Annotated in this window: 47 protein-coding genes, 3 tRNA genes and 1 pseudogene (1 of these 51 running past the window's edge); 20 read left to right on the top strand and 31 right to left on the bottom strand. The window is 59.7% G+C overall.

Translation table 11 applies throughout. From position 1 onward, the window contains the following. Positions 1-228 precede the first annotated feature (228 nt). The 4 genes and pseudogenes from AAE514_RS13640 to AAE514_RS13630 form a co-directional block, all read right to left on the bottom strand. Positions 229-417: a hypothetical protein gene (locus AAE514_RS13640; RefSeq protein ID WP_347332102.1), complete on the bottom strand. Its 189-nt coding sequence runs from the start codon at positions 415-417 to the stop codon at positions 229-231. Between the two features lie 59 nt (positions 418-476). Then, positions 477-680, bottom strand: a complete 204-nt coding sequence (locus tag AAE514_RS13635) for a hypothetical protein (protein WP_347332101.1) — start codon at positions 678-680, stop codon at positions 477-479. 128 nt (positions 681-808) lie between these two features. Then, a pseudogene (locus AAE514_RS18600) lies at positions 809-970 on the bottom strand (DUF6795 domain-containing protein); the annotation flags it as partial. A gap of 369 nt (positions 971-1339) precedes the next feature. Further along, positions 1340-1416 (bottom strand) — tRNA-Pro (locus AAE514_RS13630). A 173-nt stretch (positions 1417-1589) separates the two neighbouring features. On the opposite strand from AAE514_RS13630, the gene AAE514_RS13625 reads away from it, so the two are divergent. Further along, entirely contained in the window at positions 1590-1988 is a 399-nt protein-coding gene (locus tag AAE514_RS13625; RefSeq protein WP_347332100.1) for a tetratricopeptide repeat protein, read from the top strand. Between the two features lie 297 nt (positions 1989-2285). On the opposite strand, the gene mrcB is transcribed toward AAE514_RS13625, so the two are convergent. Further along, the gene (gene mrcB / locus AAE514_RS13620; protein WP_347332099.1) at positions 2286-4625 is read right to left on the bottom strand and encodes a penicillin-binding protein 1B; all 2340 of its coding nucleotides are present in this window, start codon (positions 4623-4625) and stop codon (positions 2286-2288) included. A 145-nt stretch (positions 4626-4770) separates the two neighbouring features. Between mrcB and AAE514_RS13615 the strand changes: the two genes are divergently transcribed. Next, entirely contained in the window at positions 4771-5772 is a 1002-nt protein-coding gene (locus AAE514_RS13615; RefSeq protein WP_347332098.1) for an adenosine kinase, read from the top strand. A 6-nt stretch (positions 5773-5778) separates the two neighbouring features. On the opposite strand, the gene AAE514_RS13610 is transcribed toward AAE514_RS13615, so the two are convergent. The 6 genes from AAE514_RS13610 to hemA all read right to left on the bottom strand — a co-directional run bounded on the left by AAE514_RS13610 (position 5779) and on the right by hemA (position 12259). Continuing rightward, on the bottom strand, positions 5779-6927 hold the full coding sequence (locus tag AAE514_RS13610) for a M48 family metallopeptidase (RefSeq protein ID WP_347332097.1): 1149 nt from the start codon (positions 6925-6927) through the stop codon (positions 5779-5781). Then, on the bottom strand, positions 6924-8000 hold the full coding sequence (locus AAE514_RS13605; protein ID WP_347332096.1) for a YjgN family protein: 1077 nt from the start codon (positions 7998-8000) through the stop codon (positions 6924-6926). Before AAE514_RS13605 ends, AAE514_RS13610 begins: the two co-directional genes overlap by 4 nt. A 291-nt stretch (positions 8001-8291) precedes the next feature. Beyond that, complete coding sequence (locus AAE514_RS13600) at positions 8292-9044, bottom strand: HesA/MoeB/ThiF family protein (RefSeq protein ID WP_347332095.1); 753 nt, start codon at positions 9042-9044, stop codon at positions 8292-8294. Next, a complete protein-coding gene (gene prmC / locus AAE514_RS13595; RefSeq protein WP_347332094.1) occupies positions 9037-9900 on the bottom strand; it encodes a peptide chain release factor N(5)-glutamine methyltransferase in 864 nt (287 codons plus the stop codon). Before prmC ends, AAE514_RS13600 begins: the two co-directional genes overlap by 8 nt. Continuing rightward, a complete protein-coding gene (prfA, locus tag AAE514_RS13590) occupies positions 9900-10976 on the bottom strand; it encodes a peptide chain release factor 1 (protein WP_347332093.1) in 1077 nt (358 codons plus the stop codon). Before prfA ends, prmC begins: the two co-directional genes overlap by 1 nt. After that, positions 10973-12259 (bottom strand): glutamyl-tRNA reductase, encoded by a 1287-nt coding sequence (hemA, locus tag AAE514_RS13585; RefSeq protein WP_347332092.1) that lies wholly within the window; start codon positions 12257-12259, stop codon positions 10973-10975. Before hemA ends, prfA begins: the two co-directional genes overlap by 4 nt. A 218-nt stretch (positions 12260-12477) precedes the next feature. Here hemA and AAE514_RS13580 point away from each other — a divergent pair, with 218 nt between their 5' ends. From AAE514_RS13580 to hpf, 10 genes are all read left to right on the top strand, one after another. Continuing rightward, on the top strand, positions 12478-14238 hold the full coding sequence (locus AAE514_RS13580) for a tetratricopeptide repeat protein (RefSeq protein WP_347332091.1): 1761 nt from the start codon (positions 12478-12480) through the stop codon (positions 14236-14238). Continuing rightward, entirely contained in the window at positions 14235-14858 is a 624-nt protein-coding gene (lolB, locus tag AAE514_RS13575) for a lipoprotein insertase outer membrane protein LolB (protein WP_347332090.1), read from the top strand. The genes AAE514_RS13580 and lolB overlap by 4 nt, the downstream gene beginning before the upstream one ends. Then, positions 14855-15706: a 4-(cytidine 5'-diphospho)-2-C-methyl-D-erythritol kinase gene (gene ispE / locus AAE514_RS13570; RefSeq protein ID WP_347332089.1), complete on the top strand. Its 852-nt coding sequence runs from the start codon at positions 14855-14857 to the stop codon at positions 15704-15706. Before lolB ends, ispE begins: the two co-directional genes overlap by 4 nt. Before the next feature lie 46 nt (positions 15707-15752). Then, positions 15753-15827: transfer RNA gene (locus tag AAE514_RS13565), tRNA-Gln, on the top strand. 291 nt (positions 15828-16118) lie between these two features. Then, positions 16119-17048, top strand: a complete 930-nt coding sequence (locus AAE514_RS13560) for a ribose-phosphate pyrophosphokinase (RefSeq protein WP_347332106.1) — start codon at positions 16119-16121, stop codon at positions 17046-17048. Positions 17049-17156: 108 nt separating this feature from the next. Further along, positions 17157-17804 carry a 50S ribosomal protein L25/general stress protein Ctc gene (locus tag AAE514_RS13555; protein ID WP_347332088.1) on the top strand — a complete coding sequence of 216 codons (648 nt, stop codon included), beginning with the start codon at positions 17157-17159 and terminating at the stop codon, positions 17802-17804. A gap of 104 nt (positions 17805-17908) precedes the next feature. Then, on the top strand, positions 17909-18493 hold the full coding sequence (gene pth, locus AAE514_RS13550) for an aminoacyl-tRNA hydrolase (protein WP_347332087.1): 585 nt from the start codon (positions 17909-17911) through the stop codon (positions 18491-18493). Positions 18494-18574: 81 nt separating this feature from the next. Then, positions 18575-19666: a redox-regulated ATPase YchF gene (gene ychF, locus AAE514_RS13545; RefSeq protein ID WP_347332086.1), complete on the top strand. Its 1092-nt coding sequence runs from the start codon at positions 18575-18577 to the stop codon at positions 19664-19666. A gap of 72 nt (positions 19667-19738) precedes the next feature. After that, positions 19739-19815: transfer RNA gene (locus AAE514_RS13540), tRNA-Met, on the top strand. A 205-nt stretch (positions 19816-20020) separates the two neighbouring features. After that, positions 20021-20356: a ribosome hibernation-promoting factor, HPF/YfiA family gene (gene hpf / locus AAE514_RS13535; RefSeq protein ID WP_347332085.1), complete on the top strand. Its 336-nt coding sequence runs from the start codon at positions 20021-20023 to the stop codon at positions 20354-20356. Positions 20357-20465: 109 nt separating this feature from the next. Here hpf and AAE514_RS13530 read toward each other — a convergent pair whose 3' ends face one another. After that, positions 20466-21002: a hypothetical protein gene (locus AAE514_RS13530; protein WP_347332084.1), complete on the bottom strand. Its 537-nt coding sequence runs from the start codon at positions 21000-21002 to the stop codon at positions 20466-20468. Positions 21003-21097: 95 nt separating this feature from the next. Then, on the bottom strand, positions 21098-21328 hold the full coding sequence (locus AAE514_RS13525) for a peptidase S14 (protein ID WP_347332083.1): 231 nt from the start codon (positions 21326-21328) through the stop codon (positions 21098-21100). 129 nt (positions 21329-21457) lie between these two features. Here AAE514_RS13525 and AAE514_RS13520 point away from each other — a divergent pair, with 129 nt between their 5' ends. From AAE514_RS13520 to coq7, 3 genes are all read left to right on the top strand, one after another. Continuing rightward, a complete protein-coding gene (locus AAE514_RS13520; protein ID WP_347332082.1) occupies positions 21458-22015 on the top strand; it encodes a glutathione S-transferase family protein in 558 nt (185 codons plus the stop codon). Between the two features lie 173 nt (positions 22016-22188). Further along, complete coding sequence (locus tag AAE514_RS13515) at positions 22189-22860, top strand: type 2 periplasmic-binding domain-containing protein (protein ID WP_347332081.1); 672 nt, start codon at positions 22189-22191, stop codon at positions 22858-22860. 117 nt (positions 22861-22977) lie between these two features. Then, positions 22978-23622, top strand: coding sequence for a 2-polyprenyl-3-methyl-6-methoxy-1,4-benzoquinone monooxygenase (gene coq7 / locus AAE514_RS13510; protein ID WP_347332080.1), 645 nt, complete (start codon positions 22978-22980; stop codon positions 23620-23622). 19 nt (positions 23623-23641) lie between these two features. On the opposite strand, the gene AAE514_RS13505 is transcribed toward coq7, so the two are convergent. Further along, entirely contained in the window at positions 23642-24064 is a 423-nt protein-coding gene (locus AAE514_RS13505; RefSeq protein WP_347332079.1) for an OsmC family protein, read from the bottom strand. A 260-nt stretch (positions 24065-24324) separates the two neighbouring features. Here AAE514_RS13505 and crp point away from each other — a divergent pair, with 260 nt between their 5' ends. Then, a complete protein-coding gene (gene crp / locus AAE514_RS13500; protein ID WP_347332078.1) occupies positions 24325-24960 on the top strand; it encodes a cAMP-activated global transcriptional regulator CRP in 636 nt (211 codons plus the stop codon). 26 nt (positions 24961-24986) lie between these two features. On the opposite strand, the gene trpC is transcribed toward crp, so the two are convergent. From trpC to rpe, 5 genes are all read right to left on the bottom strand, one after another. Next, entirely contained in the window at positions 24987-25784 is a 798-nt protein-coding gene (trpC, locus tag AAE514_RS13495; RefSeq protein WP_347332077.1) for an indole-3-glycerol phosphate synthase TrpC, read from the bottom strand. A 25-nt stretch (positions 25785-25809) separates the two neighbouring features. Beyond that, positions 25810-26841 carry an anthranilate phosphoribosyltransferase gene (gene trpD / locus AAE514_RS13490; RefSeq protein ID WP_347332076.1) on the bottom strand — a complete coding sequence of 344 codons (1032 nt, stop codon included), beginning with the start codon at positions 26839-26841 and terminating at the stop codon, positions 25810-25812. 185 nt (positions 26842-27026) lie between these two features. Continuing rightward, positions 27027-27605 (bottom strand): anthranilate synthase component II, encoded by a 579-nt coding sequence (locus AAE514_RS13485; RefSeq protein WP_347332075.1) that lies wholly within the window; start codon positions 27603-27605, stop codon positions 27027-27029. Further along, entirely contained in the window at positions 27602-29101 is a 1500-nt protein-coding gene (gene trpE, locus AAE514_RS13480; RefSeq protein ID WP_347332074.1) for an anthranilate synthase component I, read from the bottom strand. Before trpE ends, AAE514_RS13485 begins: the two co-directional genes overlap by 4 nt. Before the next feature lie 287 nt (positions 29102-29388). After that, positions 29389-30069, bottom strand: a complete 681-nt coding sequence (rpe, locus tag AAE514_RS13475) for a ribulose-phosphate 3-epimerase (RefSeq protein ID WP_347332073.1) — start codon at positions 30067-30069, stop codon at positions 29389-29391. A gap of 73 nt (positions 30070-30142) precedes the next feature. Between rpe and AAE514_RS13470 the strand changes: the two genes are divergently transcribed. Continuing rightward, positions 30143-31267: a DUF3530 family protein gene (locus AAE514_RS13470; protein WP_347332072.1), complete on the top strand. Its 1125-nt coding sequence runs from the start codon at positions 30143-30145 to the stop codon at positions 31265-31267. Between the two features lie 7 nt (positions 31268-31274). Here the strand turns inward: AAE514_RS13470 and AAE514_RS13465 are convergent, their stop codons facing one another. Further along, positions 31275-32477 (bottom strand): amino acid aminotransferase, encoded by a 1203-nt coding sequence (locus tag AAE514_RS13465; RefSeq protein ID WP_347332071.1) that lies wholly within the window; start codon positions 32475-32477, stop codon positions 31275-31277. A 379-nt stretch (positions 32478-32856) separates the two neighbouring features. Between AAE514_RS13465 and hisC the strand changes: the two genes are divergently transcribed. Together hisC and AAE514_RS13455 are read left to right on the top strand one after the other, a co-directional pair. Next, on the top strand, positions 32857-33918 hold the full coding sequence (gene hisC / locus AAE514_RS13460; RefSeq protein ID WP_347332070.1) for a histidinol-phosphate transaminase: 1062 nt from the start codon (positions 32857-32859) through the stop codon (positions 33916-33918). A 334-nt stretch (positions 33919-34252) separates the two neighbouring features. Continuing rightward, positions 34253-36544, top strand: a complete 2292-nt coding sequence (locus tag AAE514_RS13455) for a putative bifunctional diguanylate cyclase/phosphodiesterase (RefSeq protein ID WP_347332069.1) — start codon at positions 34253-34255, stop codon at positions 36542-36544. Positions 36545-36946: 402 nt separating this feature from the next. Here the strand turns inward: AAE514_RS13455 and AAE514_RS13450 are convergent, their stop codons facing one another. From AAE514_RS13450 to AAE514_RS13440, 3 genes are all read right to left on the bottom strand, one after another. Further along, positions 36947-38074, bottom strand: a complete 1128-nt coding sequence (locus AAE514_RS13450; protein WP_347332068.1) for a succinylglutamate desuccinylase/aspartoacylase family protein — start codon at positions 38072-38074, stop codon at positions 36947-36949. A 12-nt stretch (positions 38075-38086) separates the two neighbouring features. Then, positions 38087-38992 (bottom strand): 30S ribosomal protein S6--L-glutamate ligase, encoded by a 906-nt coding sequence (gene rimK / locus AAE514_RS13445; protein ID WP_347332067.1) that lies wholly within the window; start codon positions 38990-38992, stop codon positions 38087-38089. Between the two features lie 102 nt (positions 38993-39094). Further along, entirely contained in the window at positions 39095-39559 is a 465-nt protein-coding gene (locus AAE514_RS13440; protein ID WP_347332066.1) for an ATP-dependent zinc protease family protein, read from the bottom strand. A 171-nt stretch (positions 39560-39730) separates the two neighbouring features. Here AAE514_RS13440 and AAE514_RS13435 point away from each other — a divergent pair, with 171 nt between their 5' ends. Further along, on the top strand, positions 39731-39946 hold the full coding sequence (locus AAE514_RS13435) for a PA3496 family putative envelope integrity protein (protein ID WP_347332065.1): 216 nt from the start codon (positions 39731-39733) through the stop codon (positions 39944-39946). Here AAE514_RS13435 and AAE514_RS13430 read toward each other — a convergent pair. From AAE514_RS13430 to AAE514_RS13395, 8 genes are all read right to left on the bottom strand, one after another. Then, complete coding sequence (locus tag AAE514_RS13430; protein WP_347332064.1) at positions 39943-40803, bottom strand: LysR family transcriptional regulator; 861 nt, start codon at positions 40801-40803, stop codon at positions 39943-39945. The two genes, AAE514_RS13435 and AAE514_RS13430, sit on opposite strands and share 4 nt — an antisense overlap. Positions 40804-40922: 119 nt before the next feature. Continuing rightward, positions 40923-41621 carry a putative porin gene (locus AAE514_RS13425; RefSeq protein ID WP_347332063.1) on the bottom strand — a complete coding sequence of 233 codons (699 nt, stop codon included), beginning with the start codon at positions 41619-41621 and terminating at the stop codon, positions 40923-40925. Between the two features lie 126 nt (positions 41622-41747). Then, positions 41748-42554, bottom strand: a complete 807-nt coding sequence (locus AAE514_RS13420) for a symmetrical bis(5'-nucleosyl)-tetraphosphatase (protein ID WP_347332062.1) — start codon at positions 42552-42554, stop codon at positions 41748-41750. Positions 42555-42653: 99 nt separating this feature from the next. Then, positions 42654-43025 (bottom strand): Co2+/Mg2+ efflux protein ApaG, encoded by a 372-nt coding sequence (gene apaG, locus AAE514_RS13415; RefSeq protein WP_347332061.1) that lies wholly within the window; start codon positions 43023-43025, stop codon positions 42654-42656. A 63-nt stretch (positions 43026-43088) separates the two neighbouring features. Next, entirely contained in the window at positions 43089-43916 is an 828-nt protein-coding gene (gene rsmA, locus AAE514_RS13410; protein WP_347332060.1) for a 16S rRNA (adenine(1518)-N(6)/adenine(1519)-N(6))-dimethyltransferase RsmA, read from the bottom strand. Further along, the gene (gene pdxA / locus AAE514_RS13405; RefSeq protein ID WP_347332059.1) at positions 43913-44911 is read right to left on the bottom strand and encodes a 4-hydroxythreonine-4-phosphate dehydrogenase PdxA; all 999 of its coding nucleotides are present in this window, start codon (positions 44909-44911) and stop codon (positions 43913-43915) included. Before pdxA ends, rsmA begins: the two co-directional genes overlap by 4 nt. Continuing rightward, a complete protein-coding gene (locus AAE514_RS13400) occupies positions 44908-46212 on the bottom strand; it encodes a peptidylprolyl isomerase (protein ID WP_347332058.1) in 1305 nt (434 codons plus the stop codon). The genes pdxA and AAE514_RS13400 overlap by 4 nt, the downstream gene beginning before the upstream one ends. 32 nt (positions 46213-46244) lie before the next feature. Beyond that, positions 46245-47872, bottom strand: partial view of an LPS-assembly protein LptD gene (locus tag AAE514_RS13395; protein ID WP_347332057.1) — the 3' portion only. Its footprint extends 949 nt past the window's final position; 1628 of the gene's 2577 nt are visible here — the last part of the coding sequence; its start codon lies off the right edge, out of view — the gene reads right to left on this strand; its stop codon occupies positions 46245-46247.

The raw sequence follows: 47872 nt of genomic DNA, 5'->3' as shown, positions 1-47872 counted from the left end.
TAGGTAGTGGTCATAATCTGCCTCCTCAATGAATGAGAGGCCATGCTATCGCGCGATATTCAGGCTGGGTAGAACGCTGTAGAATGAACGCTTACACCTAAACTGCCCCATCCTCCCCTCACGCGGGTCAAAGTAGATGGCCATTAACAAACTGGATTCCGATACGCTCCGCGAAATTCCTTTGACCATGCCATACAGAGTTCATTAGGGTCGCTTCGGGTGGTCAACTCAGTTAAACCACAGAAAGTAGAAGCCGCATAGCGCGGCGAAGAATAAGATGAAGCCTGCCCCGTACTCCGCCAAAGGTGGGTACTCAGGGTTGTGGGTTCTCGGATGAGCTTTCATGATCGACACCAGTAACAGTACCGTCAGAAGAACCGAGGCAAAGACCTTCGCACTGACAATCAGAAATTCCATTGACTACCTTCTTTTGGTCATAGCTAGAGTTTTTCAATAGCGTTTCTCGCTTCCTTGTTTTATTTCGCGGTCAAACGCCTCAGTACATGCCGAGTGAGGCTCTCCGTCAGTTCCTCCTTGCTGTCTGGTGTGCGCATCCCCAGAGCTTGCATAATTTTTCGCATAAGACACTCCAACCAGAAGCTGACGGTTTCGACCATGCTGATGCCAGTCGCGAGAAGATACGCAATTTTATCTGCAACGGCAGGGCTTGGAACGTTCATAGAAACTCCTTGTATGTCAGATATCCCCGTTACATCTTGTTCCCATAAGAACTTCGTCAGTTCTGATGGTGTTTAGGTCTTCTGCTAATTCACAGGTTAAATTTTTCGGATCCCCCCAAGCTCTACATTTAGCCCCCGTCAGTCTTACTCAACGTCCATATCAAGTACTCTTCGCCATCATACTTCACGGTAATTTCCTGAGTAATAACGAGCTGGGCAAGAGGGCTATCTTTATATAGGTCTGTTTTCTTTGGTATAGAGAAATAACCGTTTTCATCCGTTTTGTAGTGAAAACTTTCTCCGGCGGCATAGCAGTTCCCTCACTTATGAAAAATAACGACAGAATGACCAGGGCAGTAGCGCCGTACCCCTTCAAAATATCGGCTCCTCACCAAATCAACATAGGCTGTGGTATGTCACCACCTATCTAAAAGTAGGGGTAGGCAGCTAATGCACCTATCCTCATTCCTTAGCTCGCACTAATGAGGGTTATAAGCGACTAAACTAAAACACTCGTCAGCAGTTTAAAACAAGAAGGGAGCCGGCTAAAAGCCGAGCCAGAACATGAGCGGTGCGCGCATCCAGTCCCTCAAGCATAGCCCCAAACGAAAAAGCCCCCGAAATTCTCTAGGAAAATCAGGGGCTTAGTCTTAAATTAGTGGTCGGAGCGAGAGGATTCGAACCTCCGACCCCCTCGTCCCGAACGAGGTGCGCTACCAAACTGCGCTACGCTCCGACTTGTCTGGCCTTGGCCAGTGAGGGCGGAATTATAACAGCTCGATTGCGTGTGTAAATGGCCGAATGGCATTTCCTGCGACCTTGAGCAATTTCGCCCTTAGGTGGCAGTGCATTCACCCCCACAGCTGGTATGATGGCCTCCAGATGTATTAACCCTCAGAGGACTGTCTCGTGAATAGTTTCACTCGGATTTGGCTCCTGGGCGCGGGAGCGCTGGTGCTGACCGCCTGCGTGGCACCGATGGATGGCCAAGACCAGACTGACAAGCCCCCCGTGGACAGCGGCGCGGCGGCGGTGATCAGCCTGATTGATCAGGCGCGCCTGGCCTACCAGCAGGGCGATTTTGAAGCGGCGATTGCCACCGCCGAGCGGGGACTGCGTATTGACCGCCGCGAGCCGGAGTTCTATCTGGTGCTGGCCCAAAGCTATATGAGCCTGTCCAAGCCCGAGCAGGCGCGTCAGTTTGCCCAGCAGGGGCTGCGCTTCAGCCCGCCGGATTCTCACCTGTATCAGGCACTGGAGACGGTTCATAACCGGGCTTCTCAGAGAACCGGGACACTGGTTTTCTAGGTGAGGGCGTCCTTAAACAGGCGCCAATAACCACATTAGAGCAATATATAGCCAAACTTAATGTTTTCTTTTGGCGCTATTTCCAATTGGTTTAGCGGGGGCGCCTCAAAAACTGGCGTAATCGCTCATAGCGCCGATACTTATCATTACTGGTGATTGCAATTCTCTGGTTTAGACAAACCGCCACCAGTTGGGTCCAGTGGGACCAAGTCAGGATACTTTCCTTGAATGTGTACTCCTATTTTCGCCGGTGCTTTTGCACCGGCTTTTTTTGGTAATGGCGCTTTTTAGCGGCGTTTAACGCCAAAGCCGCCGCCACCAGCTCGGGGAGGAGGAGCGATCCAATCGGCAGTCAGCCGACTCCTTTGGCCCCTGCCCTTCTCTCAGCGGCAGCCACACGGCCCCCTCGCAGCGTTCGGCGCTGAGTTTTCCGGTCTTTTCATCCAGCCAATCAAAGCTTACGTTCCCCGGCGGGGTAACGGGCAGGCCTTGTGTGGGCAGCTCACCCATGAGGTCCGCCCAGGCGTGCAGGGCGCCGGTGGAGCCGGTGAGCGGGGTTTTCTCGTTGTTGTCCCGTCCCATCCAGAACACAGCCAGGTGTTGGCCACTGAAGCCGGCGAACCAGCTGTCTCGGTAGTCATTGGTGGTGCCGGTTTTGCCGGCCAGGGCCAGGTCTTCCGGCAGGCGTTTATAGACTTGTTTACCCGTACCCTCGCGCAAAGCCAGCTGCAGAAGGTATTGCATCTGAAAGCTGGCCTCGGGGCTGAAACGCTGCTCCATTTCCAGCGGGTAGCGCCGCAACGGGTCTCCCTCGGCGGTCAGCACTTCGCGGATGGCCCGCAGCGGCGTGTAGACGCCCTCGGCAGCAAGGGTGTGGTAAATGCCCGAGACTTCATAAGGGCTCATTTCCACGGCGCCTAACAAAATCGAGGGCACCTGGGGAACGTCTCCCTCGAAGCCGGCCTCGCGCAGGGTGTTGTAGACCGACTCCAAACCCAAATTCATTCCCAACCGGGCGGTGGCCTGGTTGTAGGAGTGAATCAAGCCCTGATAGAGCGGCACCTCGCCGTGGCTTTCCAGATCGGAGTTTCGCGGCTCCCAGCGCTTACCATTACGAGCTTCCACCACGACCGGCTCGTCACTGATCAGCATGCCGGGGTGGTATTCCTCCGGCTTCTGGAGCGCGGTCAGGTAAACGAATGGTTTGACCAGAGAGCCGATGGGCCGGCGGGCGTCCAGCGCCCGGTTGAAGCCGTCAAAACGGGCGTTGCGATCGCCCACCAGGCCCAGCACTTCCCCCGCGCCCACGGAGGTAACCACGGCGGAGCCTTGCAGGCCTTCCGTGCTATAGCCCTGCTCCAGGCGGTGTATGCGCTCACTGACCACGCGCTCCAGGCGGCGTTGTACCATGGGCGAGAGACTGGTAAAGATGCGCAGGCCTTCGCTCTTCAGGTCCTCTTCCCGGTAATCCCGCTGGAGTTGACGTTTAACCAGCTCAATAAAGGCCGGATAGCTCTGCAAGCTGTAGTCGGTGTCCGGGACAATGCCCAGGGGGGCATTGGTGGCACGCTTGCGCTCGGCCGCATCAATCAGCCCCTCGCGCTCCATCACCCGAAGGACCAGGTCCCGCCGGCTTTTGACCCGCTCGGGGTGGCGCCATGGATTGTAGTAGGAGGCGCCTTTGACAATGCCGATCAGCAGCGCGATTTTTTCGGTGCTGAGCTCGCTCAGGGGCTGGGCAAAGTAGTGCTGCGCGCCCAGGGCAAAGCCGTGTACGCCCTGGGAGCCACTCTGGCCCAGGTAGACTTCGTTGATGTAAGTTTCCAGAATCTGCGCCTTGCTGTAATGCACCTCCAGCAGTATCGACATGACGGCTTCCTGGAATTTGCGCCGGAAGCTGCGCTCACGGGTTAGGTAGAAGTTCTTGACCAGTTGCTGGGTCAAGGTGCTACCGCCCTGCACCACACGACCGGCCTGAATGTTGGCCCAGGCGGCCCGCAGAATCGCCGAAGGTGATACCCCAAAGTGGTCCACGAAGTGGCGGTCCTCCACGGCCAGGAGGGTTTCCCCCAACAGGGGAGGCACATCTTCCAGGCGTACCAGCAGGCGGTCCTCCCCATGGGCGGGAAAAATACCACCGATTTCCTCCGGCTCCAGCCGCATGAGCGGTAGGGAGCCGCCGTCCGCTTCGCTCATGCGAGTGAGGCGACCATTTTCCAACGTCAGGCGAAAGCGGCGGGCGGGTTCATCTTTGTCCCAGAACTCAAAACCACGGCTGTAGACCTCATAGTGGCGCGCACCACCGTCAATGCGACGGGAGTACTGCCCGGGGCCGCTGACCCGCTCCACGGGGCGGTAGCCCAGAGCCAGCAGCTCCTGCTCAAACAGGGTGTGAGTGACGGCGAGCCCCCGATACAACTCCAGCGGCCGAGCGTACACCCGGGCGGGAACGGACCACTTTTTCCCGTCGAACTTCTCCTGGACCACCGAGTTGAGATACAGCACCCACAGCACGAACACCACCAGCAGAAAGCCCAGAATATAGAGCGCCCACAAGCGGAACAGGGCCCAGCCGTGACGACCGGAGGGGCTGGGGCCTTTGCGGCGGGAGCGGGTTTTGTGGCGGCGTCGGGTCATAGAACAGCAGTCTCTCGAAACAGGTGCGGCGCGCCGTTATAGGCTGCGCTTTTACGCAGGGCGCTTATTTTGCATAATGGGTGGCCAAAACCCAACCGGGCGAGCGAATAAAACGCCCGCCGGATGATCGACAGCGAGGACTCAAATGAAAGATCACTATCACATCTATGGCATCGGCGCGGCGCTGGTGGACACGGAAATCCAGGTTAGCGACGACGATCTCAAAGCCATGGCGGTGGCCAAAGGTGTGATGACGCTGGTGGACGAGCCTCGCCAGGACGAACTCATTGACTACCTGCGAGACCACTTGGTTCATTCAAAGCGCGCCAGTGGCGGCTCCGGGGCCAACACCATTACCGCCGCCGGTTACTTCGGCTGCCGCAACTTTTACTCCTGCAAGGTGGCGGACGATGAAAACGGCCATTTCTACCTGAAGGACATCAAAGATGCGAGCGTGGAGTACCCGGCACACCTGGGCAAAGACGAAGGTATTACCGGCAAATGCCTGGTGATGATCAGCCCGGATGCCGAGCGCAGCATGCACACTTTCCTGGGCATCAGCGCGACCCTGTCGGTCAATGAGCTGGACTCCGATGCGATTGAAGCCTCGGACTATGCTTACATTGAAGGCTACCTGGTGAGCTCGGACACCGGCCGCGCCGCTGCTATTGAACTGCGCAAGCGGGCCGAAAAGCGCAACACCCTCACCGCCCTGAGCCTGTCTGACCCGGCCATGGTACAGTTTTTCCGGGACGGCTTGCTGGAAATGATTGGCGAAGGCGTGGACCTGTTGTTCTGCAACCGGGAAGAGGCCATGGGCTTTACCGGTTACGACAACCTAGAAGAAGCCGCCCAGTCCCTTCAGGAATACTGCCGCTCTTTTGCCATTACCTGTGGCGCCGACGGCGCTCTGGTGTTTAACGGCGAGCACTCCTACCACATCGACGCCGAGCCGGTAAAAGCGGTCGATACCAACGGGGCCGGCGATATGTTTGCCGGCGCCTTTTTGTATGCCCTGAGCCAGGGACACGGGTACGATGTGGCCGGCCGCTTTGCCAGCAAGGCAGCCGGCAAGGTAGTCACCCAGTATGGCCCGCGCCTAAAGCCGGAGCAGCATCAGGCGCTGAAACAGGATTTTTTTGGGTAATACCGTTTACTCATGCTTTTCAAAGCGGCGCAGCCTGTCTTCGGTGGCGGGGTGCGTCGACAAGTAGCGGCTTAAACCCGCCCCTTGCGACGGCTTGTCCGCCTCCTCACTCAGCGTATCGCAGCGCTCGCGCCACCGCGCCTCGGAAACCTCCCCCAAGGACATTTCAACACCGGCGCCCTCAAAGACCGCCCGGCACTGTCCCCAGTCCCTCAGGCGAGTCATGATGGAGGAAAAGGCCTCCCGCGGAATGCCCTCCCGGTCCAACCAACGGGCCGAAAACGCATCCGCCTCCAGCTCGTGATCCCTTGAGTAGGACAGACTGGCAAACACCACGGGCAACGTCGCCACCACCTCGGCAACCCCCGAGATGTCACCCAACAGCGCCATCGCCCCCACACCCAGCAATGAAGTCTGGATCAGCGCGCGTAAGCTGTGGCGGTGCTCCACGTGCCCCACTTCGTGGGCCAGTATGGCCAGCAGTTCGTTGTCATTGCGCGCGAGGTAAATCAGTTCGTCGGTAAATATCAAGGTACCGTCGGGCAGGGCCATGGCGTTGGGGCCGATGCTCTCACCCCCTCTACGAAACAGCACCCGATACTCGGGCCCCTCGAGGCGTTCGTAGCGTTTCAGAAGCGGCTCGAAGGTGGAGCGCAGTTCCGCCTGCCGGCTTTCACTCAGGCCAGTTTCGTCAAAGTGGGTGCGATCAAGCACGGTCAGCGTCTCGCGCGAGACTTGGTTGAGCGTGTCAGCCGGTAGGCGGTGGGCGATGACATTCGCCACCGCCGGCACCCCGAACTGAACACTGCCCCAGACAAAGGCCGCCGTCAGAAAAACCGCCACCAGCACCGCCGCCCGATGGTTTTCCAGCCAGTGCACGAAGCCCCCTCGGGAGCCGCCACGCTGGCGCAGCATGTCATCCACGGCGGTATTATCGGAGGTTTCCAGTACAGCGCCGTCCGGGAAGGTAATGTAGCGCGGGGTGTTGCCGAGCCGGGGCGATACCTCGAGCCGGCTCAGTTCAACGTCAACCGGCTCCCCTTCTTCTTTAGTCAGGCGAGCGCGGTCGAGGGGGCCGCGCTCCAGGCGGGCCTTAACGCGGCGGGACTCCCCCAGCGGGTACCAGTCCCCTTCAATGCACCAGGGTCGGGTCATAGTCCGATATCAAAGTCGAACAGGTCGCTCACGCCCTCGGCCACCGACCCGGCCTTCTCGCGCTGACGCTCCGCAAAGGTATCCAGGCTGCCCCGCGCAAATACCCGTGTGTGGTTCGCCTTGTAACGGGCCAGCCGGACTTTGCCCCAGGGGTAATACATACCCAGCGTCACAATGGTGAGAAGCGTGTTGGAAAGCACAATAGCGGCGTAGGAAATAACACTCCAGTTTGCATCAAAGCGGTGATGCTCAATCGTGGTATTTTTGTAGCGCTGGCAGGCAATGGCCGCCGCCACGCCGGCCCCGAGTACTACGTAAACCACAAAAAACAAAAAGAACGAAACGACTACGCCCGTCACTCCCAGAATCGCGCCCAAGGCGGTAGAGATGGCGCCCGCCACGAGAAACCCGACCAACGCAATGGCGCCCGCCGCCAAAAAGATTTGATAATACAGCCCCGGGCGAGCGTGGAAATCAAACGGGCTGGCACCGTACTGGTGATGGCTGACCATAAACCGCTGCTGCCGCTGTATGGCAAACGGCATTAAGATCCCAAGCGTCAACGCTCCGGCGATGGGCCAGAACAGGAAGGCTTTCGCCGCCTCCCACGGGGTACCCGTAAATTCGAAGGAAACGTTCCGGTAGCGGCTGTAACGGGCATTAAAGCGCAAGGATTGGCAGACCAACCAGGGCAAGGCGATCAGAAAAACCAAGAACATTACAAGGGCCGCAATAACGGATAAGTTCTCTGCCAGGACATAGGCCGCCAGCAAGACGGTCGCGACAACACGGCCCACCAGAATTTTGACCGGGTCGGCCGTATAGGAAAAGCTGGCCCCATCCAGGGTGGTGTTACCGTAGAAGTACTGTTTGTTGCGCACCTTGGCCCAGGCGGAGTAAATGCCCATAGTCAGGATGGTCAGTACGATGTTCACGATCCAGACACGGAAGTACTCACCTCCACGGCCGGAGAACACAAACGGGATTTCCCGCTCGTCGGCGCCACCGGCGGCCAGGTTTGACTCTATCTGCTCGGATTCAAAGTATTGGTAAGATTCAGGAGAATGGTGCATAACCGTCCCTCGTTTTATTGTTTATTCCTGCCCCAATGTTGGGACCCTGAAAAGCGAGGTTAGCAATTTTTGGCGATAGAGCGCAACTACGGTGGCTTGGTGAGAGTCGAGTTACGGCGGATGCACCCTACGGAAGGCACGGAGATTGTATACGGCGGATGCGCCTGCGGCTTATTCGCCCTACGGAAGGCGTATATGGCGGTGCGGTTACCTCGCTGCGCCCTACGCAACCACCGCGCTACCTGTAGGGCGGATCGGTCCGACGCATCGGAGCCGCAGGCGCATCCGCCGTTACTCAGGCCGGTTACCACACACAGGGCAATCCGGGTCTCGCGGTAATTTCAGCTCGCGCCACTCGCTGCGGTTGGCGTCGAACAATAACAGCCGGCCGGCCAGGTTTGTCCCCACGCCAGCCAAAACCTTGATCGCTTCCAGTGCCTGCATGCTGCCGATCACCCCCACCAGGGGCGCGAGTACGCCGCTGGTGGCGCAGTTCAGTTGTTCGTCTTCGAGTACATCGTACAGGCAGCGGTAACAGGGGCTGCTTTCCTGGCGGGCATCAAAGACGGTGACCTGCCCCTCCAGGCGAATGGCCGCGCCGGAAACCAGCGGGGTTTGGGCTCGAACGCAGGCGGCGTTAATGGCATAGCGCACTCCAAAATTGTCGGTGGCATCCACCACCAAGTCCACCTGGTCCACCAACTGCTGCAGCCGGTCGCCTTCGAGTTTCTCGTGTATGGGCACGATGTGGGCCCCGGGGTTCAGAGCGCGCAGCGCCTGCGCGGCGGACTCCACCTTGGGCTGGCCGACACGGTCGGTGGTGTGGGCGATCTGTCGCTGCAGGTTGGATAGGTCCACCTCGTCGTGGTCCGCCAGCCACAGCGAACCCACACCGGAGGCGGCCAGGTACATGGCCACCGGTGAGCCCAAACCGCCCGCGCCCACTACCAGTACCTTGGCGTTTAGCAGGGCTTCCTGCCCCTCCAGGTCGAGCTCCGGCAGCATGATATGGCGGCTGTATCGCAGTAATTGTTGATCATCCATCGTATCGGTCTCCCGTTGCGGGCGCCTGGCCCAGGGTCACTCGATCATTGCCGCCCAGGTCTTGCTCGGTACGGATGTTTCGGAAGCCGCGCGCCGTCAGTATGGCGCGCACGGTTTCCCCCTGGGTCCAGCCGTGCTCAAGCAGCAGCCAGCCTTCAGCCGCCAGATGCTCGGGCGCGGCCTGCGCGATCCGTTGAATATCCTCCAACCCCTCGTTCTCCGCCACCAGGGCCGAGCGCGGCTCGAAGCGAACATCGCCTTGATTCAAGTGGGGATCATTATCCGCAATATAGGGCGGGTTGCTCAAGATCACATCAAAGGGCTCGGCGGTATTTACACCCTCAAACCAATCGCTCTGGGTACAGGTGACTCCGGCAAAGCCAAGCTGAATTCGATTCCGCTCGGCCAGTTGCACCGCCTCGGGGGAGGCATCCACCGCCGCCACCTTCCAGCCCGGCCGTTCGCTGGCAAACGCCAGGGCGATGGCACCGGTCCCGGTTCCCAGGTCCAGCGCCTTGCCTTCGGGTTGCCCGTCGGTCAGCGACAGCGCCAGTTCCACCAAGCGCTCAGTGTCGGGGCGCGGAATCAGGGTAGTGTTATTCACTTGCAGAGGGAGCGACCAAAACTCGCGTTGGCCGAGGATGTGCGCCAACGGTACGCCCTTGAGGCGACGGGAAAAGGCCCGCTCAAACTCGACCGCCTGTTCGGCGTTAAGCTCGGCCTCGGGCCAGGTGTACAACCAGGTGCGATCTTTACCCAGCGTCCAGGCCAGCAACAGTTCAACGTCCAAACGCGGGCTGTCGCTGACCGGCGCAAGCTCCCGGGCGCGCCGCAGCAACTGATCCACCCGTTGCATTAGGCGGACAGGGCGGCGAGTTGGTCCGCCTGGTATTCATGAATGAGCGGTTGAACCACTTCGTTCAGGTTGCCCTGCATTACCTCGTCCAGCTTGTAGAGCGTAAGGTTAATGCGGTGGTCGGTCACCCGCCCCTGGGGGAAGTTGTAAGTGCGAATGCGTTCGGACCGGTCTCCGGAGCCCACCAAGTTGCGACGCTCGTCCGACAGGTGTTTTGCCGCGGCTTCTTCGCTGGCGCTTTTGAGCTTCGCCGCCAACAGTGACAGTGCCCGGGCGCGGTTTTTGTGCTGCGAACGCTCATCCTGACACTCCACCACAATGCCCGTGGGCAGGTGCGTCACGCGAATGGCGGAGTCGGTCTTGTTCACGTGCTGCCCACCGGCGCCGGAGGCGCGAAAGGTATCGATGCGCAGATCGTTTTTGTTGATATCCACCTCTTCCACTTCATCCGCTTCGGGCATAATCGCCACGGTACAAGCGGAAGTGTGAATGCGCCCCTGGGATTCGGTTTCCGGCACGCGCTGAACCCGGTGAGCGCCGGACTCGAACTTCAACTGAGCGTAGACGCTGTCGCCCACCACCCGGCTGATGATCTCCTTGTAACCGCCGTGTTCGCCTTCGCTCTGGCTCAACACCTCAACCCGCCATTTATTCTGCTCGGCGTATTTGCTGTACATACGGAACAGGTCGCCGGCAAAAATCGCGGCTTCATCCCCACCGGTACCGGCGCGGATTTCAAGAAACACGTTCTTGCCGTCATTCGGGTCTTTGGGCAACAACAGTCGCTGCAGTTCTTCTTCCAAAGGCCCGAGCTGCTCGTCGCAGGCTTCCAGTTCTTCCCGGGCCATATCGCGCATTTCCGGGTCATCCAGCAGGGCCTCGGCTTCGGCCCGATCGGATTTCATCTGGTCATAGCGGCCATAGCTCTGCACCACCGGTTCCAGCTCCGCGTACTCTTTGGACAAGTCCCGAAACCGATTCTGGTTGGTAATGATTTCCGGGTCCGACAACAGTTGGCCGACTTCTTCGTACCGCTCTGTCAGGCGGGCCAGTTTTTCTTCAATGGATGCTTTCATTCGCGTTCGCTTTTCCCGTCAGTGTCGTTGTCACTCTCCCCCAGCCCGAACAGCTCCCGCGCCGAGGCCACCAGTTCGGTACGGCCCTCGGCGCTGGCCTGGCGCAAGGCAACGCTGGGGGGGTGCAACAGTTTATTCGTGAGCGAGCGAGACAACTGTGCCATCAGCTCGCGCGGGTCGCCGCCGGCCTCCAGGGCCTTCTGGACCTTCTCCAGCTCCGCCGCGGCCTGAGCCTCCACCTGCTGGCGGTAGGCTCGAATAGTCACCGAGGCATCCTGAACCCGTTGCGCCTTTAAATAGTGAGCAACGCCTTCGGCAATAATGTCTCGGGCTTTATCCGCGGCGGCTTCCCGGGACTTTTTGTTCCGGTCGATTACCGTGTGCAGGTCATCCACCGTAAACAGGTACACATCGTCCAGAGTGCCCACTTCTTCTTCGATATCCCGGGGCACGGCAATGTCGAGCATGAACATGGGTTTGTGTTTGCGCTTTTTCAGCGCCGATTCCACCGCACCCTTGCCCAGCAGAGGCAACTGGCTGGCGGTGGAAGAAATCACAATGTCGGCCCTATGCAGGTACTCTGGAATATCCGCCAGCAAAATCGCCTCCGCCCCCAGCTCCGAAGACAGCACCTGAGCTCGGTCCAAGGTTCGGTTGGCCACAATCAGCTTCTTGGTGCCCTGCTCCTTCAAGTGCCGCGCCACCAGTTGGATGGTTTCCCCGGCGCCTATCAGCAGCGCCGTATCTTCTTTTAAGTCCGAGAAAATCTGCTGCGCCAGGCTAACCGCCGCATAGGCCACCGACACCGGGTTCTCCCCAATGGCGGTTTCCGAGCGAACCCGCTTGGCCACGCCGAACACCTGTTGAAAGGCCGCGTGCAGCTCGGCACCCACCGTGCCGGCCTGGCTTGCCACCGCGTAGGCGGATTTCACTTGCCCCAGAATCTGGGGCTCCCCCAGTACAAGGGAGTCCAGCCCGCTGGCCACCTTCATCATATGCCCCACCGCCTCATCGTTCTGAAAACAGTAGTAACAGCGGTTGAGCGCTTCGGCATCCATTTTCGTATGCTCCAGCAACCAGGCGAGCAAGGCGTCTACTTGTGCCTCACTGGCGGCGTAGATTTCCGTGCGGTTGCAGGTTGACAGTATGGCGATTTCTTTGAGCCCGGCCCGTTCTTGAGCCTCGGCCAACGCGGCTTCCAGGCTGTCGGGCGCAAAGGCGACACGCTCGCGGATAGCCAGTGGAGCCGTATTGTGATTGATGCCGAAGGCCAACAGGGTCATAGAGTAGGAGCAGGTTTGCCAGCAAAAGGGACGCCATTGTCCGGCCCCGGGCGGTCGGGCGCAAGGGGCGGAAGTGGAAAGGCCGTTTCACCCCTGGTACGAGCCGCGATAATACAAGGGAATTATGACCCCGTTCGCCCGTCGAAGCCAGTGCGACTGGCGAACCCCGCTCGCTGTGTTTATGATGCCCGTTGTACCCAACGACTCGATGAGACTCTATGAAGCTTAGCGTACCGTTTGCGACTGCCCTGAGCGCTTGCGCTCTGTTGATCGGCTGTGCCCAACAGGGTTCCGAACCCCAGCAAGACCCGGCCACATCGGACTCCCCGGACCAGAGCGCCTCTGAAGGCCGCACTCCCACAGCGAGGGACTCGGCGGAGGTACCGCATACCCGGCCCTTCAGCCGTGAAACCCTCTATGCCCTGCTGGCGGCGGAAATCGCCGGCAGCCGGCAGCAGTTTGATATTGCCCTATCCAACTACATCCAGCAGGCCCACGAAACCCGGGACCCACAGGTAGCCGCCCGCGCGACCCACATCGCCCGCTTCCTCTCCGCCGAGAACGCCGTTCTGGATGCCGCCCTGCTGTGGGTGGAAGTCGCCCCCGAGGACACCGAGGCCCAGCTCAACGCCGCGCTCGCACTGGTTCGCACCGGCCGCCTGCAAGAGGCTTTCGAGCTCTCCCGTCGCCTGCAGGAAAAGGGCGAGCACACCTTGTTTCAGAACATCGCCGCCAGTGCCGCCGACTCGACCGATACCCAGCGGGAGCAGCTAATCGAGGGCTATAAGACCCTGCTCGAGCGCTACCCCGAACATAAGGAACTGCTGGTGGGTACCGGTCTGCTGCTGCAACAGCACGGCGACTTGGAACCGGCCCTGGGCTATGCCGAGCGCGCCCTGGGCCACCACCCGGACGACGCCGCCGCCACGATTTTGAAGGCCACCGTGCTCAACGAAATGGACCGCAGCGACGAAGCCCTGCGAGCCATTGTCTCAGCACTGGAGGAAAACCCAGACAGCACGCGCCTAAGGCTCCAATACGCCCGCCTGCTCACCCAGCACGACCTGGAGCGGGCGCAGGAGCAGTTTGAAGTGCTGGTACAGCAGGAGCCGGACGACCCGGACCTGCGCCTGTCTCTAGGCATAGTGGCGCTGGAGCGAGGCGATACCGACACCGCGCAGCAGAGCTTCGAGGCCCTATTGGACAGCGGGGAACACATCTCCACCGCTAACTATTACCTGGGCCAGATCGCCGAGAACGAAGGCCGCGAAGAAGACGCCCTGCTTTACTACCTTCAGGTGGAGCCGGGCAGCGATTTTCTGCAGGCGACCCTGAACATTCTGGATATTTTTCTCCAACGCGGCGAGCTTGAAGCCGCCAACGACCACATGAACCGGCTGCGCAACCGCTTCCCGGACCGGGCCGCAGACCTGTACCTACTCCAGGCACGCACCCTGCTCCAGCACGGGCACGACCAGGCCGCCGAACACATCCTGGGTATTGCGCTCGACTCCCACCCCACCCACAGCGACCTGCGCTACACCCGCGGCATGCTCTACGCCGAGCAGGGGCGAATCGAGGCGATGGAGCGGGACTTACGCGAACTGCTCAAATACGACCCCCAGAACGCCAATGCCCTCAACGCCCTGGGCTACACCCTGGCGGACCAAACCGACCGTTACGAGGAGGCGCTGGGCCTCATCGAACAGGCCCTGGCGCTGGAGCCCGAAGAGCCCGCCATTCTCGACAGCATGGGGTGGGTGCTTTACAAAATGGGCCAACCGGAAGAAGCCTTGCCGTACCTGGAAGATGCCATGGCCGCCTACCCGGACCAGGAAATTGCCGCCCACCTGGGCGAGGTACTGTGGGTACTGGGCGAGCGGGAGCGCGCGCGCGAGGTGTGGCGGGAAGGCCTGGAGAATGACCCCGACAGCAAACTGATTCCCGCGACCAAAAAGCGTTTGAAGGTGAACGAATGAGGCACTGGAAACTCCTCCTCGGTACAACCGTTTTGTTGCTTGCGGCAGGCTGCGCCCAACAACCCACCATCCCGCCGATCGAAAACTGGGAGGCGCACCGCGCCGCCGCGAGTGAGCTTCACAGCTGGACCCTGAGCGGCAAACTGGGCGCGCGCGTGCCCAATGACAGTGGCAGCGCGCGGGTGCGCTGGAAGCAGCAGCACGGCGACTACCGCATCGACCTGAGCGGTCCCTTTGGCCAGGGACGAATCATAATCGACACGACGGCAAGCGGTGTACGCCTGCGCCAGGGTGGCGAACCGCCCATGGAGGCCGCCGATGCCGAAAGCCTGCTCTGGCAGGCCACCGGTTGGCACCTACCCGTGGAAGAGCTGACCTACTGGGTTCGAGGCATACCCGCCCCCAACAGTGAACACGACATCCTCGCCCGAACGGAAGCCGGGCTGATTAGCCAACTGCGCCAACGCGGGTGGCACTTGAGCTATGAGGAGTATCAGCGCGTGCGCCAACATACCCGACAGGGAGTCAAAACCCTCCCTCTGCCGGGGCGCATCGTGGCCGAACGGGACGACACCCGACTGACCCTGATCGTCTACGACTGGGCACTCCCCAACACATGAACAAACCGCTCACCTTGCCGGCCCCGGCCAAACTGAACCTGTGCCTACATATACTGGGGCGACGCCCGGATGGCTACCATGAACTGCAAACGGCGTTTCAGTTGTTGGACTACGGCGACCGACTCACCTTTAGCCCCCGAGCGGATGAGAAGCTGCTCCTGACTCCAGACATCCCCTCCCTCCCGCCGGAAGAGAACCTGATTTGGCGTGCGGCGCAGCTGCTCAAGCCTTTCGCTCAAACCGGGACCGGCATGCACATCGAGCTGAGCAAGCACCTGCCAATGGGCGGCGGCCTGGGCGGCGGCAGCAGCAACGCGGCCACCACGCTGCTGGCGTTGAACCGGCTCTGGCACTGCGACCGCTCAAACGAGCAACTGCAACAACTGGGGCTGCAATTGGGGGCGGATGTCCCGGTGTTTGTGGCCGGCCACAGCGCCTGGGCCGAAGGCATTGGCGAGCGGCTGAGTCCTCTGAAGCTGCCCGAGCGGTGGTTCCTGGTGCTCACCCCCAGCACCCCGGTCTCCACCGCTGAGATTTTTTGTCACAAAGATTTGACAAGAGGCACAGCGCCCATTACAGTAGCGGCCTTCTTTGAGCGGGGCGGCAAAAACGACTGCCAACCGCTGGTCAGGAGACTTTATCCCGAAGTGGATAAAGCGCTGATTTGGTTGGAAAAATTTGCCAGCAACGCTACAATGTCCGGCACTGGCGCCAGCGTCTTCGCCATTTTTGAGAGCGAAGCCGAAGCACAGCGAGGATTGAGTCAGACGCCCAAACAATGGTCCGCTTTTGTGGCCAGGGGCATCAACCAATCCCCAGCCCGCCAGCAATTGTTTGAAGACAATTGAACGGACATTAAATAGCGATTTTTACAATCGCTGACACGACTGCTACTGGGGCGTAGCCAAGCGGTAAGGCAGCGGGTTTTGATCCCGTCACGCGTAGGTTCGAATCCTACCGCCCCAGCCATTTTCGTCAACGCGCCGCTGCCTCAGCGGCGCTGTTCGTTTGGGTTGAGCCTCTCCCATGAGTTAGTTTCTCGCGGATCGGATATTGGCATTAGCGCCCCTAATTTCGGTCGGCGCGAACTCCCCGCCCCTTCGGTCCCGGTTTGCGCAACACCCATAACGCAAGCAGCGATAAACACAGCGGTAGCACGACACAGCGGCAAAGCCGTAGCACAAAGGCGCCGCAGTCGAGACCGAACATCAAGACAACCAAAGCAGGGCAAACAAAAAGGTACCGAACGTGACTGAGTTAATGGTATTCACCGGCAACGCCAACCCGGACCTCTCCCACAAAATCGTGGAATGCCTGGGCATGGATCTTGGAGACGTCGCCGTCTCGCAATTTTCCGACGGTGAAATCGCCGTGGAACTGAATACCAACGTTCGCGGGCGCGACGTATTCGTGGTTCAACCCACCTGCTCGCCCACCAACCGTAACATCATGGAACTGATGATTATGGTGGACGCCTTGCGACGGGCCTCCGCCGGCCGAATTACCGCCGTGGTGCCCTACTTCGGCTACGCCCGTCAGGACCGCCGCGTGCGCTCCGCCCGCGTACCCATTACCGCCAAGGTGGTGGCCGACATGATGGTGGGCGTGGGCATTGACCGCCTGCTTACCGTCGACCTTCACGCCGAACAGATTCAGGGCTTTTTCGACGTGCCCGTGGATAACGTGTACGGTTCGCCGGTATTGCTGGAAGACGTCGAAAAGCAAAACTTCAGTGATCTGATCGTGGTCTCTCCCGATATTGGCGGTGTAGTGCGCGCCCGCGCCGTAGCCAAGCAGTTGGGTGTGGACCTGGCGATCATCGACAAGCGCCGGCCCAACCCCAATGTGGCCGAGGTCATGAACATTATCGGTGAGGTCAATGGTCGCACCTGTCTGCTGGTGGATGACATGGTCGACACCGCCGGCACTCTGTGCAACGCCGCCAAGGCACTGAAGGCCCACGGTGCCAAGAAAGTGATTGCCTACTGTACCCACCCGGTACTGTCGGGCAACGCCGTTGAGAACCTGAATAATTCCGAGCTGGATGAACTGGTCGTTACCGACTCCATCCCGCTGAGTGATGCCAGCAAAAATTGCTCGCGCATTCGCACCCTGACGCTCTCGCGCATGTTGGCCGAGGCCATGCGCCGGCTGAGCAATGAAGAATCCCTGAGTGCCATGTTCCGCTAGGCGGAGCACGGCGCTCGGTTAACCGCCGCCCGGCATAACCGGTCGGCTTTTGAAACCCCGCTAATTGTTCTGGTCGCGGACATTAGTGGATAACATCGAGGACTAATCATGTCTGAAGAGTTTAAGTTGAACGCCGAAGCCCGAGAAGACCTGGGGAAAGGTGCGAGCCGCCGCCTGCGTCGTCTCGAGGGCAAAGTACCCGCCATCGTTTACGGCGGAAAAAAGAAGCCCGCTCCCATTATGCTGAGCCAGAAAGAACTGACCAAGCAGCTGGAGAGCGAAGCATTCTTCTCTCACATTATCGAGCTGAACATTGATGGCAAGGCCGAGAATGTGATTCTGAAGGATCTGCAACGCGATCCCGCGCGGGGCTTCACCAAGCACGCTGACTTCCAGCGCGTTTCCAAAACCACCAAGCTGCACACCAGCGTTCCGCTGCACTTCCTCAACGAGGAAACGGCCAAGGGCGTCAAGGTTCAGGGTGGTAAGATCGTTCACAACATGGTTCAGCTGGAAGTGACCTGTCTGCCGGCGGACCTGCCCGAGTACATTGAAGTGGACGTGGCCGACCTGGAACTGGGTAGCAGCCTGCACATCTCCGACCTGAAATTGCCCAAGGGCGTTGAGTCCGTGGAACTGAGCCACGGTGAAGACCACGACCAGCCGGTTGTGTCCATCAACAAACCGCGCGGCATGGCTTCAGGAGAAGCTGAAGGCGAGTCGGGCGATGCAGAAGGTGGCGAAGAAGAGAAGTAAACCTCGTTCTTCGAAAACACACCCCGACGGGTTCTGCCCTCGGGGTGTTTTTCTATCTACGGGACCCGCCCCGGGGTCTTTATTTATCCAATAGGTAAAAGCCCATGGACACACCCCTGCAGCTGATCGTCGGCCTGGGCAACCCGGGCGCCGAATACGATCGCACCCGGCACAACGCTGGCGCCGACTTTGTCACCGAACTGGCTTGGCGTCAGGGCGTGACCCTCACCCCCGAAAACAAATTCCACGGTCTGACCGGGCGCATTCGTCTGGACGGGCAAGACGTGCGCCTGCTGATTCCGACCACGTTTATGAACCGCAGCGGTCAATCCATCGGCGCCATGGCCCAATTCTTCAAAATCCCCGTGGAAGCGATTCTGGTGGCTCACGATGAGCTGGACCTGCCCCCTGGCACCGCTCGGCTCAAGCACAGCGGCGGCCACGGTGGCCACAACGGCCTGCGCGATACCATTAAAGCGCTGGGCAACAATAAGGATTTCAACCGGTTGCGCCTGGGCATTGGCCACCCGGGCTCGGCGTCACAAGTGGTTGGCTATGTTCTTAAAAAAGCCCCCACCAGTGAGCAACAACAGTTGCACGACGCCATTGACCGGGCAATAGAGGTTTTACCCCTGGCGGCCCGGGGCGATTGGGCCAAGGCGATGAACCAGCTACATACAAAGGTATGAGCCTCCAAAGCGCCCTACTCTCCAAGCGGCGCGATCTGTATAATCGCGCCTGTTTTTTCACTTTCTGGCCTGGATATCACTATGGGTTTTAACTGCGGCATCGTTGGCTTGCCCAACGTGGGTAAGTCCACACTATTCAACGCGCTTACCAAGGCGGGCATCGGCGCCGAGAACTTCCCCTTTTGCACCATTGAGCCCAATGCCGGGGTGGTGATGGTGCCGGACCCCCGCCTCGAGAAGCTGGCCGACATCGTCAAGCCGGAGAAGGTCATCCCCACCACCATGGAGTTTGTGGACATCGCCGGCCTGGTGGCGGGTGCCTCCAAAGGTGAAGGGCTGGGCAACAAGTTCCTCGCCAACATCCGGGAGACCGATGCCATTGCCCATGTGGTGCGCTGCTTTGAGGATGACAACGTCATCCACGTGGCCAACGCCGTGGACCCCGCCGCCGATATTGAGGTGATCAACACCGAACTGGCCCTGGCCGACCTGGAAACCGTGGACAAGGCCCTTCAGCGTTACACCAAGGCCGCCAAGGGGGGCGACAAGCACGCCATCGCCATGAAAGCGCTCCTGGAGAAAATTCAGCCTCATCTGGACGAAGCCAAGCCCCTTCGCTCCTTCGGCCTGTCAGAGGACGAGCTGGGTCAGCTGCGGGAGCTCACCCTGCTGACGGTCAAACCCACCATGTACATCGCCAACGTGTCCGAAGAGGGGTTTGAAAACAACCCGTACCTGGACAAGGTGCACGCCATCGCACGGGAAGAGAACGCCATCGTGGTGCCCATCTGCAACAAGATGGAGGCGGAGATCGCCGAACTGGAAGAGGACGAGAAGGCCGAGTTCCTGGAGGAGATGGGCATGGAAGAAGCCGGCCTGGACCGGGTGATTCGCGCCGGTTACGAGCTGCTGGGCCTGCACACCTACTTTACCGCCGGCGTGAAGGAAGTACGTGCCTGGACCATTCCGCTGGAGGCCACCGCGCCTCAAGCGGCCGGAAAGATTCACACCGACTTCGAAAAGGGTTTTATTCGCGCCGAAGTGGTGAGTTATGAGGACTACATCCACTACAAGGGCGAACAAGGTGCCAAGGACGCCGGCAAGTGGCGCCTGGAAGGTAAGGATTACGTGGTACAGGATGGCGATGTGGTGCACTTTCGCTTCAATGTTTGAAGCGGCGGCAAATCAGTCAGAAAGGCTTGACTTTAAAGGGGCAGACAGGGAGAATACGCGCCCTAAACAAGTGGCTAGGTAGCTCAGCTGGTTAGAGCACAGCATTCATAATGCTGGGGTCGGCGGTTCAAGTCCGCCCCTAGCTACCACTTTCTAAAGAACCCGCGCACCCGCGCGGGTTTTTTTATGGTACCCATCTTGACTTTCTTTCCCGCCGGACGCATGTTCTACACTAGGTGGGGACAAAAATTCCGGCGCCTGATTCTCCCGCTCCGGATCACCTGCCCCGCCCCGCGAGGCCGGCCACCCTAGCCGCCGGTCCATTTCGAACAGGAAGAGGTATTGGGAGTAACTATGAATATACAACTGTCCGGACATCACGTGGATATCACTGACGGCATTCGCGAGGCCGTCGACCAGCGCTTCAACAAGATTCAAAACCATTACCCGGACATCGGCGAGTTATCGATGGCATTAACCGTCGAACGCCACATTCAGGCCGTGGAGGTCACCACCCAATACAAAGGCGCCAAAGTGGCGGCTCACGCCGAGTCGCAGGACATGTACGCCGCCATTGGCGATGCCGCCCGCAAACTGGATGCCGCCCTGGCAAAACGCAAAGGCAGCACCGGCGGCAATCGGCATGAAAAGCCCGTGCTCGACACCAGTGAGGAGCCGAGCGCTCCCTAACGGGCCAGCCCAGAGCAATGCCCTTTAAACACATGGCATGAAAAAGCCCCGGCGCCATTGGCGTCGGGGCTTTTTTGGTTGCCGCTTTCTGTCGGCCCCGTCGCATACCTCACTCCAGCCACACCGGGTAATAGTCATACTCGCAGTAGCTGGAATCGGTATCACACACCTCCAGCACCGCGTAAGCCTTCTGTGGAAGCTCTTCAATCAGCGGGCTGATATCGGTGATGTACTCATCCAGGCCGCACGCCATGGTTAAGTCAGAATAGTACTGACAGATCCGGATGGCGTCCTGGTCACAGGGCAGGCCCGCCCCGCAGATTTCGGTGTACACGGGAATACTGCCCGAGAGCGACGGACGGTCGTTCATTCGGAAGCTCACCTGGTAGTCCTCCAGGCTATTGACCTGCCAGTCGATCTCAAAAATGCCCGCGTCGTGGTAGGGGTCCAGGGTGAGGGCCGTTTCGTAGTCCACGGCGGTGTCCACGCCATAACTGTCGATCAAATGGTAGGCCTTAAGATAAGGCACGAAATCATCGCCGTGATGCTCGTGGTCCGACCCGTGATCGGCGTGAACCTGGCGCTCGTCACACCCCGCCAGCGCCACCATTGCCGCCAACAGAGCCATCGTCATTGTCGCTTTCATCGGCCACCCCCGGTTTCGTCTCAGCCTGGGGCCAGACTACGCCCGCCGAAGTGAATCAAAGCTGAACAAACCGCAGGCGGGAGCGGGCGCCCCGTTTAGCCTTTTTTCGGGTCCCCGGTGGAGCCCCCCGGGCCCTCTTTATCCAGCCGTTCCAGCTCCTTGCGGTAGGCTTCCAGGTCCTCCCAGTCGTAGGGGGTGCCCGCGTTGAGGTGCCCCGGGTGCTTCGCCCGCTCCTTGGCATGGGCTTGCAGGGAGTGCTCCTCCTCGTCTTGCTCGAGTTTTCCCTGCTCGCGCTCATACTTTTTCAAAAAATCCGATGCTTTCATATCGCTGCTCCGTTAACCAAAGAAGTGGCATTTTCCGTTATCATGACCAAATTCCCCAGAGTCACTGACGCAGCCACTTATCAACCACAGGCTGTTAAGGCGACATTGTTGACCCAAGGAGCCGATGCTATGCAACTGTTTGGCAGCTACACCTCGCCCTACGTTCGCCACTGTCGAATTGCCCTGCTGGAGACTGACCTATCGTGCGAGTTTGTCGAGAGCGATACCCGCACCAGTGCCGAGCGCTCTCCGACTCAGAAGCTCCCTTTCCTGCAGGATGGCGAACGCTTTCTCACCGACTCCTGCTCCATTCTCCGCTACATTCGGGAAAAGGCCAACCAGCCGTTCTTTCCCAGCCTGCAGGACTACGATGATTTTTGCCTGACCAATACCCTAATGGACTCCGCCGCCAACCTGTTTGCACTGGAAAAGGATGGGGTCACCCCGGAGCAAAGCCCTTACCTTGAGCGCCAGCGGCGGCGCATCGACACCGCCCTGGACGCCCTGGCCCAGCGCTCTTTGGCCCAGAAAGCGCCCTACAGCGATTTCGAGCTACGCCTGGGCTGCGTGCTCGGCTGGGCCCGGTTTCGCGACCGTTTCTCATTCAGTCAGCACCCATCTCTGGTGGAGTTTTACGAGAACCTGGGCCAATACGAACCGTTTGCCCAAACCTCACCCCCCGCATAAGCCCTATCGGCGCGGGCCGCAGCGGCACCGTCCAAAAACAGTTGCATTTCAGCAAGGTTTGGCGTCAAAATCTTTAAATCATGAAAACCTTGCTCACAATAATTCAAAAACGGCGGGCCCGCCCCGCTCGACCGGGGGGCCCATGGCGCCAAGCATTGGCGCTCGGCGCCGCCATGCTGGTTTGGGCCAGCGCCGTTGAGGCCAGGCCCACCATTGTATTTTCCTGCTGGATTCCCCCCAACCTGCCCCTGCACCACCACCTGACAAAGCTTTACGTCGATGCGTTCGATGCCATGGGGTACGACTTTAAAATGCACTACCGGCCGAACCAGCGGGCGCTAATGGAAGCGAGCACCGGCATTACCGACGGTGACTGCGCCAGGACCGATACCTTTGGGGCCGAGAGCGCCGCCTCACCGCTAGTGCGGGTAGAGACTCAGATTGCGAGCACCTCACTGGAGGCCTGGAGCAGCAGCCCCGCGGTAACCGTGAGCGGCATAGAAAGCCTTACCGGTCACCGGTACCGCATCGGATATGTACGCGGTCACGTGGCTGTCCAGGCGCTCGTGGAGCGTTACCCGGCCTTGCGCTTCACCCCCGTGACCAGTGCCAAACACGGCTTGAAAATGCTCAGTGCCGGGCGGTTGGACCTGTTTGTGGGGACCTCGGTATCCACCCGCCAGGAAATTGCCACCCTGCAGTTGCCGGAAGCCGTGCATTCGGCGGGGCACCTGATGGTGTTAAGGGGTCACCCCTACCTGAACGAGCAACACCGCTCGATGGCGGTCCCCTTGGCCGAAGCGTTGAAAAAGCAGATCCCCGATGGGGGCTGGCACTTCGAGTGACCCCTGGCGGGTTGAGCGCTCCAGTACACTTGCCGCTTCGCGGCGTTTCCCCCACCGCCCACCTTGGGTACAATTCCTATAGCGACCTTTTTTCTTCGGTAACCGAGGCCAATCACCATGACCCAACGTACTCTGTCAGGGCTGGACCAACTCATTGTCGGGGTTGACCGGGTCCTGCGCACGCTGACCGATACCCCTGGCGAGGAGCGCCGCCCCTCGCCGGCGAGGGGAACACCGTCCACCGAACTGGACCAGGGCGAACGCCGCCATGCGGCGGGCCTGATGCGGGTCAATCATTCCGGGGAGGTCTGTGCGCAGGCGCTCTACCAGGGGCAGGCGCTGACAGCGAAGCTACCCAGGGTGAGGGCTGAAATGGAGCTGGCCGCGGAGGAGGAGGTAGACCATCTGGTCTGGTGTCGCCAGCGCCTGAACGAGCTGGGCAGTCACACTAGCTACCTCAACCCCCTGTGGTATGGCCTGTCCTTCACTCTAGGGGCCGGGGCCGGACTCATCAGCGACCGCGTCAGCCTGGGCTTTGTGGCCGCCACCGAGGAACGGGTGTGCAACCACCTGCAAACCCACCTGGAGCAGTTGCCCGAAACGGACCTCCGCAGCCGGGCGGTGGTGCAACAGATGCTGACCGACGAGGCCAAGCACGCCCAGACGGCCCTGGCTGCGGGGGGCATGAACTTCCCGGCGCCGGTCAAACGGGCCATGGGACTGGTGGCCAAGGCGATGACCGCCACCAGTTACCGCCTGTAGCAGCCCCTTTCGGGTCTCGCTATTCGGCTTCGTGAATCTCGTAGTCGTGGGTGATTTCCACCCCAGCGGCTTCGAGCATGATGGAGGCGGAGCAGTATTTGGTGGCGGAGAGCTCCACCGCTCGCTTGACCTGGTTTTCTTTCAGGTTTTTACCGGTCACCACAAAGTGCAGGTGAATCCGGGTAAACGGCGAGGGCACGCCTTCGGCGCGCTCAGCGTCCATTTCCACGCGACAGTCGCTTACCTGCTGGCGGGACTTGCGCAGAATGCTCATAACATCGAAGTTGGAGCAGCCTCCCAGGCCGAGCAACAGCATTTCCATGGGGCGAACCCCGGTGTTGCGACCGCCGTGATCGGGCGGCCCGTCCATCAAAACGGTATGGCCGCTGCCGGATTCACCCAAAAACTGGGCCCCATCGACCCATTTCACCTGACCTTTCATTCAATTCACCTCGATAAAAAGCGGTCTAGAACTGGCGCAAAAGGGTATCACAACCCACTAACAAACCCACCATCGTCGCCAAATTCGACGTGGATCACAAAAGTTGCCCTTTCTTCTGGACATGTTGGCGCCCTAGGCTTATAACTGGTTCACAAAGTTGCTAGCATGCAAACGGTGCCAACTGGTCAGGGCTGTTGTTTCAGTTCATAATGCCCGCCAATTAACCCATTGATAACGCACAAAAAACTAGGAGCTGCACCTTGGTCGCCGTATCCTTGACACCCCACATCACCCATGTGGACGAGTTTCTCAGCCATTGCCATCGCCGACGTTACCCGGCTAAAAGCACCATTATTTACGCCGGGGACAAGAGCGATTCCCTCTATTTCATCGTGCGCGGCTCGGTCACGGTTCTCATTGAAGACGATGAAGGCCGTGAAATGATCGTGGCCTACCTCAACGATGGGGACTTTTTCGGGGAAATGGGTCTGTTCGACCAGGAAGACTCCCGAAGTGCCTGGGTTCGCGCCAAATCCGAGTGCGAAGTGGCGGAAATCAGCTACAGCAAATTCCAGGAGATCGCCAGCGAGAATCCGGAATTTGTCTTCGCCCTAAGCAGCCAAATGGCCCGGCGCCTGCGCGCCACCACCCGGAAAGTCGGGGACCTGGCCTTTTTGGACGTCACCGGCCGTGTGGCCCGGACGCTGCTGGATTTGTGCAAGGAGCCCGATGCCATCACCCACCCCGATGGGATGCAAATCAAAATTACCCGTCAGGAGATCGGCCGGATTGTGGGCTGCTCCCGCGAAATGGTGGGCCGGGTATTGAAAACCCTGGAAGATCAGGGGTTGGTGGAGGTGCGCGGCAAGACCATGGTGGTTTACGGTACTCGTTAGGCGGGAAATGGTAGGGGCCAGAGCCCCTACCGGAAAAACCGTGCCAAAGCCTCGCCCGGGTTGTCCTCCCGCATAAAGGCCTCCCCCACCAAAAAGCTGTGCACGTCGCGGCGTCGCATCTCCCAGACATCGTCCGGGGACAGGATACCGCTCTCGGTGACCACGATGCGCTCGCTGTCGATGGCCGGCAGCAGGTCATAGGTGGTTTTCAGGGTCACATCAAAGGTATGCAGGTTGCGGTTGTTGATACCGATCAACTTATTGGGCAGCTCAAGGGCCAGCTCCAGCTCCCGCAGATCATGCACCTCCACCAGTACATCCAGCCCCAGCTCCATCGCCAGGGTATTCAGAGCCCGCAACTGAGTCGGCTCGAGCGCGGCGACAATGAGCAGGATGCAATCCGCTCCCATGGCCCGGGCTTCGTAGACCTGATATTCATCGATGATGAAGTCTTTGCGAATCACCGGCAGGCCCACCGCTTCGCGGGCCTCCTCCAGGTAGCGATCCGCGCCCTGGAAGAAGTCCACATCCGTCAGCACGGACAGACAGGTGGCTCCACCGCGCTCGTAACTGCGCGCCAGCTCGGCGGGCTCAAAGTGTTCGCGGATGACGCCCTTGCTCGGGGAGGCTTTCTTGATTTCCGCAATCACAGCCGCCTGCCCTGCTTCTATCCGGTCGGCAATGGCCTGAACGAAGCCCCGGGTCTCGGGGGCGTGAACCAGCGTCTGGCGCAGCTCGTCCAGTGGCTTTTGTTGCTTGCGCTCGGCCACCTCTTCCTGCTTGCGTGCGATGATTTTTCTTAGCACCGTTGGCGTATCGCTCACGGGGTATCCTCTTGTCTCGGTTGGTCTACTTAAAGCAGTGGGTGAAGGAGGCCAGCTCACGAATCTTCTCACCGGCCAAGCTGCTGCCAATGGCATCGCGCGCCAACTCCACGCCCTCATCCAAGCTCTCGGCCACACCACTGACGTATATGGCGGCGCCGGCGTTCAGGGTAATAATATCAGCGGCCTTTTCGGCGTACTGGCCACGGCGATTGCCCAGGGCGTCCTGAATCAAAGCCAGGGACTCGCTCGCGTTGCTCACCCCCAGGCCGATCAGGCTCTTGCTTTGAACGCCGAAGTCCTCGGGTTTAATCACATACTCGGTCACTTTGCCGTCTTTCAGTTCCGCCACCTGAGTTTCCGCCGCCAGGCTGATTTCATCCAAGCCATCTTTGGCGTGGACCACCATTACATGTTCACTGCCCAGGCGGTGGAGCACCTCGGCCATGGGCCGACACAACTCGCCGTTGAATACGCCGATCACCTGGCGCTTGACGTTGGCCGGGTTGGTGATCGGGCCGAGCATGTTGAAAATAGTGCGCAACCCCAGCTCTTTACGCGGGCCCACGGCATGCTTCATGGCGCTGTGGTGCACGGGGGCGAACATAAAGCCCACCCCGATTTCCCGCACACAGCGGGCCACCTCTTCCGGGGTTATATTGAGATTAATGCCCGCCTCTTCCAGCACATCGGCGCTGCCAGTGGCGCTGGAGACGGAGCGGTTACCGTGCTTGGCCACACGCCCGCCCGCGGCGGCCACGACAAACGCACAGGCGGTGGAAACGTTAAACAGGTTGGCGCCGTCGCCACCGGTACCGCAGGTGTCCACCAGGTAATCGGTGTCGATCTCAACGGACTGGGCGAGCTCGCGCATGGCCAGCGCCGCCCCGGTAATTTCGTTAAGGGTTTCACCCTTCATACGAAGGCCGACAAGAAAGCCGCCAATCTGCGCATCCGTGGCACCGCCGGTCATAATCTCTGTCATCACCGCAGTCATTTCCTCGGTGCTCAAGTCGATCTGCTCGACCACGCGGGTCAAGGCTTGTTTGATATCCATGTGCTTCTCCCGTTTATTGTCGTGAGTTTTTACAGCGTTCTCTCGCTCCCCACGAACAGGGCGTCTCTTATCGGTCGTTTATCATTTTTTGTGGATGCTACCAACGGCCCTTCTCAACGTTTACTGCGGCGCTTCGATTTTGACACGCCCCTTTTACTTGCGCAAAAAGTTACTTGCGCAAAAAGTTACTCGCGCAAAAAATTGTTCAGCAGCTCGTGCCCCTGCTCCGTCAGAATGGACTCGGGGTGAAACTGCACCCCTTCCACCGGGAGCGTCTTGTGGCGCACGCCCATGATCTCCGCCGGGGAGCCATCCTCGTTCTGGGTCCAGGCGGTCACTTCCAGGCAGTCGGGCAGTGTGGCCCGGTCAATCACCAGCGAATGGTAGCGCGTCGCTTGCAGCGGGTTGTTCAACTGGCGAAACACCCCCCGGTCGGTGTGGTACACCGGCGAGGTTTTGCCGTGCATCACCTTGGGGGCGCGAATCACCTCGCCGCCAAAAGCCTGACCGATGGCCTGGTGCCCCAGGCAAATACCCAGCAACGGCACCTTGCCCGCATAGGTTTTAATCACCTCCAGTGATACGCCGGCTTCATTGGGTGTGCAAGGGCCGGGGGAGATGACAATTTTTTCGGGGTTAAGCCGCCCCACCTCTTCGACGGTAATCTCATCGTTGCGCACCACCTTGATGTCGGCGCCCAGCTCCGCGAGGTACTGCACCACGTTGTAGGTGAAGGAGTCATAGTTGTCGATCATCAAAATCATGATTGTTCTCCACCCTGCTCGGTTTCACCCCGGTTAACCATATCCACCGCCCGGAAAATGGCGCGCGCTTTGTTCATGGTTTCTTTCCACTCCAGCTCGGGCACCGAGTCGGCCACAATACCGCCGCCGGCCTGGACATAGAGCTTGCCGCCCTTGATGACGGCGGTGCGAATGGCAATGGCGGTGTCCATATTGCCGCTCCAGCCGATGTAGCCCACGGCCCCGCCGTATATGCCGCGCTTCTCGGTTTCCAGCTCGTCGATGATTTCCATGGCCCGAATTTTCGGGGCGCCGGACAGGGTGCCGGCGGGCAAGGCCGCCCGCAGTACGTCCATCGCTTCAAGGCCATCCAATAGCTGGCCGGTGACGTTGGAGGTGATGTGCATTACGTGTGAGTAGCGCTCCACCACCATTTTATCGGTGAGCTTGACCGTGCCAGTTTTCGAGACGCGGCCCACATCGTTGCGGCCCAGGTCGATCAGCATCAGGTGCTCGGCGATTTCCTTGGGGTCGTTAACCAGGTCCTGCTCCATGGCCAGATCCTCTTCGGGCGTGCGCCCGCGTCGACGGGTGCCGGCAATGGGGCGAACCGTGACCGCGCCGTCTTCCAAGCGAGCCAGAATCTCGGGGCTCGAGCCCACCACCTGGTGGTCTCCCAGGTCGAGAAAATACATATAGGGGGAGGGGTTCAGGCAACGCAGGGCGCGATACAGGTTGAGTGGCTCCGCTTTATAGTCCACCGATAAGCGCTGGGAAGGCACCACCTGCATGATGTCCCCCGCCAGCGTGTATTCCTTGATCCGCTCCACGGCGTTTTTGTACCCCGCTTCGCCCATGTGGGAGGTAAAGGTCTGCTCCGGCCCTTCGGTTTTGGGCAAACCCACCTCGGGGACCGGCGGCACCGGAGCCCGCAACTGCGCTTCGAGCTCCAGCAACCGGGCCTGGGCTTTCTCGTAAGCGTTTTCAAGCTCCGGGTTGGCGTGCACCACGAGAATCAGCTTGCCAGCCAGGTTATCGAACACCAGCACTTCATCGGAGACCATCAACAGAATATCCGGCGTACCCAACGCATCCGGCGGCATGGAGGCTTTCAGGTGGGGCTCCACGTAGCGCACACAGTCGTAGCCGAAATAGCCCACCAGGCCGCCGGTAAAGCGCGGCAGTCCGGGCAAATCCGGGGCGCGGAAGCGGTGTTTGTATTCCTCCACAAAGGTCAGCGGGTCCTCGCACTGAAACGACTCTTGCACCTCGCCGTCGCACTCGAGCTGGACCCGGTCACCGAAGGCTTTCAAAACCCGGCGCGCCGGCAGACCGATCATGGAATAACGGCCCCACTTCTCGCCCCCCTGTACGGATTCAAACAGGTAGGAGTAAGGCCCGCGGGCCAATTTCAAATAGGACGACAGAGGGGTGTCCAGGTCCGCGAGGACCTCGTGCATTACCGGAATGCGGTTATACCCCTCTTCCGCCAATCGGGAAAATTGTTCGGGAGTCATGCTTATACCTTTTTCTTTCACGACCACTCACGCGGCAGCGTGCTCAATCAAACCGTCAGTGGTATTTGCGTATACGGCGGCCCGGACAGGCGCCAAATAGATGCCGAGACGACGGGCCCGGCGCAGGCCTGGACCCAATAGTTAAGCTAGCTACGCCATCGGGCGGGCGCAGCGGCGGGGATGTACAGATACAAGCCTGACGAGATCAACGTGCTTCTCCTCAATTCAACGTAGCCCGAGTTTACTCAAAACCGGCCGCCGGGGCCAGCCCCGGCGCGGGCCGCACATCACATTTCTGCAAGCTGAGCGCGCATGGAGCCGATCACGTCCCCGTAATCCGCCGCGTTGAAGATGGCCGAACCGGCGACAAACGTATCCGCTCCGGCCTCCGCTACCGAGTGCAGCGTTTCCAGGTTAATGCCGCCGTCCACCTCCAGGCGGATGTCCTTGCCGCTGGCATCAATCATCTCCCGCGCCGCCCGCAGCTTATCCAATGTGGCGGGAATAAACTTCTGTCCGCCAAAGCCCGGGTTCACAGACATGACCAGCAGCATATCCAACCGCTCCAGGGAGTACTTCACCAGCTCCAGACTGGACGCCGGGTTCAGCACCAGGCCCGCCTTACACCCGGCGTTCTCGATCAGTTGCAGGGAGCGATCCACATGCTTGGAGGCCTCCGGGTGGAAGGTGATAAAGCTGGCTCCTGCGTCGGCAAACTGCTCGATCAGGTCATCCACCGGCTCCACCATCAGATGAACATCAATCGGCGCCTCAACCCCGTAGCGGCGCAACGCTTTGCATACCATGGGCCCGAATGTCAGGTTGGGCACGTAGTGGTTGTCCATCACGTCGAAGTGAATCATATCGCCACCGGCGGCCAGTACCGCCTCGGCCTCCTCTCCCAGACGGGCAAAGTCGGCGGAAAGAATGGACGGAGCGATCTTGTAATCCCGCTTCAAGTTCTGCATAAAGTATCCGATGACCTTTGATAGGGTTTTCTCCATTGTAACCAAAGTTACCCACGAATAGGCAGCGAAGCGGATGATGCCCCAACGTACCCCTACGGTCCAGGCCCTCTCCCGGGGGTGGCTATGCTTGCTATTGAGCCTTACGCCTCCCCTGGCAGGCGCCCAAAACAACGGTGCCCCCGCGCCCTTGACCGAAGAGGCGGCCACAGCCGATGAGAAGGAGGCCGCGAATGAGGCGCCCGCCGAAACGGCCGAACCACCACGTTTCGCCTCCCGCCAGGAACGGGACCGGGAGCTGCTCGCCGAGCGCTTCCCGGAGGAGGCCCGGTGGTTGACCCTCCCCGAACCCGAAGGTCGCGCCCTGGCGCTGTATCGCCCGGCCATGGCCGTGCCCAAAGGCGCTCTATTAATGTTCCACAGCGCCGACAACCCTCCGCACTGGCCACCGCCACTGGCCAACCTCCGCCAGAGCCTGCCCCGCCATGGCTGGGCCACCTTTGCGGTCACCCTGCCGCCGCCGGAACCGCCTCCCATTCCCGAGCGGCCAGCCCCCGAGCCACCACCCGAACCGGAGAAGACGGAGGAGCCCGGCGCCGAGGAAGACGCCGAGGAAAATGTGGAAGCGCAAGAGACGGCCGAAGCGGACACTGAGATCGAAGAAGCGCCCCCGGAAACGCCGCTGCCGCCCCGACCGGAACGCATTGCCAATCATGTGGAGGCTGCCCTGCAGTGGCTGGCGCAGAATGGCCAGGGCAATTTGGTGGTTCTCGTGGACCCCGTATCGGCGCCGGAGGTGTTGGCGACCTTGCAGCCGCAACTGGAAGCGGGGGCTCAAGGCAAGCCCCCCTCTACCGGCGAAAGCCCTCTGAGCGGACCGGTGCGGGCGCTAATTGTCGTCAACCGGCATGAGGGCGTGGCGCTAAGCAACGAGCAGCTGAGCCAGGTTTTCGTGGTCCCGGAGCTACCGGTGCTGGACGTGTTTGTCGGCCCCACAGCCCTTTTACAGAAGCAGCAACGCCGGCACCGGGATATCGCTCGCCGCGAGCGGCTGAATCGCTACCAGCATTTGTTGGTCGGCGCCCCTGACGTCCACGACCCGGAAAACGAGCGCAGCTTTTGGGTTCGCCGGATTCAGGGGTTTATGCAGCGCCAAGCCGAAGGCGTCGAGGTCAACGTGCCCGCCAACCGCCGACGCTGACAGCCCGTTAGACGCGGCCTTTGGTCACCTCGGCAATGGCCGCGCTCACATAATCAACCTTGTCCAGATTCAGGCCCGCAATATTGACCCGGCTATTATCGGTCATATAGATGCTGTAGTCGGCCTTCATGCGGGCCACTTCCGCCTCGCTGAGCCCCAGGAAGGAAAACATACCCCGCTCCCGCGCGATAAAACCGAAATCCCGCCCCGGCACCGCCTGGCCCAGTGAGTCCACCAACGCATGGCGCAGGGTTTGGATGCGCTCACGCATCTGTGCGAGTTCATCCCGCCAGCGTCCGCGCAGCTCTTCCGATTGCCAGATACCGGCCACCAACGCACTACCGTGGGCCGGAGGCATGGAGTAAAGCCCGCGCGCCACGCTCAGCATCTGGGACTGGATGGCCTCTGCCTGCCCCGCGTCCGCGCCCACCACGGCCAAGGCACCGGCCCGTTCCCGGTAGAGGCCGAAGTTTTTGGAAAAAGACACGGCCAGAATCACCTCCGGTAATTTCTCGGCCATCAGTCGAGGACCGTAGGCGTCTTCTTCCAGCCCTTCCCCAAAACCCTGGTAGGCCATGTCGATCAGAGGCACAAAGCCCCGCTCCGCCGCCAGTTCGGTCACTTGGCGCCACTGCGCGGGCGAGAGATCGGCACCGCAGGGGTTGTGACAGGACGCGTGCAGCAACACCAAGTCCCCGGCCGGGACCTGCTTGAGGGCGGCGACCATGCCGTCAAAGTCGAGGCTGTGGCGCTCGAAGTCGTAGTAGGGATACTCCTTGAGCTCCAACCCGGCGCTGCCAAGCAGCGGTACGTGGTTGGCCCAGGTGGGTGTGCTGACCCAGACCCGGGCGCCGTGCTGGGCCCGTTGGATGAGTTCGGCGGCCAGGCGCAGTGCGCCGCAGCCGCCGGGGGTTTGTACGGTGGCGATGCGCTTTTGCTCCAGGGCCGGGTGCCCTTCTCCAAAGGCGAGGGCCTGGACGGCGTCGTTGGCGCCGGGGTAGCCGGCCGGTGGGGTGTAGGCTTTGGTGGTTTCGTTTTTTTGGAGCTGCGCTTCGGCTTCCCGCACGGCGGCCATGACGGGGGTGATGCCGTGGGCGTCCCGGTAGACGCCCACGCCCAGGTCGACTTTGTCGGGGTTGGGGTCGTCGCGAAAGGCGATGCTGAGCCCGAGGATGGGGTCGTTGGGTAGTTTGGGCAGGGGTTCGAACATGGGGCGCTCCTTTGATTCACACTTGCGGGGGATTATAGAGGTTTGGTGGTTTGTTTTGGTGTTGGGTTGCGGAGTGACATTGAAGTCCGGCGGAGAGCGGGTGTGCGTGTAGGGTATGGTAAGGCGGTAGCCGCCACCTACCATTACCACCCATCACACCCCGTCGCACCGTTATGGTTTTTGTGGCAGGTGGCGGCTGACGCCTTACCGTGCCCTACGCGGTTACCCCCCAATGCGTAAAACGCAGGATGTGAGGTCAAATTTGGCATTGAGGACTTGGAAGGGGTAAAGCCTTCCAAGGCCGGGCTTTCCGAAAAACCTCGAAGCGCGCCGCCTCATGTATAATGACGCTTTTACCCCAACGCCGAAGAAGGTCTTTATGTCGCGTTACTGGAGTGAGCTGGTTCGTCAGCTGGAGCCCTACGTGCCCGGTGAACAGCCCAAAATCGAAGGGCTGATCAAACTTAACACCAACGAAAGCCCCTACCCCCCCTCACCCAAAGTGCGGGACGTGCTCAACGGCGAGGCCGTGGACAAACTGCGGCTCTACCCCGACCCCAACTCCAGCCGGCTTAAACAAACCATCGCTGACTACTACCAGCTTAAACCCGAAAACACCTTCGTCGGAAACGGCTCCGACGAAGTGCTGGCCTTCGCCTTCATGGCCTTCTTCAAACAAAGCAAACCCCTGCTGTTCCCCGATATTAGCTACAGCTTCTATCCCGTCTACTGCCGCCTGTTCGGCATCGAAGCCCAGCGGCAACCGCTGACCGACGACCTGCGCATCGAACTCGAGCAGTACCCCGCCGACAACGGCGGCATCATCTTCCCCAACCCCAACGCCCCCACCGGGCGGGCCCTGCCACTGGAAGAGATTGAGGCGCTGCTCAAGCGCAATACCGATAGTGTGGTGCTGATAGACGAAGCCTACGTCGACTTCGGGGCCGAGAGCGCCGCCCGGTTGGTGGACCGCTACCCCAACCTGCTGGTCAGCCAAACCCTCTCCAAATCCCGCTCGCTCGCCGGCTTGCGGCTCGGTTTCGCCCTGGGTGCGCCCGACTTGATTGAGGCCTTGGACCGGGTCAAAAACTCCTTCAACTCCTACCCGGTGGACCGGCTGGCCGAGGCCGCCGCCGTTGTGGCGCTCGAGGATGAGGACTACTTCCGCCAGTGCCGGGACAAGATCGTCGCCACCCGGGAATGGACCCGGGAGCAACTGCAAGCGCTCGGCTTCAACGTCATGCCCTCCGCCGCCAACTTTCTATTCGCCCAGCCCCCCGAGGGCGTGGATGCCGCCGAGCTTGCCGAGCAGCTGCGGGAGGCGCGCATTTTGGTACGGTACTTCAACAAGCCTCGGATCGAAGGCTTTCTCAGGATCACCATCGGCGATGACGGACAAATGCACCGCCTACTGGAGACCCTCCACACGCTCCTACCCTAAACCTACACACTCTCATACCCTAAGAGGTTCCAATCTGGGGGGCGCTAGGACCTTGATTCTTGCGCCAGTACCAGCTTATGATGGGACTTATATCACAAAAAACAATAACCCTAGCATCAGGTCGTTCGGCTGATGCTAAGAGGATTACGCGCACCGGGAGTGCTTGCGTAGTGCTTAAGGGTCGAATAATTAAACTGGCGTCTATGGCAGTTAACACAAAAATAAAGGACCTTCCGAGCGCTGAGAGCGCCTTTACAAGGATTTGATACCAGCCCCGGCGATAACAGAAGGCTGCGTTCAATGTTAGCCATAAAACCACCCGGACTGGGCGACTATGCAGACGAGACTTACAGCGGTTGAGCTGATCCAGCGATTCCAAAAACTGTTCACCGACCTGAACCACGAACAAATCGCCGAACGTTTGGTGAAGCTGGTGATGACCAAGCCCACCATCACCCGTGCCGCCCTAATCATCGAGCGAGACCAGCGGCTGTTTGTCGAGTCCATTGCCCAACTCGACCCCCTCGGGCGCACGAAAGCAGACACCCTCACCACCGCCCTGCAGACGCTCAAAGGCTTCCCCCATAACCAAATCGAACGGGCCTTTAGAGAAGGTCGATGCATAGTGCTGGACCACTCCGCCATTGTGCGCGTCGGCCACGATATCGTGCCCAAGGGGGTGCGCTCGGCCTACCTTTACCCGATATTCGAACACAACCGCCCCATTGCCGCGTTCTACCTGGAAAGCCGGGAAGAGCTGCCCCTACTGGAAACCAGTGTCCAAGAGCTGGATACCGTCTGGGCTTTCAGCGGCCTGCTGGCGCGCCAGATTATTGAGATGTGGCGTCACGACGAGCAGAGCGAACGTCATCGCCTGGCAGAGCAGGCCTTGTGGGCGAGCGAAACCTACCTGCATGCCATTTTGGATCACTCTCCCGCGCTAATCTCAGTAAAAGACCTGCACGGCAATGTGGTGCTGGCCAGCGAACACTATAAACAGCTGCAAAACGTCGATGAACAAGGTTTTGTGGGTAAGAATGTGTTCGACGTTTATCCCAAGGAAACTGCCCAAACGCTTTGGGACATCGACCTGGCCACCACGGATAAGCAGCAGACCTTCGAGAGCGAGCTGGACCTGATGCACAAGGACGGCACCCTGCACACCTACCTGATGGTGAAATTCCCCCTGCGCAACCCCAACGGGGATGTGTTCGGGGTCTGCACCATCTGTACCGATATCTCCGAGCGCAAGCTGGCGGAAAACGCCCTGCGCGAGCAGCAGTCGCGCCTGAACTACATGGCCTTCCATGACTCGCTCACTGCCCTGCCCAACCGCTCCCTTTTTTACGACCGCCTTTACCATGGCCTGGCCCGCACCCGGCGCACCAATGGCAAGCTGGCGTTAATGCTGCTGGATATTGACCGTTTCAAAAACATCAACGACTCCCTCGGCCACGACTCCGGCGACCTGTTGCTTAAGGCCATCGCCATGCGCCTGAATGAAGGCGTGCGGGATATGGACACCGTGGCCCGCCTGGGCGGTGACGAATTCGTGGTGGTGCTCGAAGGGGTGAACGACATGGAGGACGTGGTCTTCATCGCCAACAAGCTGCTGGTGACCCTGGCCCGTCCACTGGAAATCGCCGGCCATGAAATTACCACCACCGTCAGCATCGGCGTGAGCGTTTATCCGGATGACGGCCTGGACACCGACGAGTTGCTAAAGAACGCCGACATCGCCATGTATAAGGCGAAGGAAGCCGGTAAAAACAACTGCCAATTCTACACCAAGGGCATGAGCGCCACGGCGGTCAATTACCTGCTGCTGGAAAACGACCTGCGCCGGGCGGTGGAACAAAACCAGCTGATTTTGCATTACCAGCCACAAGTGGATTTGAGAACCGGCGAGTTGATGGGGGCCGAAGCACTGGTGCGCTGGCAACACCCGGAGCGCGGTCTGGTCTCCCCCGCGCACTTTATTCCCTTGGCCGAGGAGACCGGGTTAATCGCCCCCATCGGTGAATGGGTATTGCACGAAGCCTGCCGACAGCAAAAGCTCTGGCTGGATTCGGGCAAGCAGGTCGGCCGCGTGGCGGTCAACCTATCGCCTCGTCAGTTCCGCCAGCGCAACTTCCCCGAGAAGGTGGAGAAAATTCTGCGCGATACCGGCCTACCCCCGGAGTGTCTGGAGCTGGAGATTACCGAAAGCTGCGCGATGGAGCACGCCGGCGAGACGATCAATCAATTAAAGCAGCTCAATCAGATGGGGCTGTTTCTGGCGATTGATGACTTCGGCACCGGTTATTCGTCCCTGGCGTATCTGAAGCGTTTCCCGATTCAGAAGTTGAAGATCGACAGCAGTTTTATCCACGATATCCAGAGCGACCCGAATGATGCGGCCATCGCGAAGTCGATTATCGGGCTGGCGCACAATATGCAGCTGGCGGTGGTGGCCGAAGGCGTTGAAAAGCCGGCCCAAGCAGATTGGTTGTGTGACGAGGGCTGTGACCAGGGCCAGGGTTTTTTGTTCTCCAAGCCGCTCTCGGCCCGCCAGTTCGAGAGCCGTTTTGTGGGAGGACATTTTTCGTTTGACGGGAATGTCGTTAAGCTTAATGCCCTTGCCTGATTTCTAACACCTTCCTTCGTAAGCTTGACGGCCACTTCGTAGAAAGTTCGGGGCCGCTACCGGGTAGGGTTTTCTCAAAACGCGATGAATACGTCCCTGTAGCTCCCTCACTTCGTCCCTGAAGTGAGGGTTTGAGAAAACCCTACCCGGCACCGTCCCCTCTGAAGTAAATTCTAGCGGCGTGTAACCTCACCATCCCTATCGAACCGGCGAAGGGTTCTTACAGAGGAAGGGCTTGATGGCTCCAACGAGGGCTCGATGTCGGGGGCTTTGTTTTCAAACCCTCACTTCAGGGATGAAGTGAGGGAGCTCCATGGATGGATTTATGTGTTTTGAAAACAAAGCCCCCGATAGCGAGACCGGTCTTTCTAAAAGGCTCCCACCCCCACACAAGCTGGACCGTTAATTTTCGAGAGAATCATCCCAACCAATGAAGAACGGCTCTTCTTCTTGGCTGCTGAAGCGTTCGTGGAAGCCTTGAAGTTCATTGGCGACCTGACCGGTTTGGCGTTTGAAACTGGCCAAGTGAAAGAGCGCTTCCCCCTCGTGAACCAAAGGCAAGTTCGTCGAGCCAATCACAATGGCTTCGTCCGGCGCCAATACCGGAGACTCATTCAACCCCAGCGGGTCGGCAATAATGCCGAGCACCTCGCCCTTCTTCACACGCGCGCCCAGTTGCGCACGGGTGCGCATCACGCCACTGAGCGGCGCACGCACCCAGCGGCTGTCATCGGCAATCACCGCTTCGTGCACCTTCGCCGCCCGCTTGCGGGCCGGGAGCATTTTCAGCTCCCGCATCACATTCAAAATGCCGCGGGCGCCCGCGCGAATGCACAGCTCATCGAAACGCAATGCCTCCCCGGCCTCGTACAACAAGAGGGGAATGCCCATATCCGAGGCTGTTTCCCGAAGCGAGCCATCGCGAAGCTTCGCATCCAGCACCACTGGGGTGCCGAACTGCATCGCCAGGTTACGGGTTTCCTCCTGGCTCAAATCCGCGCGAATTTGCGGCAGGTTGCTGCGGTGGCGCGCGCCGGTATGTAAATCAATACCGTGGGTACAGTGTTTGAGAATGTCCCGAACAAAGGTGCTCGCCACCCGTCCGGCCAGCGAGCCGCGTTCACTGCCGGGGAAGCTGCGGTTGAGGTCTCGCCCGTCCGGTAGATAGCGGGACTGGTTGAGAAAACCGTGGACGTTCACCACCGGAATGGCCAGCAGCGTGCCTCGCAACTGATTGAGCTGCTTGTAGTCCAGCAAGCGGCGAATAATGTCCACGCCGTTAAGCTCATCGCCATGAATGGCCGCACAAACAAACAGACAGGGGCCCGGGCGGCGGCCATTGATGACATGCACCGTCAGCTCCACATTCGAGTGGGTGTACATGGCCGCCAGGGGCAGGTCGACAGAAGCGCTCTGCCCGGGGGCGATCTTTACGCCTCCGATTTCCAGCGTGCGGTTTTTCTCGCGCGCCTTTTTCGAGGTCGCGCGGGGCGCTTTCGCCCCCTCGCTTGACCCAACGTCGTCAGTCACAGGAGTGCCTCTCTAGCCTTTGCCTCGGGTGCGGGTTTTGTGGGGCTTGGCGTTCTCTTCCACATACTTAATAATAAAACCCGCCACGTCCTTCTGTGTCGCGCCCTCGATCCCTTCCAAGCCGGGAGAGGAGTTGACTTCCATCAATAACGGCCCGCGACTGGAGCGCAACAGATCGACACCGGCCACGTTCAGCCCCATGGTCTGGGCGGCCTTGACGGCGGTTGCCCGCTCGCTCGGGGTCAGCTTGATCAACTGGGCGCTGCCCCCCCGGTGCAGGTTGGAGCGAAATTCCCCGTCCATGGCGGTGCGCTGCATGGCGGCCACCACTTTGGTGCCGATCACCAGGGCCCGGATGTCACTGCCGCCGGCCTCCTTGATGAACTCCTGCACCAAAAACTCGGCGCGCAGCTCCCGGAAGGCCTCAATCACACTTTCGGCGGCCTTGGCGGTTTCGGCCAGGACCACGCCGCGCCCCTGAGTCCCTTCACAGAGTTTAACCACGAGGGGAGCACCACCGACCAGCTTGATCAGGTCCTTGGTGTTGTGCACCTGGTAAGCGAAACTCGTGCTGGGCATGCCCAGCCCCTTGCGAGAGAAAAGCTGCATGGCCCGCAGTTTATCCCGGGAGCGACCCAGGGCCACTGACTCGGTCAGGCAGTAAACGCCCATCATTTCAAACTGGCGAATCACCGCCAGACCGTAGTGGGTGACGGAGGCACCGATGCGCGGAATGATCGCATCATAGCCCTCAAGCTTGGTCCCCTTGTACCAGATACTGGGGTGGGAGGGAGTAATGTCCATGTAGCACTTTAAAAAGTCGAGCACATGGACTTCATGACCGCGTTGCTCGGCGGCCTCAATCAGCCGACGGGTGGAATACAGGCGGCGGTTGCGCGAGAGAATGGCAATTTTCATAGAGTATCCAATGATTCCTTACAATGGTGTGTAAGACTATAGTTTGTAGGAGATCGGTTCGTAGGACAGCGATTCCTAGGGTCTCGTTGCGTCAGCCACGGCTTAGGAGGACTCCCCCGGCGGCTGATATTTATCGCCGCCGAGTACAAACGACTCGTCGCTGTCCACCAGGAAACGGGGTTTCAGCGCACCCCGGCCCAAGAGCATACGAAATAACATGTTTTCCCGATCGGTCAGCGTGACCTCCGCCTCGTAAGCTTCGCCCCCCAGGACCAGGGTCGTGGCGATCACGTAGCGCATTTCCACGTGGCCACCGGAATCGGTCACTCGACGCTGGTCAATGACCGGGGCCTCGCACTCAATTTGCATCTCGGTGTCTTTCTGACGCGGGTGCAGGCCAAACCGCACCCAAGTACGCCCCTCCAGCTCGAAGGGCTCAACGAAATACGCGTGCAGCGCGCTGGTGCGCGCCCCGGTGTCGATCTTAGCCTTGATCACCGCCTGGCCCAGAGCGGGCAGTCGTACCCACTCCCGCCAACCGATGACGCTCTTATCCTGTTTATTCACGCCGTTCCTCGCAGTCACTCTTTAACCATAGAAAATTTTGGGATAACGGCAAATTTTTTTTGCTTTGCCGCCGCCAATCCTTGTGATACATAGCGTTCATTGGAAGCCCTTCCGGGGCCTCCCGGTTCGCACCCCGCTCGTGCATTGTCATTTCTTACACTGGAGATGTCCATGGCTGTCACTATTGATCACTCGGAAGAAGACACCGACTTTCTGACTGAGTTGCCCTCGGAGGCCGATAACGACGAGGAGCAGCAACCCAAGCTGACGGGAAAGGAGGCCAACCAGCACATACTGGACATGCGCCGTAAAGTTGAAGACCGGCTGGAACGCCGTCGTCTGAGAGAAGAGCTGGGGTGTGATGACTTGCGGGAGCTGGACGCCTAGGCGTCCGCGCCAGCGGGGGAGGCACCGCCCTCCTCCGTCCCCGCCAGCACCGCCAGAGCGCCCTGAATACCGGGGCTGAACTCCCGTTCGGCAACAAATACCGCGTACAGGGTGCGATGAAAAGCGGGCGCGCCCTGCACCTCATAACAGCCGTCTTCCAGCAGCTCCGCCGGCAAGTAGGCACTGCCTTCACCTGTTCGAACCCGTTCAAAGGCGAGACTGGCCAGGTTGGTGTGCAGCACCGGTACCTGCTCGCCCAGGCGCCGGGCCTGAAACAGGGTAAATGCTGGCCCCCAGTCCACCGAGATATAACCCTCCGCCAATGCCGCTTTGAGCGTCTGACCCGACCTGGCGTTCAAAAGCACCAAGTCAATTTGGCCGACTTTGCGGGCCTTCAGCAGGGGCGAATCGGGCAGATCACACAGCAACGCCATATCCAGTTGGCCCGCCAGCAGCCGCTCCACCAGTTCGTCGGGATGATAGGCCTCGGCGCGAACCTTGAGCTCGGGATAGTCGCGGCGCAACCGAGCGGGAAGGTACGCCAGGCGGAAATGCCAGAGCCCCGGTGTGGCCCCCATGCTCAGTGCTCGGGCGGGCTCGGATTGGTGAACCAAATCCTTGCGCGCCTGCTCCCAAGCCTCCAGCAGTTGATGGGCGTGGGGCAACAAGCGCTCCCCCTCCGCCGTCAGTTGATTATTGCCACGGGTGCGGTAGAACAGGCTCACCCCCAGACTCTGTTCCAACTGGCGGATACGCGCGCTGGCCGCCGCGGGGGTAATAAAGAGCTTCTCCGCCGCCCGACCAAAATGGCGGCACTGCGAGACTTCAAGAAAGGTTCTAAGCAGTTCGGTGTCCACGGGCGCCCCCTGTCGTTCCTGTTACGGGGAATCTAACGGGATGGGGAACGGAGCGCAACGGTCAGGCACAAAAAAGCCCGGGACCAGCCCGGGCTTTTTCTGACTCATAAGCGTTTTGCTTAGAAGCGGATTGCGGCACCAATGGTGAAAGAGTTGCCGTAATCGGTATCGGTGAAAGACAGGTTGCCGCTCACCTCGTCGTTGAAGAACTTCTCGGTGCGCAGGGTAAACTGGTCGTTACCGTAGTAGTCGGTGTAACCGGCGCCAACGCTAAAGGTGCGGTCGAAGTAAAAATCGGCACCCAGAGAGAGGTAATCGTCAAAATCGCCGTCGGCAAAGGTACCTTCGAAGTTTACGAAGTTGCCACCGCCCAGGCTGGTGACATACTTTGCAGACAGGTTGGCGTCATAACCGTCTTCGTTGAATTCAGTGGTTACCCGCAGGCCATCAATCGGGGTGAGGCCCAGCGTGCCGTACGCGGTGGTTTCATCATCCGCACCGGAGTCAACACGGCTTACCCGCGCGCCAACGTAAAAGATGGTGTCAGGAACATACAGTTCGCCACCCACGGTGAGAACGTCGAAGTCGTTGTCGCCAGCCACGTAAACGTTGCTGGAGCGCTCCAGAAAAGCGGCTTCCGCCAGGGGGTGGTTGCGAGTCTGTACGGGAGAGAAGTGCAGCTCACCGTACATACCAAATGCACCGTCACCGTCTTCGACGTCAGTGTAATTAGCGCCAATTTCAGACTGGTAGTCTGCAGCGGCAAAACCGGAGGAAAAAGCGAAAGCGGTGGCCAATGCCAGGGATTTAAATTTCATGTGTGCTCCTTTGAATACATCACAGTTCCAATTAAACGCGTACCGGGCGGTACGTGCGGCGCATTCTAATGGGAGAAGCGACGTTTGTCACATGCTTTCGATAAAACTGATGCACAGTTCACATTTTTAGCATTCGCACTCAAAGCGGCGTTGGTCTTCCAGACGCAGAGCGGTCAAGGTACCACCCCACACACAACCGGTGTCCAAGGCGAAGACATTGGGGGCATCCACCTTGCCTTCCAGCGCGGCCCAATGGCCGAAAATGATTTTCTGGTCCCGACACTTACGCTCGGGATGAGCAAACCAGGGTTCGAAACCGGGCGCGTGTGATTCGGCGCCACCTTTGTTATCCAGATCCAACTCCCCATCGGCGGTGCAAAATCGCATGCGAGTAAAATAGTTGGTGATCAGACGCAACCGCTCAACGCCGTAGAGTTTGGGTTTCCACCGGCTAGGTTCATTGCCATACATTTGCGAGAGAAAATCATCGAGCTGGGTGCTTTGCAGTACGGCTTCCACTTCCCGCGCATGGGCCTTGGCGCGCTCGAGGGACCACTGGGGGGGAATCCCCGCATGGGTCATGACGTAGTCGAGCTCGGGGTCGTGGTGCAACAGCGGCCTATGACGCAACCACTCAATCCATTCCGGGTGCTCCTCGTGGCCCAAAATTTCTTCCAGCGTATCTTTGCGATTGGGAGGGCGGTGGCCGCGAGCCACGGCTATCAGGTGCAGGTCGTGGTTCCCCAGCACGACCGACAGGCGGTCGCGCATGGGATACAGAAAACTTAGCGTGGCTTGTGAACTGGGGCCCCGGTTGATCAGGTCACCGGCAATCCAGAGCCGGTCCTCGGCGGGGTCGAAGTTGACCTGGTCCAACAACCGCTTCAACGGCTCCAGGCAGCCTTGAATATCGCCAATGGCGTAGGTGCTCATGCAATCTCCCGTGAACGCTTTGCAAGCCGGTGAAAACGCCTGCCTTCAGCGAGGCCACTGCGTATTAGCGCCGCAGTAACGGGCCGCTTTTGGCCCCGGCTAATGAATGGCGTGAGGCGGTACCAGGGCAAATGCGGGGATGGTGACATCAAACAGCTTGCCATCGTCCGTCTTCATTTGATAAGTGCCCTCCATGATACCGGTCTGGGTATCGAGGATCACGCCACTGGTGTAGGTGAATTGCTTGCCCGGGGGCAGGTAGGGTTGTTCACCCACCACACCGATACCGCGAATTTCCTGTTTCTTTTCGGCCTCGTCGCAAATCACCCAGTGGCGGCCAATCAGTTGCGCCGCCGCATCGCCCTCGTTTTCGATGGTGATGGTATAAGCGTAGACGAACCGGTCTTCGGCCGGTTGCGAGTGCTGTTCAATATAGGCGGGTTTGACTGAAACCCGGATATCGTGGGTCATAGCGCCAGAATACTCCAGAAGCGCGGGCTCTAAGCCCGCGAGGATCAAGAATGCAGGATGCGCCTAAGATGGGGGCGCGGCACTGGAATTCAAGTCATCCAGGGCGTTGGCCAGGCGAACATAGTCTTCCAGTGAGAGTGCGTCGGGCCGCAGGGACACGTCCACCGGCAGCGCCTCCAGTTGCTCGGGTTGCACCAGATTTTTCAGCGCATTGCGCAGGGTTTTGCGCCGCTGCTGAAACGCGACGTTGACCAGTTGCTCCAGGGTTTTGCGATTGTTGGCCACAAACGGGCGCTGGGCATGGGGGATCAGACGCACAATAGCCGAGTCCACCTTGGGCGCCGGATCAAACGCCCCCGGAGGCACTTCAAACAAGGGCTCCACCTGGCAGTCGTACTGCACCATGATCCCGAGTCGGCCGTAGGCTTTCTCACCGGGTCCGGCGGCCAGGCGCTTCACCACTTCCTTTTGCAGCATAAAGTGCATGTCGCGCACTTGGTCCGCATAGCTCAGCAGGTGAAAAATTAGCGGTGTGGAAATGTTGTAGGGCAGGTTGCCGACAATGCGCAGGGGTTCACCCTCCCCCAACTGGCTGAAATCGAACTTCAGAGCATCGGCCTGAAACAGCTCGAAGTCCGCGTGCCGCTCGAACTGGACTTTCAGCCACGGCACCAGGTCCCGGTCCAGTTCAATCACTCGCAGGTGATCGACCTTATCCGCCAGGCGCGCGGTCAGCGCCCCTTTGCCCGGCCCGATTTCCACCACCCATTCCCCCTCGCGAGGATGAATGGAGGCGACAATGCGGTCAATCACGTTGCCGTCGATCAAAAAGTTCTGACCAAACCGCTTGCGGGCTCTATGGGGCCCCTGTTGGTTCCCGGGGCGACTCATGAGGCCACCCCGGCCCGGGCGGCGGCCATCTGCCGGGCATAATCCAGAGCCGTCTGCAGGCTCCCGGTATCCACCTGGCCCGTGCCCGCCAAGTCGAGCGCGGTACCGTGATCAACGGAGGTGCGAATAATCGGCAAACCGAGCGTCACGTTGACGGCCCGGCCAAAGCCCTTGTACTTGAGCACTGGCAAGCCCTGGTCGTGGTACATCGCCAGAACGGCGTCGGCCCGGTCCAAGTGTTTGGGGGTAAAGAGCGTATCGGCCGGCAGTGGCCCGATGAGGTTCTGCCCTCGGGCTCGCTGTTTTTCCAGCACCGGTTCAATCAAATCTAGTTCCTCACGGCCCAAATGGCCGCCTTCACCAGCGTGCGGGTTCAGGCCGCACACCAGAATGCGGGGCTGGGAAAGGCCGAAGTCCCGTCGCAGATCGGCGTGCAGAATATCGAGCACCTCGGTCAATAGGGTTTCATTGAGCGCGCCGGAGACTTCCTTGAGCGGTATATGAGTGGTGGCCAGAGCCACTCGCAACCCTTCGGTGGCAAGCATCATCACCACCCGCGGGGTACCGGTCTTATCCGCCAGGTATTCGGTATGGCCGCTGAAGGCAATGCCCGCATCGTTGATCACGCCTTTGTGGACCGGCCCGGTCACCAGAGCGTCAAAGGTTTGGTCCTGGCAGCCGGCGATGGCCACATCCAGAGTTTCCAGCACGTAGGCACTGTTGCTGGGGTTCAGCGTCCCCGCCGTGACGGGGCTGCGCAGGAAGGTGGGCGCCACGGTCAACTCGCCCGCCCTTTGGGAGGAAGCGGCTTGGCGTGAATCCAGCTCCCGCAGCCGCAGCGGCAAACCGAGTTGTTCGGCTCGGGCTTCAAGCAGCGCGGGGTCCGCGATGGCGACAATCTCATCCGCGCGCTCGCTCTGGGCGAGCATAATGGCCAGGTCGGGGCCAATGCCGGCCGGCTCGCCCGGCGTCAAAGCCACTCGTCTTGCAGTCACAACATCTCTTCCACGTAAACCTCTTCGCGAATTTCCGCGAGCCAGGTTTGCAGCTCTTCGTCAAAACGACGTTCGCGCAGCATATTGGCCGCTTGGTTACGCATGACCTGTTCACTCATGTCCTGTTGGCGACGGTCCTCGACTTTCAGGATGTGCCAGCCAAATTGGCTTTTGAACGGTTCGCTGATCTCGCCCACGTCGGTCTCGTTCATGGTTTCGTCGAATGCGGGCACCATTTGCCCCGGCATGGTCCAACCCAGGTCACCGCCTTGAAGCATGGAGCCAATATCTTCCGAGTGCTCCCGGGCGAGCTCGGCGAAGTTGTCCTCTTCAAGCGCACGCTGGCGAAGCTCGCGGAGCTTCCGCTCGGCGGCCTCGTCATCCACGATTTCCGAGGTTTTAATCAGAATATGGCGGGCCTTGGTTTGCTCAACCATGCTGTTGCCCGCTTCGCTGCGAGTTTCGTGCACCTTCAGAATATGAAAGCCTGCACCACTGCGTACCGGCTCGGAAACGTCCCCTTCCTCCAGGTCGGCCACCACGTCGGCGAACAGTTCGGGCAGTTGCTCGAGCTTGCGCCACCCCAGCTCCCCGCCTTGAAGCGCGTTGGAGTCATTGGAGTGGGTAATGGCCATTTGCTCGAAGTCTGCTCCTTCAACCAACTCCTGGCGAATGGTTTCGGCCTTTTTCCGGATCTCTTCCTCTTCGCTATCACTGGCGCCACTGGGCACCGACAGCAGAATATGGCCCAGTCGATAGTTGGGCGAGGTGGCGAATTTACCGTCGGTGGAGGCCAGGAAGCTCTCAATATCCTGCTCGTTAACGTCGATGCGGCTGTTCACCACCGCCTGTTGAATCTGGTTAACCCACAGTTCGCGCCGGATCTGCTCGCGAAAACCGTCCAGCGTTTGGCCCTGGCCTTCCAGTTCCGAGCGCAGCTCGGCTTCACTCAGTTGGTTGTTGCGCATGATGCGCTGGATCGTTTGCTCCACCTGCTGCTCGGACACCTCAATACCATAGCGACGCCCCATCTCCATTTGCAGGCGCTCGAGAATCAGTTGATCCAACACCTGCTCGCGCAACACATTCTCCGGCGGCAGGGGCTGGTTGCTTCCAGACTCCTGCATCCGCGTTTTGATGGAAGCCAGGCGTTGCTCCAGTTCACTCTCGAGCACCACATCTTCCCCCACAATAGCCACGACGCGGTCGAGCATTTGCGTTTCCGACCACGCCACGGGGCTCGCCAGGAAAAGGACCAGGGCGAGGGTAAATAGGCTTCGAGTTATCCGGTTTACATACATAAAGGTCAGCTATCTCTGGTTATAGGCTCTGATTATTGGATCGAACCGTCCCGGGTGCCATAGCCCGGAATGGCTTTTTCAAGCAGGTCATTGACACTGCGGTTCACACTGCCCAAGCCCTTGAATTGAAAGTCGAAAATAATGCTTTGGTCATAGTCTTCCGAATCCACCGCTTCAAGGAAGTCCGGGGTGTAGTCGAAATCCAGCCAACGACGGGCCAGCAAGCGGACGCGGTAACAGCAGTCGTTATATTCGAGTCCGACGAAGGTATCGAGTTCCTTGTCATAGGTAAAGTCATAGTTGGCCCGACCAACCAAACTCCACTGCCCGGCAATGGGCAGATGAATGCCGAAATCCACCTGGTCCAGCGCCCGTTCTTGCTCGGTGCCCGGCGTCTCAAAGCCCGGAGTGGGCGGCCGGTGAGTGTAGCGGTAGCCCAGGTGGACGATGCGGTCCGAGGGGTCGCTGTATTTTAAACTGGCATTGGCACTGCCCAGCCGGCTTTCAACATCACTGTAAGTGGCGCTGGCATTGAAATTAACCCGTTGGCCCACGCGGGCGCTGAGCTGACCCGCCAGCTCGGAGCGGTCGTAAGTCTCCTCCGGGGGCTCCATTTCCGGATTGGCCTCGGGGTCGTAATTCAGATCCGGCGAGGTCAGGCTCACCCGGCGGTCGGCAAAATAGAAAATTTGCCCCAGGCTCATGCTCAACTGCTCCACCCCGGTCAGCGGATCAATAAACCGGCTGGTGAGTCCCACGGACACTTGGTTAGCATCGTCAATGCGGTCTCCCCCGGTAAAGCGACTGGTCCGGTAAAGCTGGTTGTATTGAAAGGTGGGTTCCTTGGTGTCGAACATCAGCGGGCGATTGGGCGCCGTCAGCCCGAAAAGGCCGCTGTGGTCTTCGTACTCGCTGTAAAAGTAGAAAATTCGCGGCTCCAGGGTTTGGAGGAAGCCACGACCGAACAGTTGACCGTCGCGCTCGAAGTAAAGCCCCATGTCCACAACCCCCTGGGGCACCACTAGGGACGGCTCCGGGTCGACGCCTTCCAGCAGGTTGTCTTCATCCAGACGGTAGTTCAGGGTCTTTACCATGGCGCTGGGCTTAAAGAAGCCCCACATCCATTCTTTATCCCAGGTCAGGCCGTAGTCGGTGCGAAACCGCTCGCCCGTGGGTAATAGCGCTACCTGCTCCGGATTTTCTTCGGCATAGGTGTTGTTCACATCAAAGTAGGCGTACTCATTATTCAGCTGCAGCTCCCAGTCGCCCCAGCGGTAACGGCCGTCGGCATTGATGCGCGGCAGCTCCCGGTGGGGCCATTTGCCGGTGCTGAGCGCCCTTAGCTCCTCGGCCTTGATGCCCAGCAGCCAGTTGTCCCCCTGGTAGCCGGCGCTTGCCATTTTGGCAACGGTGGCGGTCCGGTCGATGTCCATGCCGCTGCTGTTAAAGTCGCGCAGGTAATCGTTATCGCTCAGGTCGGTGTAGTCGATCAGCGTGCTCCAGCGTTCGCTGCTGCCGCCTTCCTGTTCCATGCGCAGACGCCAGCGCTCTTCGCCGAAGTAGGGGTTAAGCCCTTCTTCCTCGGTTTCCCCCACCGCGCCCTGTGCTCCCCCCACCGACCGTTGGGTGCCGTCGTATCGCCCTTCGTCTTCGTTGAGGT

This window comes from Marinimicrobium locisalis, from assembly GCF_039822625.1.
Taxonomy (GTDB): domain Bacteria; phylum Pseudomonadota; class Gammaproteobacteria; order Pseudomonadales; family Cellvibrionaceae; genus Marinimicrobium; species Marinimicrobium locisalis.
The sequence above is the reverse complement of the archived record's forward strand: the minus strand, read 5'-3'. Positions and strand labels throughout refer to the sequence as shown.

Coding starts and splice junctions, on each gene's coding strand:
- prmC (WP_347332094.1), bottom strand. CDS start 9,900: ATGCAACGGGTGGATCAGTTGCTGCGGCGCGCCCGGGAGCTTGCGCCG.
- prfA (WP_347332093.1), bottom strand. CDS start 10,976: ATGAAAGCATCCATTGAAGAAAAACTGGCCCGCCTGACAGAGCGGTAC.
- hpf (WP_347332085.1), top strand. CDS start 20,021: ATGAATATACAACTGTCCGGACATCACGTGGATATCACTGACGGCATT.
- AAE514_RS13425 (WP_347332063.1), bottom strand. CDS start 41,621: ATGAAATTTAAATCCCTGGCATTGGCCACCGCTTTCGCTTTTTCCTCC.
- AAE514_RS13455 (WP_347332069.1), top strand. CDS start 34,253: ATGCAGACGAGACTTACAGCGGTTGAGCTGATCCAGCGATTCCAAAAA.
- AAE514_RS13515 (WP_347332081.1), top strand. CDS start 22,189: ATGCTGGTTTGGGCCAGCGCCGTTGAGGCCAGGCCCACCATTGTATTT.
- AAE514_RS13605 (WP_347332096.1), bottom strand. CDS start 8,000: ATGCACCATTCTCCTGAATCTTACCAATACTTTGAATCCGAGCAGATA.
- hisC (WP_347332070.1), top strand. CDS start 32,857: ATGTCGCGTTACTGGAGTGAGCTGGTTCGTCAGCTGGAGCCCTACGTG.
- AAE514_RS13520 (WP_347332082.1), top strand. CDS start 21,458: ATGCAACTGTTTGGCAGCTACACCTCGCCCTACGTTCGCCACTGTCGA.
- AAE514_RS13555 (WP_347332088.1), top strand. CDS start 17,157: ATGTCTGAAGAGTTTAAGTTGAACGCCGAAGCCCGAGAAGACCTGGGG.
- AAE514_RS13560 (WP_347332106.1), top strand. CDS start 16,119: ATGGTATTCACCGGCAACGCCAACCCGGACCTCTCCCACAAAATCGTG.
- AAE514_RS13505 (WP_347332079.1), bottom strand. CDS start 24,064: ATGAAAGGTCAGGTGAAATGGGTCGATGGGGCCCAGTTTTTGGGTGAA.
- AAE514_RS13485 (WP_347332075.1), bottom strand. CDS start 27,605: ATGATTTTGATGATCGACAACTATGACTCCTTCACCTACAACGTGGTG.
- AAE514_RS13635 (WP_347332101.1), bottom strand. CDS start 680: ATGAACGTTCCAAGCCCTGCCGTTGCAGATAAAATTGCGTATCTTCTC.
- ychF (WP_347332086.1), top strand. CDS start 18,575: ATGGGTTTTAACTGCGGCATCGTTGGCTTGCCCAACGTGGGTAAGTCC.
- rpe (WP_347332073.1), bottom strand. CDS start 30,069: ATGCAGAACTTGAAGCGGGATTACAAGATCGCTCCGTCCATTCTTTCC.
- AAE514_RS13470 (WP_347332072.1), top strand. CDS start 30,143: ATGATGCCCCAACGTACCCCTACGGTCCAGGCCCTCTCCCGGGGGTGG.
- AAE514_RS13465 (WP_347332071.1), bottom strand. CDS start 32,477: ATGTTCGAACCCCTGCCCAAACTACCCAACGACCCCATCCTCGGGCTC.
- coq7 (WP_347332080.1), top strand. CDS start 22,978: ATGACCCAACGTACTCTGTCAGGGCTGGACCAACTCATTGTCGGGGTT.
- pth (WP_347332087.1), top strand. CDS start 17,909: ATGGACACACCCCTGCAGCTGATCGTCGGCCTGGGCAACCCGGGCGCC.
- AAE514_RS13525 (WP_347332083.1), bottom strand. CDS start 21,328: ATGAAAGCATCGGATTTTTTGAAAAAGTATGAGCGCGAGCAGGGAAAA.
- rsmA (WP_347332060.1), bottom strand. CDS start 43,916: ATGAGTCGCCCCGGGAACCAACAGGGGCCCCATAGAGCCCGCAAGCGG.
- AAE514_RS13640 (WP_347332102.1), bottom strand. CDS start 417: ATGGAATTTCTGATTGTCAGTGCGAAGGTCTTTGCCTCGGTTCTTCTG.
- apaG (WP_347332061.1), bottom strand. CDS start 43,025: ATGACCCACGATATCCGGGTTTCAGTCAAACCCGCCTATATTGAACAG.
- AAE514_RS13615 (WP_347332098.1), top strand. CDS start 4,771: ATGAAAGATCACTATCACATCTATGGCATCGGCGCGGCGCTGGTGGAC.
- hemA (WP_347332092.1), bottom strand. CDS start 12,259: ATGACCCTGTTGGCCTTCGGCATCAATCACAATACGGCTCCACTGGCT.
- trpD (WP_347332076.1), bottom strand. CDS start 26,841: ATGGATATCAAACAAGCCTTGACCCGCGTGGTCGAGCAGATCGACTTG.
- AAE514_RS13400 (WP_347332058.1), bottom strand. CDS start 46,212: ATGTATGTAAACCGGATAACTCGAAGCCTATTTACCCTCGCCCTGGTC.
- AAE514_RS13610 (WP_347332097.1), bottom strand. CDS start 6,927: ATGACCCGACCCTGGTGCATTGAAGGGGACTGGTACCCGCTGGGGGAG.
- rimK (WP_347332067.1), bottom strand. CDS start 38,992: ATGAAAATTGCCATTCTCTCGCGCAACCGCCGCCTGTATTCCACCCGT.
- AAE514_RS13420 (WP_347332062.1), bottom strand. CDS start 42,554: ATGAGCACCTACGCCATTGGCGATATTCAAGGCTGCCTGGAGCCGTTG.
- ispE (WP_347332089.1), top strand. CDS start 14,855: ATGAACAAACCGCTCACCTTGCCGGCCCCGGCCAAACTGAACCTGTGC.
- lolB (WP_347332090.1), top strand. CDS start 14,235: ATGAGGCACTGGAAACTCCTCCTCGGTACAACCGTTTTGTTGCTTGCG.
- AAE514_RS13600 (WP_347332095.1), bottom strand. CDS start 9,044: ATGGATGATCAACAATTACTGCGATACAGCCGCCATATCATGCTGCCG.
- trpE (WP_347332074.1), bottom strand. CDS start 29,101: ATGACTCCCGAACAATTTTCCCGATTGGCGGAAGAGGGGTATAACCGC.
- AAE514_RS13580 (WP_347332091.1), top strand. CDS start 12,478: ATGAAGCTTAGCGTACCGTTTGCGACTGCCCTGAGCGCTTGCGCTCTG.
- AAE514_RS13530 (WP_347332084.1), bottom strand. CDS start 21,002: ATGAAAGCGACAATGACGATGGCTCTGTTGGCGGCAATGGTGGCGCTG.
- mrcB (WP_347332099.1), bottom strand. CDS start 4,625: ATGACCCGACGCCGCCACAAAACCCGCTCCCGCCGCAAAGGCCCCAGC.
- AAE514_RS13435 (WP_347332065.1), top strand. CDS start 39,731: ATGGCTGTCACTATTGATCACTCGGAAGAAGACACCGACTTTCTGACT.